We start from the raw sequence: 57671 nt of genomic DNA on the forward strand, positions 1-57671 counted from the left end.
CGCGGGGAACGCAGCCAAAGGTGACGGTGATCCATCAGGAAGTCTACCCCGTGCTCTTTGAGGGAGATTGGGTAGTCCTGTGCGATTTGAATGATCTCAACGCCAGTCACAGTCAGTTCATATCCGCTTGGTGCACGTTCTTCCGCACGAACGACACCGGTTATGTATAACGAGCTTTCTTGTGTTAACTGTTTTGCATTTTCCCAAGCTTCTTCATTTACTTCCGCTTTCACGACGACACCTTGAATGAACCCGGAACCGTCGCGCAGTTGGAGGAATTGGATCTTCCCACTACTGCGTTTGTTATAGAGCCAGCAGCCGATTTTGACTTCTTCGCCAACGTGCTGCCCGACTTGAGCTATAGTTGTTAACTTCACTTCATTTCCCTCCATTTGCCTGTGACAGATAGCCTAGATAATTATACTAAACGTGGGGTTACAATTCAATTGTGGGGTTTGGGGTGGTGGGTGGTTGGGAGGAGGCGGTGGCTTTCCGGTGCGCGCCTTGTTTGAACCACTTCTTGGGAGCGGGGAATGTCCGCTACAAAAAAAGTCAGGCCGTAAGACCGGGGCAAAATGTTTCGATCCCCCGCTGAGAGGGGACATCTGGGTATGTCAGGAAGTGAGACTGTTGCCCCTAGGAGATTCGAGGAAGCTGGTTACGTCCTGACTTTTTTCTCCGCTGGGCAGGTGGTTCAAAAGAGGCTTGCATCGGAACGCCACCGCCTCCTCCCATCCAGCTGTAGTGGGGATAGGGGTAAGAGGAAATAACTGTTGTAGATTTCTAGAGTAACTTTTTTATTCGACTGAGCTTGAGTTTTCCTTTGTCCATTGCTTCTGATTGCTTGTTGGTTATTTTTTAGTCTGATAGCAACGTGGTTTAGTTTCGTTAAAGCTTACTTTTCTGCACTGCACTATGCTTCTGTTCTCTTCTGTTCTGTTCTCTTCTGTTCTGTTCTCTTCTGTTCTCTTCTGTTCTGTTCTATTCTGTTCTATTCTGTTCTATTCTCCTTTCCTCCCCTTTCCTCCCCTCTCTTTTTCTCTCTTTTTCTCTCTTTTTCTCTCTTTTTCTCTCTTTTTCTCTCTTTTTCTCTCTTTTCCTATCCTTTTCTCTCTTTTCCACTCTTCTTTTCGCTACTCTTCTAATCGCGATACTCCTTGTTTTTACTCACGGCTCCCAGCCTCTAATCTCATTTCCAATTCCCTCGCTCTACTTCCCCTCTTCCGTCAGAACCGTAGCCCGATACCCCACTACATCGTGATTTTCAAACACACAAAAATGCTCATAACACCGCTCGTCAGTAAGCAATGTCGGCAGAATTTTTTGTGCGTTGGACGCAACGCCAAGATTTTCGGGATTCATAATCCAGCTGATTTCCTTCCAATCGAGGATGCCCTCTTCGAATGCTTTTGGAGTTTCATAGGAGAAACCGGGGGAAACATCTGCGATGTAGACATACAGTCCCTCTTTTTCTTGATCCTCATGGTCCTTATTTTTCGGCATCCCATTATGCTCGGTGGGCTCATCCCAGTGATGGGGCCAGGTGATAAGGCCGCGATATTGAGCGGTTTCGAGAGAGATCCCTGTTTCTTCATAGACTTCTCTTAAGACGCACGCAAGCGGGCTCTCATCGGGCTGAAGTTTGCCGCCGACGCCGTTCCAGCGGCCCATCCATGGTGAGCTTTGGCGGTTGAGGAGGAGAATTTGGTTGCCTCTGCGGATAAAACAGAGCGTGTATTTGAGTCGCATAGGTCGACTTCCTTTCCGAAAAAGCATGGCATTGGCACTAAAATTCCTTACGTGGCACTGTACGAACTGGATATTATTTTCATTGGGATCGTCTTTTGTTTAGATCGGATGCCCCACTTCCTATATAGGAAAAGCCTGCCGCGGGATCTGCGACAGGCTCTTTGGCTGTTCTCTTACTTGCCTTCGACGAACTTCTTGATGCGGGCAATCCCCTTTTCCAACTGCTCCATAGAAGCAGCATAAGAGATACGCATGTTGTTGGCTGCGCCAAAGCCACTTCCTGGGATGACCGCTACTTTTTCCTGTTCAAGCAGGTCTTCCGCCCATTTATCCACGGTGTCGTAGCCTTGTTTTTCCATGGCTTTGCTCACATTCGGGAATACGTAGAACGCGCCTTCTGGCTTGAGGCAGGAGATACCGTCAATTTCGTTGAGCAGCTCGACGACGCGGTCGCGACGCTTGACGAATTCGGTTTTCATCGCTTCGAGTGGCTCTTGTGGACCGGTCAGGGCTGCGAGAGCACCGTACTGAGAAAAAGAGGTCGGGTTGGACGTACTGTGGCTGGAGAGGTCAACCATCGCTTGGATCAGCTCTTGGTTACCGCATGCATAGCCCATACGCCAGCCGGTCATGGAGTATGGTTTGGACATACCGTTGATGATAACGGTATTCTCATAAGCTTCTTTGCTAAAAGTAGCAACAGAAACGTGCTCATGACCATCATAGATCAGTTTTTCATAAATTTCGTCGGAAACCATCAAGACATTATGGGAAAGGCAGACTTCCACGATCGCTTCCAGCTCTTGGCGGGAATAGATGCTGCCGGTTGGATTGCTCGGGGAGTTAATCACAAGCGCACGGGTACGCGGAGTGATCGCTGCTTTTACTTGCTCAGCGGTGATTTTGAACTTGTTGTCTTCTTTACCCTCGATGAAAACAGGCACACCTTCTGCCACCTTCACCATCTCTGGGTAGCTCACCCAATATGGAATTGGGACGATTACTTCATCTCCTGGGCTCAACAGGGCCATAAACAGGTTAAAGAGAGCGTGTTTACCGCCGTTGGTTACGATGATTTGCTTGTTGGTGTAGGTAAGGTTGTATTCGTTTTGGAATTTGTCGCTGATTGCTTTCAGCAATTCTGGAATCCCTGCTGTCGCAGTGTACTTGGTTTTGCCTTCACGCATCGCCTTTTCAGCAGCTTGAATAATGTGCTCCGGTGTGTTGAAATCAGGTTCCCCTGCACCGAGACCCACCACGTCAACACCTTGGCGTTTCAGTTCATTCGCCTTAGCCGTAATGACAAGGGTCGGAGATGGAGCAAGCACCGTGACTCGTTTGGCAAGATTCATAAAGCATGGACCTCCCTGACTGATAACATAGTCTTATATGTATGAATGATGTTGGAAAGTGTTTCTACCGTTTAGCCTAACATACCCGCCGATGATTGTATAGACAGGGTCAACTATTTTATGAATAACTATACAACGTCTTGTTTAAAAACTTCCTATCCATAAAAAAGTCTGGAACAATAAGCATTTGACGGCGGTAACCCCTCTTATTATAACCAAAGTAAGAGGGGCATCGTCGTTGTTTTGCAAAGTTACTTTGATCCCAAGCGGACCTTATTCAAAATGACTGGCTGGTTGCTCTTGATCCCCTACTGCAATCCATTGCAGGAACCCGTGGAACTCATCCCCTGCCTCCGGTCTGCTGACGGTGAGAATGGCAGTATCTTCTGTCTTGTCTTGAAGCGATACAGCGCAGTTGGGGTGGTTGCTCATGGCGACGATCACATACTGTCGGTTGGCAAAAAGCGTCTCCAATAGTACCGTAACCTCGATCTGCTTCTCATCTGGACCAAACTGAAACGCTGTGGAACCAATCTGCTGTATACGCGGGGCATCGCTTTGGGTGGATTGAATAGGTGAGAAAGCGAGTTTGTCAATCGTGATGGATTGGTCGGCGAGGTGCTCGGCCGTTACTGCCTTCGGAGCGATTTTATCCTTGGTGACCGCTTGGTTTTGTAGCTTTTCACTGCTGACCGCCTGATTTTGCAAATGCTGACGCTTGATGACCTCTGGAACCAGCTTTTGAGTGGTGACAGACATGTCGGCCAATTTATGTGAGGTAATGGAGAGATCGGCCAATTTGACAGTGGTTACGCTTTGATCGGTTAATTTGTCTGTCGTAACAGATTCATTAGCGAGCTTGGCGGAATTGATTGCATGGTCGGCGAGGTGCTGGCTGGTCACAAGGTATTCGTTGAGGTGCTGGGACTGGATGGCCCCCTCTTTGATATGCTGGGAGTTAACCGAGGATGTCGCCAGCTTTTCTGGAGTGATGGCGGAGTCTTCAATATGTTCGGTGTGGATTGATTCTGCAACGATATGATGACTGAAGATGCTGTTCTGGGAAAGTTTCTCCGATGTGATCGAATAATCAGCAAGCTTGGAAGTAGTCACCTGCTGGTCACCGATTTTTTTGGAGGTGATCAGATAATCGTGGAGGTGGCGGGTCTGAACGGAAAATGGCTGCAGGTGCAAATCCCCCACTGCATCCTTGGCCAGCTTAGAGGAGTGAACCGCTTGATCATGCAAATGCTCGCTGAGTACAGATCCCTTGCCTAGTTTTTCTTCTGTGATGGCACCATCCCGTAGGTGTTTGGTGTCTACAACGTCATCTGCAATATGTTCTCCCAAAACGCTTTTTGGGGCGATATTTTTACTAAGTACGGATTTTTCAGTCAGATGGCGGTTGTGAATCGCAGCCGGTTGGATATGATCGGCATGGATACTATCATTCGAAATTTTGCTGGCTGTTACTGAATCGTCTTGGATCTTCACGTTGGTGATTGCACCGTCGATGATTTTGGCCGTGTTGATCACATAGTTGGCCAGGTCTGCCGTCTGAATCGTACCGTTTTTGATTTTGTCAGACGTGATCGATTGATCCATCAAAAGCTCGGTTGTGATGGATTGATGGTGCAGGTGCTTGGTCTGGATAGAGCCTTCGGCGATCTTGATGGAATCGATTGTTTTATCCGCCAGCTTGTCGGAAGTGATACTGTTGTCCATCAGCTTGCGTCCGGAGATTGAGTAGTCTTGAATTTTATCACCGGCGACGGAGTTGTTGACGATGTGGTGATCGCGGACTTGAGCGGGTGCAATTTTACTTGCGGTGACACTGTTCTCAGCCAGCTTGCTGTTGTCGACGGCATAATCCTTGAGCAGCTCTGTCTCGATCGTTGCGGGCTTGATTTTGCTGGCGTCGATCGCGCGGTTGGCGATTTTTTCGTTCGTAACAGCTTGGTCGTTCAAGTCATCGGTATAGATGGATTGGTCAAGGTCACTGGAGCGAAGTTCCTTAAAGGTTTTGATAAAGCTTTTCTGGTTGGATGTGATACTTTCTTTGGGTACCGATTTAAGCGGTGGGAATTGGGCTACCTTTTTGGTCGTTGGTTTGCGTCGGGTGCGGGGAACGACTGCTTGTGGCTCTGCGTGGGACAGCTCCTCCATCCACTCGGGACTCAAGGTCTCATCAAGGAGGAAGAGTTCTTCAAACGAGCTGATGCTCTTTTTTGCTTTGGTCGTCCGCTTTCGGTTTTGTTTTGCCATTGCGAATCCTTCCTTCTGCATGATTTCCATTTGGTGTCAGTGGCAGGATATTCATCTATAGGCATCCGCGGCACTTGTCTGCCTGTAATTGGGCGCGACAAATCATACCACGCATGTCACACCCGTTTACAGCCAACAATGTAGGCATCAAGCCAAAACTTCTAATGGGTGATATGCATATGAGCACGAGTAAAACGTTCGGGCAGTTCTTATCCGACGTCCGCAAAAAAAGCGGCTACGCTTCACCTAAAGACCTCGCTGTCAAAGCCGGGATTTCCTTCACCGATTATACAAAGTATGAATTTGACGAAGAACGACCGCCTGTTGAGGCCTTGATGGCAATCTCTCCCCTGCTCTCTGGCACGTCACTTGCCGAGTTGAAGGAACGGGCTGGGTTTGTGGATCTGACACAGGAACAGGTACCGACACAGATTCCACGAAGCAAACGATTGCGTGATCTGGTGGCGCGGATTGAAGAGCTGTCTGATGATCAATTGGATGAGTTGCATCTCTATGTAGGATTTTTGGTGGTGCAGCAGGAGATTAGTCGGATTAAGATGATGTAGGCTGTGCTTGGGTGCGGAGAGGCAGCGGTTGGTCAGGGGAGTGCCTCTGGAACTTTCCTTCAAAGAAGAATGGGCTGGCCGCTGCGTAAGAAAAAAGAACGGGATCGGGGCAAAAAGTTTCGGGAAGTGGGTTCAAACGAAGGAGTTTGCCCCTGGGTGGATTCAGGGAAATTGGCCGTTCTTTTTTCTTACTTCGCTGGGTGGGAAGGTTCAAGGAGGCTCTCCCCTGACCAACCGCCACCTCTCGACCAAGTGTGGTGGATGGGATGGAAAAGAAAAAAACCAAGATGATGATTTGAGGTGCATCGGGGAGTTGACCGGTGCACCTTTTGGTTGTATGGCGATTTCACTATAGGGAAGCTTTTATGTGTACGCTATTAATGCTTTCTCAAAGCGCTAATGACAGAAACAGGAAGACCCGTTACTTCCGAGATAAATGGGTCATCCATTCCTTTCTGAATGAGGTTTTGGACAATCAACTGCTGATTTTCTTTCATCTCTTGTTCGATTGCCTTCATCTCTTGTTCAATTGCCCTCTTCTCTTGTTCGATTTCCCTCATCTCTTGTTCAATTGCCCTCCTCTCTTGTTCCTTTTCCTTTAACTCCCGCTCCGCCTCTTCCATCTGCCTGCTGGTCTCTGCCAGTTTCTTCTCCAGCTTGGCCTCTCGTGCTTTTCTCGCGCCTTCATCCATGCGGGCTTTTAATTCACTGAGATAGGCATAACGCAGATTGGGGTCACTGCTGATTTGATCCATGACCTCAAATGCTTGCTTTAGAATGGCATCTCGATCCACAGCGATCTCCTCCAGTACTTTCATAATGTGCTCATCTTCGGAAGCCTCCAGAAGCAACAGCCAACGAACCAATTGGTCTTCCCACGGGTTGACAAGACCTCGCTTCCATTGATCAAGCAGCTTGGGCAACTCTACGAGATGAATTTGCAAAAGGTCACTAAATTTTCGGTGATGCTGGATATCCCACAGTTCGATTTTGGTATGATACGGGATCGTGTCAGGGGTATAGCGAAAGTTCATGATGTTGATGGTAATGGTTTTTCTCAGTTCCGCGTAATCGTTGCCCTCCCGGATTCCGAGGGTAAAAAGCCTGGTCCAGTAGTATAAAAACCGCTCTGTCATCGCTCTTTCCCGGCTGAGCTGAATCTCGATGTTGATTTGGGTGCGGTCACGGGTCTGGACGTTGATGTCCAAAATGACCTTCTTATCGTGCGGATGCTCCTTTTGAATCTCGGGATTCACGTACAGAATCTCTTCGATTCGCTGATCCTCCGAAAGCTTCAGAATCGCATTGAGAAAAGCAATCAAAATCGGCTCGTGTCCCTCTCTCCCGAACAGCAGCTTGAACGCAAAATCAATCCGAAGATCAACCAGAGCAGGCATGTGTGATTCCTCCGTCTCCCTTTTCCTCTGTTATAGCATGAGGTCTTGGGACAAAAAAACTCACTACTTCCCCTCCCTCATCATACCCGCGCTTATGAAAAAACCCGTCTTTCTCAAACGCTTTAGAACACAAAAAAGGAGAGACCCGAAAGTCCCTCCTTAGCTGTTACCCATCATTTTCTTATGCCACAACCAGATTTACTTCATTCAACTTCTCACGGAACTCGTCCCCGCTCAGCACTTCACGGTCAAGCAATACCTGCAGGCAATGCTTGTACACGTCATCGTGCGCTTTGAGCATCTCACGGGTACGCTCCAGCATGTCATTTAGGATCTTGTTGGTCTCTTCATGCACCAACGTCTTATTAACGAACTGCATATTCACGATACCAAGGGAAGACATACCGCTCTGCACGATCTCCTGAGCCATACCGAGTGCCTGCTCGAAATCGTTTTTGGAACCGGTACTGCGGCCGCCATAATAGATTTCTTCCGTTACTGCACCGGCGAGGCAGACCATGATCTGACCTTCCATGTACTCTTTCGTGTAGAGATAATGGTCGTCCATCGGATTTTGGCGGACATAACCGAGTGCTTGACCACGTGGAGTCAGTGTTACCTGTGAGACAGAGCCTGGACGCACGCGTTCACTTGCGATCGCATGGCCCAGCTCGTGCAAGGCGATACGCTCTTTTTCCTCTTGTGGAGCTTCACGGTCGGTACGTTCCCCCATCATTACCTTGTCGATCGCGTAGGAGAAGTGGGATTGCGCGATTTTTTCTGCGTTTTCACGCATCGCATAGATCGCCGCCTCGTTGGCTACGCTCTCCAGCTGGGCACCGGAAAAACCGAATGTCTCCTGTGCCACCTTGTCCAAGCTCACATCGCTTGCAAGCGGCTTGTTGGCTGTATGGATGGTGAGGATTTGGGAGCGAGCTGCCTTATCCGGCAAGTCCACATTGATATGACGGTCAAAACGGCCCGGACGAAGCAACGCAGAATCCAGCATATCTTTACGGTTGGTCGCCGCAATCAAGAGGACACGCGGCTTGTCCGTAGTCGTCATCCCGTCCATCTCGGTCAACAGCTGGTTAAGCGTCTGGTCATACTCGCGCTGCTGCTGACCGTCACGCTTACCACCGATGACATCGATCTCGTCGATGAAGATGATCGCAGAGTCTTGGCCGTTCTTCTCTGCCAATTGTTTTGCTTCTTTGAAAAGGTCACGGACACGCTGCGCACCCACACCCACATACATCTCGACGAACTGCGCACCGGATGCTGCTACGAACGCGGAGTTGGTGTAGTTGGCTGCCGCTTTGGCCATCAGGGTTTTACCTGTACCCGGAGGCCCGGTGAGAAGCACACCTTTGAGCGGACGGATGCCGTATTGACCGATTTTATCTTTATGAATCAAGAAATCAAGAGCCTCTTTCAGTTCCTTCTTGGCACGCTCTTGACCACCGATATCTGCAAACTGAATTTTGCTTTTCGGAACGGCATGCTTGCCAGCCTTACTTTTACCCAGACTGCCTACGCCACCGCCGCCCTGTTGTCTTGCGACGATAAAATAGATACCGGCCAGAACTGCACCGAAGAGGAGGAACGGGCCAACATTAAAGCCTAAGAAGATCAAAAAGATAATCACAGCAGGAATCACGCCGTAAAAAATCTCTTTACCCATTCAAAATCACCTCACTGTCTACGGATTGTTGACGGGGAATCACGGTGTAGAATTGTTGATCACCGCGCTGTAAAAACACATAGATATTCTCATCATCCATATGAGAAGCCGCACGATCCAGCTTGTTCACCTGTTTCCACTCAGCCAGCATCGCTGGAATCTTGCTGTACTGATGCAGTTCTACCGCTTCGGTAAAAGCAAACAGACCATTGTTCCAGACATCCTTCAAATCACCATCTTGGTTGGTAACCGCGATGTCTACTTCTTTGTCAGGAACCATCTTGGCAATCTCTTGCTGCAATTCGTTGTATTCTTCCGGAAATTCATCCGGCTTGGTTACGGTCAGCTTCACATTGATGTGAGTTTTGTCTACTTTGATTTCATTCAGCTTGGCAGAGGTCATTTGACCAATCTTGGTTTCAATCGGATTTTCCACTTGAACCTTCTGATACAAGAACCATCCACCGAACAACAGACTCAATGTAACAACCATGGACAGAAGAATTGGTACTCGACGATTAGTCATAAACGAATACCCCCGTTTCTACTCTCTTATATTTTAGTAAACTTTTTTATATAAAAAATTGATTAATAACATATGCGAATGTGTGTATCAACTGGTGACGTAAATGAGTATAGCATATGAATATAGCAAATCTGTAATGTAAGTGTTGGCAACAAAGGAAAACGACCTTCTCCGCTTAGGAAAAGGCCGTTGATTAGGTTGCCGTCGGGTTGACGGAGTAGGATTTGAGTACTTTGCCTGTTTTGAAATCATAATAGACATAGTTATAGCGATTCTGTTTATCTACAAATAACGTCTCCCAAAAGCGCTGCTCTCCTTCCATACCAGGAACGATATGCATGATACGGGCTGTGGGATCGTTTTTTTGCAGGGTGGCGGTGATATCTTTTTCGGTAATGGCACCTTCGAGCGAGTCAAACTTGGCATGCTTTTCATTCAGCCAAGCGATGACAGGTGTACCGAATCGGTTTTTGCCGATCACGACCGCCCAAGTCTCTTTGCCACGGTATTCGCTGATCTCATCAATCTGCGTAATCGTGGTGCGCTTCGCTGTCCATTCACGGACCTTCTCCTCGAATGCAGAGCGGTCCCCCACGACACTCGAAGCAAGATGATAGGCAAACGAACCGGCCAGGGCGAGGATACAGATCAGACTGATGATGGTGATACGCAGATACACGGATAACATTCTCCTTACTTGTACAGACGGTTAGAACGTAAAAACAAGCTGGTCTTGGCGCTTGCCAATCGGTGTGTCTAGCTTGAGGTTGACCACCATTTGTTTCAGTTTGGCCGTCTGCGGCTCGTACCATAACTGGTAGATGATTTTGAACTGATGCAGTACTTGCTCCATCTGGGTGTCTGCCTTAAAATGCGGTCCCATCCATAAGGTGAGCAGGGCCCGTACCTCTGAGGGCGGCAAGGACACCTGATAGCCCAGCAAGCCTTGTTGATTAGCAGATGGAATCACCTGTGGCTCGATCGAGGTCAGCTGACCTTTGATCAGATTGGCGTGTTCATAGGGGGTGTAGAGGGCGTAGGGCAACAGATCGGGATTCTGTGCTTCTCCATCGATGAGGACAGCGATGCGCTCGCCTGTCCGTTTCATGTGGATATCATGACCGGAGACTTTCCCCTTCAGCTCAAAAAGCTCCCCGTGAAAGGTTCCTTCGTAGGTCTCATCCTTGACGCTGATCTGAAACGGTACTTCCCGTGTCGTATCCAATTGGCTGAGAAGTCCCTTGATGGTGTTGCGATCCTCCACCAGCTTTTGCTTCGCTTCCTCGGAAGCTGCCTGTTGGTCTGCGCTCACCGATGTCTCAGGCTTGTCTGTAAGAAACCCAATGCTCATACCCAATGCAAACAATCCGGCAAACAGCAGTGGAAACCACCACATTTGCCGTGGACGGATGTACATGAGACAACCTCCCTTTGTGTTTGCCACAAATATATGCTGTCTGGGAAGGTTTTAGAACACTGCCGAAATCTTACCGAACATAGTGTCAAGCATGAGGGTCATACTACAATTACACCCCAAGGAGGTGAGCGCGTGAAACTGCCTAACAGGACGAACGCCGCCCCGGAAGAGGTCAACCGGCTGCTTCGGGACTCCCGTGTATCCTGGGCGGGTCTGTCATCACCGCTTCGAACCTTGCCCTGCCAAACAACGCTGACCTTTCGACATACTCCGCTTGCGGATATGTGGAGAATGGATGATCGACATGACTGACGATGAATGCTTTACAAAATCTCCCCTACCTACACCTACGCTTACCCTACACTTCATGTTTACTCCTGCCCTGGATCGGCAGGAGTCTTTTTTTATCGGTTAAAAGGTCTTACGTCAGTTGACCGAACATGCGGTTTACTTCAAAGATCGCTTTCTCTTCATCCACGGTGAGCAGCTCGCCTTTACGCATGATGAATTTACCCGCTACGATGGAGTCTGACACATCACGGCCGTTGGCAGCATAGACGATGTGGGAGACTGGATCGTGTGCCGGGTGCAGGTGTGCCTGCATCGTATCCATCATGATGATGTCTGCTTGTTTGCCTACCTCAAGGGAACCGAACTTGTCCGCTTGGAACAGCGCGTCAGCACCATAACGGGTCGCCATACGGAGCGCTTCTGTCGCAGGTACCGCGAGCGGATCGAAGTTAACCCCTTTGTGCAGGATCGCAACCAGCTTCAGCTCTTCGAACAGGTTGAGGTTGTTGTTAGAAGCAGAGCTGTCGGTACCAAGAGAGACGGTTACACCTTTGGCAAGCATCTGTGGCACACGAGCTACACCGCTTGCCAGCTTGAGGTTGGAGACGATGTTGTGGGATACTTTCACATCATATTTTGCCAGAATATCGATCTCTTCATCCGTCAAATGTACGGCATGTGCGACAAGGGTTGGACGGTTGAAGACACCGAGATTTTCGAGGTGGGCTACCGGGCGTACGCCGTAGTCTTTTTCGTTTTGCGCTACTTCCCATGCGGTTTCGGACATGTGGATGTGCATGGGGAGATCGAGCTCGACTGCTTTTTCGAGGATTTGGGTGATGTAGTCAGGCGTGCAGGTGTATGGTGCGTGTGGAGACATCATCGTCGTGATGCGTCCGCCTGCTTCCCCATTCCATTCGCGGGCAAAACGGGTAGCCTCATCCAGCTTGGCTTTACGCTCTTCATCGGAGCAGAAGCCGATCACACCACGGCAGAGACGCGCACGCATACCTGCTTCGACAGTTGCTTTTGCCACTTCATCCATATGGTCATACATATCGACAAAGGTAGTGGTACCGGTGCGGATCATCTCGATCATGGAGATGTTTGTACCCCATTTCACATGCTCAGGGGTGAATTGAGCTTCTTTTGGCCACATATGGTTTTCGAGCCATTCTTGCAACGGCACATCATCTGCATAGCCGCGCAGAAGAGACATCGCCACGTGACCGTGTGTATTGACCAGACCCGGCAGAACATACTTGTTGCGGCCATCTACCACTTCATCGTAGCCGCTCAGATCTTCTGGTGTCGGGCCTACATAGGTGATCGTGTCCCCTTCAAAAGCGATGGCGGCGTTGGTCAGCACCTCGTCCTGATCATTTACTGTGATGATGGTTGCGTTCGTAATAATCGTTTTCATCTGATTAACTCCTTATGTATAAAATATCCAACACTACTATTAGTTTAAATAATACGCCAAGCTTTGCAAACTGGAAGTTACGTCTGCGTGGTCAATCTTGACATTTTTGCTTGTCTTGATGCTGACCGGAGCAAAATTAAGAATCGCCTCGATCCCCGCATCAATCAGCTGGTCAGCCACCAATTGGGCGGCACCGGCTGGTACGGTGATGATCGCGAGGCGGATTTGTCTGGTCTTAATCGTTTCTTCGATCTCATCAATCGGCTGGATCACCGTGCCTGCAATCTCGTTTCCATGCTTGGCAGGATCGGCGTCAAAAATGGCGACAATCCGCATGTTGTCCTTGAGATAGGCATTGTAGTTGCTGATCGCCTGTCCCAGATTGCCCGCCCCGACCAGCGCCACATTGATCTGCTGGTCGATTTTTAAGATATGGCGGATTTTATCGATGAGATAGTCCACATCGTAGCCAATGCCCTTTTTGCCAAAGTCTCCGAATGTGGACAGGTCTTTTCGGATCTGTGCCGGATTGATATCGAGTGTCTTGCCCATCTGCTGGGACGAGACAGTCCTCACCTGCATCTGCTGCAGGTTGCTCAGATATCGCAAATAAATCGGCAAGCGTCGTACGACAGCCTCTGATATTTTAGGGGCTTTCATGCTGTCTTAGCCCTCCATTTCCCTGCATCAAATTCATCTTTTTTTCAGTACACGGTATTGATTCCCGTTGGAAAGAATCGTGATCGTGCCGTCCTGTCCGGTGATATAGGTCTCTGCCCACGATTCACCCAGCCGCTCCAATACTTCAGCCTGTGTGGATTTCATCGATTCCCGGTTCTTCCCGGTCATGACGATCGCCACCTGGGCATCCACCTGGGTCAAAAATTGTTGGGAAGAGGCCTGGTTGCTGCCTTGATCAGGTACCTTGAGCACCTCGGAGGTAAGCAGCTCGGCATAACGGCCCAGAAGACGCTCCTCCACCTTGTCACTGATCGCACTGGTGAACAGGAAGCGTAGCTTGTCGTGCTTTAGCTGAAAGACCAGAGAATTATCCTGCGGGGACAAAAACAAATCCTCGCCCGGATGAAATACCGTCATCTGCACCTTATCATCCAAACGCACCTGATCTGATTCGGTCAGATACATCAGCTTCTGCCCCCGTGGAAACGGGATCACACGGCGGATCGCTGCCGAATAGGCCTTCGGGAGAATGACGGTATCAATCTGCATCTTTTCAGCCAAGGCCAAAAAGCCGCCAGTCTGTTCGGCCTGGTCATTGGTCAGGATCACAAAATCAATCTTGGTCACGCGCCGATCCTGCAATCTCTCCAGCAGCACCTCAGTGTCTTGTGCACTGCCGGTGTCAATCAACAGCTTTTTGCCGCCGGGCATACGGACAAGGGTACTCTCCCCGTGCGGCAGATCAAAATAAGTCGTAACCATTCCTAAAAATTCCCGCTCATCCTTGATCTGAAACGGGTCTTCCACCTTTACAGTACCAAGATCCGGCTCTTCTGCCAGATGATCATCAATCGACGAACAGCCCGCAAGAACCCAGATCAGGCTGATCACCAGTAAAAAAAGCGATAGGGTGCGTACTCGTATCCTCACTATTGTATCACCTAAATCCTCATGAGACTATTGCTTTCATTTTATGAGTCATCTTGAGGATGCATGCCACTGAGGAACGGACGAATTCTCTCGCGCAGATCAGGCCATGTCCCTTTTTCCACACGGTATGGGGGCAAGGACTGCAAAAACTGGCGGCCATAGCGGGAAGCTACGATGCGGGTGTCAAATACGATCACGACCCCTCGGTCATGCTGGTGACGGATCAGACGGCCCAAGCCCTGCTTGAAGCGGATGATCGCGTGTGGTAAGTGCAGGGACATGAATGCGTTCTTCTTCGCCTGCTTCATCGCCTCAGAGCGGCCTTCTAGCAACGGATGGTTAGGCGGTGAAAACGGCAGCCGGACGATGATCAGACAGCTCAGCGCCTCACCGGGAATATCGACGCCTTCCCAGAAGCTGGCGGCGCCTAGCAGGACGGATTTTTTCTCGCTCTGGAATTTGCGGACCAGCTTGCTGCGGTTGTTGGAATCGATGCCGTGCCCAAGCAGGGTGTAGCCTTCGCCGTCGAGCAGCGTATTCATTCCTTCATATACTTGTCGCAGCATCGAGTAGGAGGTGAACAGGATCATTGTCCGCCCTTCTGCTGCCCGTACGGTATCGATACAGCCTTGGATCACGGCATGGAGATAAGTTGGGTCGCTTTCTTTGGAGATCTCTGGGAAATCCTCAGGAATCAGGATCACGCCCTGCTCTTCATAATCAAACGGCGACGGCAGTGCCATCGTCCGCACCCGCTCCTCTGGCAGAGTGTTGAGTCCGTATCGGTCGAGGAAGTAGGAGAAGCTGTTTTTTACCGTCAAAGTGGCGGAGGTAAGGGTGACGCTTCGTTTTTTCTCAAATAATGTCTCCACTAAAGTCGGGGAGACCTCCAGTGGTGCCTTGTGAAAATACATCTGTTTGCGCGAGCCCTTAGTATCCAACTCCACCCATGTGACATGCCCCTCATCCTCTTGGAACAGGACAAAATGCATCCGCTCGATCAGCTTCGAAAAATCGTTCATCGCCCCACTCAGGTCAGTGGAGAGCTGGCTTAAGGAAAATGGCACTTGCTCGCTCTCTTTTTGATACATGCGGTAAAGAGTATCCAACAGCGAGGCGAAGGTGGTCAGCTGGTCCAGCAGCTTCTGGGCGGCACGCTGAATCCGTGACTGTTTTTCAGCAAACTCGCTTAGCTTGTAGCGAACCGAGCCTCGTCCGGTATCATTGCAGTCATCACAGCGGACACTGGCCCAACGGTAAAATTGGGTCGACCAGTTCTGCATTTCGTCACGGATGCGGCCATGCTGGCGGCTGAGCTCGCGAATTTTTTCTTTCAATTCCTGCTTGAGATCGGGGTGGATCACGGTCAGTTCATCAGCAAAGCTGCGAATCATGCTAGACTTATCCACAGACAGCCGGTCCAGCAGGTGATGCAAATCCATCGTCGCCAGCTGTGTACCAAAATGCTGGCTCGCCACCTCTTCCAGCTGATGGGCCTCGTCGATGATGACCACTTCATGGGGCGGCAGGATATTGCGATCCTCATCCAAGTCACTGACCAACAGAGCGTGATTGACGATCACGATGTCAGCATCCTTGGCTTGGTTTTTGGCGTTGAAATAATAGCAGCGGCTAAACCACGGGCATTTGCGGTGCAGACAGGAGTTGACATCGCTTTTGATATCCTGCCAGTACATCTGGGCAGACGGGGTGAAGCTCAATTCCTCCACATCCCCCCGCTCGGTCTGGGTCAGCCAGGTCAGGATCTGCGACTTCGCCATCTGGATCTCCTGTGTCCCGCCCTCTGCGTCCAGACTTTGCTCGAACTTGCGCATGCAGATATAATTGCCGCGACCCTTCAGCTGGGCAGCGGTAAAGGAAAACGGCAGGGAGCGCTCCAGAAGCGGGACGTCCTTGTTGGCAAGCTGGTCTTGGAGCTGAATCGTGTGTGTGCTGACCACGACCTGCTGACGGTGCAGCTTGGCCCACAAGACGCTTGGCAAAAGATAGCCCAGTGACTTACCCGTACCTGTCCCTGCTTCTACAAGCAGATGGGCCTCCTCCTGCATCGCGGAGTAGATCCCGCGCATCATCGCTTCCTGTGCTTCGCGGCGCTGGTAGCCGGAATAATGCGCGCTAAAGCCTTCTTCGCTCCCTAGCAGTCCCTCCAGCAACACATCCAGTTCGAATGTGCTTGGATCAGGACTGCGGTCTGTCGCATGTTCGGCTGCCTGCTTCTGCCGTTGACCGACCCGCTTGCGGCGCTTGAGGGCAATCTGACGGTAGATATCCAGACCGTCCTCTCCTGCATCGGCATCAGCAGGCTTAACCGCTTTGCCCGCTTTTTGATCCATGTCAAAATCAAACCCATCCCCGTCAAAGTCAAACGAGGTCATCATCTTCTCCATCTCGACATGGCGCAACAGCTTGGAAATATCGGAGCGAAACGAAGTCACCAGCATCTGCAGGCGCTGGATGGTGACCAGCGGCAGATCGGTCAGAATCCCGAGCAGCCGCAAAAGCAGATGGGCGGTCGCCATCGCGTCACTGTCAGCCTGATGCGGATTGTCGTGCTCTATGTCAAAATCGTTTGCCAGTTCAATAAGCCTGTAGCCGCCTTGCATCGGCAAAAGGAACCGTGCCAGCTCCACGGTATCCAGCACATCCCCGTCAAACGGATAATAGCCCTGGCTCACCAGGGCTTCCTGTAAGAAAGTCAGATCAAAGTTCGCATTATGGGCTACGAAGGTACGTCCGTCGAGGCGTCTGAGCATCTCCGGAAGCACTTCGTCGATCTTGGGAGCATCCGCCACCATCTCATCGTTGATCCCGGTCAATTGCGTGATGAACGGTGGGATGGGACGTTCTGGATTGACATAAGTGGAATAGGTGTCGACGATCTGCCCGTCGTCCACGATGACAGCTCCAATCTGAATGATGCTATCGCCTTGGCGTGGTTGGTTTCCAGTCGTTTCAAAATCAACGACAATGAATCGGTTCATACAATCGTCACCTCATTAGGGTAGAGCTGCTGTCGTGTTGAGATATCCTTTTATCATTCAACAACTCCAGACAAAAATCCTGCCTCCCCGATCATGTGCGTGCGTGCGGGTGTTCTGTGATTGTTTCTTTTGCACCCAGATGTGCCTCTTCCCGCAGCTTCTGACAGAGGCTCGCGTACTCTTGGGCCTCATGTGCCAGCCCGCTGTGTCCGTCCACCTTGGCAAAATACTGTTCGGCAATCCGCCAGTGGGTCTCCGCCATCGCGATCCGTCCAAGGGACAAATATCCGAGTGAGCGGGTATAGACGTCCTCCTGCGCCACCATCGATTGAGCCAGCCTCTTCGCCTCGGTGTGTGCGCCTTCATATTCATACAGCGTGATCAAGCCCGCCTGTGCCAGCAGATGATCACGGTCTTGGAAGAGAATCGCCTGCAAAATCCGCCGTGCTTCCTCCACCTGTCCATGATACAGCTCCATCCAGGCATAGCTGAACAGATAATCAGGGTGGTTCGGTTGAAGTGTCAATGCTTTGAGCAGGATCGGCATCGCTCGCTGATACCCAGCCGACAGCCAAGTTACCCATGCCAGACCATGCCACACGAAGCCTTCTGCAGGGTGACGCTCACAAAGCAGCTGGTAGCATTGCTTCGCCCGCTTGAAATTGCCCGCTTCGACGTACAGGGCTGCCATCTCCACCAAAACCGCTGTCTCATGCTTATCGCTTGGCTCCTTCAGACTGCTGGGCGGTGCGGGAACTTCACTCTGCGGGTAATGGGACAAGCATTGGAGTGCACGAATCCAGACAAGCTGTGCATCGCTGTCATCCGGCTCTTTTTTCAAATAGGCGGCGATATGCTCCAAGGCCTCCTGTGCCTCCCCCAGCTCGATGTAGCAGAGCGCCAGATTATACCGGGCTTCCTTGTACCCCGCAACCACCTCCAGCGCCGTCCCGAATGCCTGTGACGCCTCCAGCCAGTGCCCCTCTTCTGCTAAGATACAGCCGACCGCATTGAGACTAAGCGACGTGATCTTCGGCGAGCTTGCCGTGTGACTGAGCAGACGGAACTCACGCAGAGCAGCTTCTTTTTCCCCGCAGTGAAGCAGGCTGTAGGCATAGTACATCCGCCCGCTCTCCCAGTCAGGGGCTTGCTCCACCAGATCAGCCAGATGGGTCTTCGCCTCCTGGAACAGTCTGAGATGGTAAAAACCTTCCCCTTTACGGAACAGCGCGTGGTTGCGCTTAAGCTTATGCTCCTCTGTATTCCCGTCCGCGTCGGCAGACGAATCGGACACCCCTGCATGTATCTTCGCTCCTGATTCATCACCGTTGAAAAAGTTCGGCTTCCCTTTCAGCGGAACATCAAATGTCTCATAGTAGGTCTGCTTCTGCTTCGTACTGCTTTCGGACGTCGCTGCCTTTTGCTGTCCCCCCGTCTGCATATGCAGCACATCTTCCTCCACACCCACTTCATCTTCGTCCCAATCCTCATCATCATCCATCCCGGAAAAGGCATCCTCCCCGAGTGCCGACAGCCCTTGGAGCACCGTTTGCGCATTGGTCGGCAGCGTGGTTTGACCCGTGTGCTGGGCTTTTACATCTTTTATCACAGAGGACAGCTTTTCCTCATACTGCAGCCACAAATCAATCATCTGATCGCTCGTCTGTCGGAGCGCGAGCAGTTGGCGGGCCAGCTGCTCTTTTTCGTCCATTGTTGCCTTGGGCCAGGCCTGTTCTATGGTTTTCAGCTTTTCGTGCAAGGCCAGAAACCATTTGTCCATCAACATAAAAAGCCACCCCCCTCTTCGGCAGTGAGTACTTTCATTGTCTCACAAGGGGAGTGGCTCTATTCAGTACGTGAGGTCCGAAAAAGCTGATTAACGGACGGTCGCATGTACCTCTTCACCGAGGATTTCTTCGATCACATTGTTTTCACCCATGATCGCTACTTTTGGTACATGCTTGCGTGCTTCCTCATCAGACATCATCGCGTAGTTGATGATGATCACGACGTCACCAGGCTGTACGAGACGGGCTGCTGCACCATTGAGGCAGATGACACCGCTGCCTGGAGCACCTTCGATGATATAGGTCTCAAAACGGGCGCCGTTGTTGTTGTTGACGATCTGTACCTTTTCATTCGGCAGCAGGTCAAGGGCGTCCAAAATATTTTTATCAATGGTAATGCTTCCCACATAATTCAGGTTCGCTTCCGTGACGGTCGCGCGATGAATTTTGGCTTTCATCATAGTGCGGAACATTCCGATTCCTCCTGATCTCTATACGTTCATGATGATATTATCGATTAGTCTGGTTTTTCCAAATTTCACGGCAAGAGCAAGCAACACTCTATCGCCTTCCGCAAGACGGGCGGTATAGCCCAATCTAGGATACTGCAACAATTCGACATAGTCAATGACAGCTAATGGTTGCTGGCTGATCTCGCTTGCGACTGCATCACGGATCGTCGCTACATCGCGTTCCCCTGCCTCTACCATCGCCTGCGCCTGCCGGAGACTTCGGCTTAACGCCAATGCCTGCTCGCGCTCCTCCGCGCTCAGATAGACATTGCGCGAGCTTAGCGCCAAGCCGTCCGCTTCACGCAGGGTCGGACAAGGCACGATCGTGACTGGCATGGACAGATCGTATACCATCTGCTCAATCACCGCGAGCTGCTGTGCATCCTTTTGCCCGAAAAAGGCGTAGTGAGGCTGCACGATATTGAAGAGCTTGGTGACCACTGTCGCCACCCCGTCAAAATGCCCCGGTCGGGACGCACCGCAGAGCGGCTCTGTCACTTCGGCCACAGAGACATTGGTCAGCATCTTGCTTGGGTACATCTCTTCTACGCCAGGTGTGAACAGATAGCTTACCCCCGCCTCTTCGGCCAGCTTGCTGTCACGCGGGATATCGCGCGGATAGCGGTCAAAATCCTCATTGGGCCCAAACTGCAGCGGGTTGACGAAGATGCTCATCACGACCACATCACAGATTTCTTTTGCCCGGTTCACCAGACTGATATGACCCTCATGCAAAAAGCCCATCGTCGGCACAAAGCCGACCGTCCGGCCCTCTCTGCGCTCCGCACGCAGTACGTCACGCAGTTCGTTGATCGTCGTAATCGTTCTCATCGTTATCGTGTGACCCCTTCACCATAGAGCTGTTGAATCGTTTCTTCCGATGCGGCAAATGTATGCTCACTCGCCGGGAAGCGTCTGGTCTTGACCTCCATCACATAGGAGCTGACCGCTTCGGTGATCATCGCACCGATATTGCCGTAGGTCTTGACGAACTTCGGACGGATGCTCGACGCATAGGAGAGCACATCATGAAACACCAGTACTTGTCCATCACAGCCCACGCCTGCCCCGATTCCGATCGTCGGGATATTGATGCTGTCTGTTACCTTTTGCGCCACTTCCGCCGGTACGCACTCAAGCACGACGGCACATGCGCCTGCTGCTTCGAGCGCCTTGGCGTCTTCGATCAGCTGAAGTGCTGCTTCGATATCCTTGCCTTGCACCTTGTAGCCGCCCATCTGGTGTACAGACTGCGGAGTAAGACCCAGATGCCCCATCACCGGGATGCCCGCTTGTGTACAGCGTTTGACCACCGGGATGATTTCTTGCCCGCCTTCTATTTTGACAGCCTTGGCGAGACCTTCCTGCATCAGCCGTCCTGCGTTTTTCACAGCTTCCTCCACTGTGCCGTGATAGCTGAGGAATGGCATGTCTGCGACGACAAAGGCTGTTTTCGTTCCTCTTGTAACCGCTTTCGTATGGTGAATCATATCTTCCATCGTGACTGGGATTGTTGAATCATAACCTAACACAACCATCCCGAGAGAGTCACCGACGAGAATACAATCCACACCTGCTTCGTCCACCAGCTTGGCCGATGGATAGTCGTACGCCGTGATCATGGCGATCGGACGCTTTTCCGCCTTCGCTTTTTTCAGGTCAGATGTTGTCACAGGGTTTCTTTTTTGCATGATTTCGCACCTCGTTGGAGCTTCCTCACCCGTTCCTGACTCGAAAATCCATTCATCCCCCTGCTTTTGCCAATCAAAAAACCCTTCCCGCAAAAAACGGCAGAAGGGTGTCATAGGCGTCCACAAACGGCGTGCACAGATTTTCCTTCTGTCTCGGTCCACACAGGCTCAGAGCAGATTTTTTTTGGTTTTTTCCAGTGGTACAGGGTAAAAAATGGGGTAATACAGAAGTCGTGGAGTGCTATTCCATGATGGATACAGCCTCCACGACAAAGTATAACAAAAGATTCCTTAATTTGCACGATAATCTATATCGGCGGAATACACTTTATGAAGTTGCCCGGCCATGTCCTCGACCAACAGCACGCCGTCATCGTCTAGGCCGATCGCTTGTCCCTCTACGGTAGACTGTACCGTCCGCACGGTGACCATGCGGCCTAGTGACATGGAGTAGGATTCCCATTCGCTCTTGACTGATGCAAACCCGTCGCGCAGATAGGTCTCGTACAGCTCCTCAAACGTCCGGCAGAACGCTTGGATGAACGGAGCGCGGCGGATCGGATTGCCGTACGCGATCCGCAGCGACGTCGCAATCTCGCCCAGATCTTCCGGAAAATCTGACTCTACCGTATTCACATTAATCCCGATTCCGATGACAAGATAGTTGACCCGGTCGGATTCGGCATTGAGCTCGGTGAGGATTCCGCATACCTTTTTTCCATTGACAAAAATATCGTTGGGCCACTTGATCTTCACGTCGACGTCCAGCTGTTCACGGATCGTACGTGCCATGGCGACTGCGGTGAGCAGGGTCATCTGTGGTGCTTTGGCGAGTGGAATCACCGGTCGGATGATCAGGCTCATCCAGATGCCTGTCCCTTTCGGTGAGTGCCAGACGCGCCCCAAGCGTCCTTTGCCCCCTGTCTGCATCTCCGCGATCACGATGGTTCCTTCTGGAGCACCATTGCCTGCTTCCTGGTGGGCCAGGATTTGCGTCGATTGGACAGTGTCGTGGGCGATAATATGCTGCCCCATATACTTCGCTTGATTTCCGGTGATGATCTGCTCGACCGAGATCGTGTCCGGCACGGTGACGAGGCGATACCCAGATTTGCGTACCGCCTCGAATTCATAGCCTTCCTCGCGCAGCTCTTCGATATGTTTCCACACCGCAGTGCGGGACACATTGCAGAGCTGGCTCAGATATTCACCAGAAATGAAGTCGTTTGGCTTTTGCTGAAATGCTTTAAGAATCTCCTGCTTGATATTCATGTGCTTCTACCTCTTTCTTCGCTGCCGCGAGCAGGTCTTCCCGCGTATTCGGCAGCCCATGCAATGCTGCTTGCTCCAACAGGGCAAGCAGCGTCAGGCGAATCCAATCGCCTGCCCTACGTTGGAACGCTTGCTGAAGATCATGTCCGGTCAATGCAAGCTCTTTCAAGGTTTTGACAGGCATCTGTTCATAGGTGCTGATCAGCCGCTGGGAAAAACGGTAGTCCCGCTCTCTCCACCAGAACGCTTGGAGCAGCATATCGACAGCCAGACAGACGTCCCAGCCAAAATCGAGCAGCAGTTTGCCCCATTCTACCTCATAGGGCTGATCCCATTTGGGTGAGAGATGGGTCAGGATATCGACATAGCGGACGATCAGCTCTGTCTCGCGTTTGGACATCTTCAAGAGCGCGGTCACAGCCTGTGCCTGTTCCGGGTGAAAGCCTGCTGTATAGAGCAGAAACGCCCACTTTTGCAGCGCCGATCCCAGGTGGAGCATCCGCCATGCTTCGGATTCGGCCCGCTCCTCTGCAAATACTCTGGACAACAGCGGAATCGCGGACAACAGCTGTGTCGCCCGCAGATAGCCGATACCCACCTGTGGATGCTCACTGTCGATTAGCTTGATCAACTCTTCCCGAATCCGCTCCACCGCGATATGCTGCAAAAGCGGTGCGGTCGTCCCCATCGCCTCCACAGTCTGCGGCTCGATTTCAAACCCCAGACGTGCCGCGAACCGGGCTGCCCTAAGCAGTCTCAGTGCATCCTCACGAAAACGCGTCCCCGGATCACCGACCGCGCGGATCAGGCCTGCCTGCAGATCCTCCTGTCCGTGAAACGGGTCGATCAGACGGTCATGCTGATCCATCGCCATCGCATTGATCGTAAAATCGCGACGCGCCAAGTCCTCGCGAATATCGGTAACGAACTGCACCTCGCTTGGACGGCGATGATCCTCATATTCCCCTTCGACACGGAAGGTGGTCACCTCAAACAGCAAACCACCCTGCTTGACGGTGACCGTTCCATGCTTCAATCCAGTCGGTATATGCCCAGGAAAAATATTCATAATGTCGCCAGGAAGCGCGTTCGTACATATATCAATATCATGAACCTCATGTGACAGCAGCCAATCGCGGACGCATCCGCCGACAAAATACGCTTCATAGCCATGCTGTTCGAGCGTTTGCAACACCGCCAAGGCTTGCTCTTTTGGCATTGCGTCATCCCCCCTTTTTTCATCGCACGATCCCAACGAGATTGATTCTTGAAGGAGGTTGGCAAAAAGGATGAAAGCATTATATGGTTGCGTCATCTTTATTGCAAAGCTTTTTCAAGCGTTTTCCAAATCGAAGCGTTGATGATGGTGTACCCAGATCAGATCGCCTGCGGCTCAGGGGAAGGGTCCTTCGGGCAGCCAAGCAGCTGATGATACAAGGCTTCATATTGGGACGTGATCTGCTCGTGGCAGAACGTGCTGTTGGAGCGCTCCACCCCCACTTGGGAAAAACGGCGGTATAATTCCTCATCCTGCAAAAGCTGAATCGTCTTGCTTGCCAAGGCGTCTACATCCCCGATCTCACAGAGGAAGCCACTCTCCCCGTCAAGCACCACTTCTGGAAGCCCGCCCGCATTGGAGGCCACGACAGGCACCCCACAGGCCATCGCTTCGAGAGCAACCAGCCCGAAGCTTTCTTTTTCTGACGGGAGAATCATCACGTCAGCCAGTGACAGAACCTCTGCCACGTCCTCCTGCTTGCCGAGGAAAAAGACATCATCGGCCACACCCAGCTCCGCCGCCATTTTCCGAATCGTGCACTGTTCAGGTCCTTCACCGATCAAGAGCAGGCGGGATGGTACTCGGTCATGGATTTTTTTGAAGGCTTGGATGACGTCCGGGACGCGCTTGACCGGGCGGAAGTTGGAGACGTGCATGACGATCTTTTCCCCGTTTGGTGCAAATTTTTTCTTCAATTCAGTTACATCCCGGCGGAAATAGCGGCGCTTGTCGACGAAGTTGTAGACGCGCTCGATTTTTTTCTCCACTTGCAGCAGTCGCTCGGTCTCACGGATCAAATCACCCGACACGGCTGTGACCATATCGCTCTGCTCGATGCCGAAGCGGATCATTTCGCTCAGACTCGGGTCATAGCCAAGCACCGTGATATCGGTTCCGTGCAGGGTGGTGACGATCTTGAGTGAGTCGCCCACCATCTGCTTCGCCAGATAGGCACACAGCGCATGCGGTACGGCATAGTGTACATGCAGGATATCCAATCCTTCTGTTTTTGCCACCTGGGCCATACGGTTCGCCAGTGTCAGGTCATACGGCGGATATTTAAACACATCATAATGATTCACTTCTACTTCATGATAGAAAATATTAGGATGATACCGCCCCAAGCGAAATGGCATGCTGGAAGTGATAAAATGTACATTATGTCCGCGTTCAGCAAGAAGCTTCCCCAGCTCCGTAGCCACAACACCAGACCCGCCTAACGATGGGTAACAGGTGATTCCGATATTCATCTGTCGTCTCTCCTTTTTTCTTGGTCGACACGGTTGATCTGACAGGAATCTGATCTATAATCCGTTGGCGACAAATAAAGCGGCACTCACATAACCTTCGCCATACATAATCCCTGCCTGTTGCCCAAAAAGCCGTTCGCGGTATTCCACCATCTCCAGGTATCCATTGTTAAGCGGTGTGACGACGCTTCCTTGTTCACGTTCAAACTGGCTTCTGTAACAGCGAAGAACGTCCATTTTTTCTAGGTATATGTCTGAGATGTCTATGACAAAACTCGGAGTTACAGTCGAATTAATAAAATAATAATAAAAACGGCTTGGGCGATGAGCAGCAAGCTCTTCGTATCCCTGATATTTATGAATGCCTGCATTAAAAATCGCTTCTTTGACAATCCGGCTGACACTTTCATGGTCTGGATGACGGTCTTGCCAATACGGAGCCAGAACCACATCCGGCCGGGTCTGGCGGATCAGATCGACCACGCGTCGAATCGCTTCGTCGCGGACATTTTCCAAGCCGCGGTCTGGCAGGCCAAAGTTATAACGCTTGGTCAAGCCCAGCAGCTCGTCAGCCGCCCGTGCCTCTCCCTGTCTGCGCTCTACCGTTCCATTGGAGGAAAGCTCGGCATAGGTCAAATCCAGGATACCGGTGCGTTTGCCTTCTTTGGCGGCACGAAGCAATGCCCCTGCCGCCCCGATCTCTACATCGTCTGGATGTGCACCGATTGCGAGAATATCTAGTTTCTCCATCGTGATTTACTCCTCATTAACCACAGTACGCCACGCAATCTCACCGCGTTCCAAGGCTTTGAGCAGCACCTCGGCCGTGCCCATATTGGTGGCAAACGGGATTTTATGTACATCACACAAGCGCAACAGCGCAATAATATCGGGTTCATGTGCCTGCGCCGTCAGCGGGTCACGCAAAAAGATAATCAAATCCATCTCATTGCGTGCGATCATCGCCCCGATCTGCTGATCACCACCGAGCGGGCCGGAGAGAAAACGCGTCACGGTCAGCTTCGTATTTTCCATGATGCGCGTCCCAGTCGTCCCCGTCGCATACAGCTCGTGCGGCGCGAGGATGCTTTCGTAGGCCATCGCAAGCTGGATCATCTCTTCTTTTTTGCGGTCGTGGGCAATTAATGCAACCTTCATCTCGGGTTCCCCTCCCTTTTCTGCTTCTGTCTCCTAGGGCGATTTCTTAAATACTGTCCCTGTTCTACTTTCCTAGTCGATGATATTCTCCAGACCATACACCAGATGATCCAGATTCATCACGGCTTTAATCGCCATGTTCACTCCAGGCATAAAGGATTCACGGCTGATCGAGTCATGACGGATGGACAAGGTCTGGCCCACTGCACCAAAAAGCACTTCCTGATGCGCCACCAAGCCAGGCAGACGGACACTATGGATGCGGAAGCCATCGTACTCAGCGCCTCTTGCACCTGCATGGGTTTCTTTTTCATCCGGATGCCCCTGCTGTACCTGCTCACGCGCCTGGGTGATCAGCTCCGCTGTCTTGATCGCTGTACCGCTTGGTGCGTCCAGCTTTTTGTCATGGTGCAGCTCGATGATCTCCACATGTGGCATGTATTTCGCCGCCATAGCAGAGAATTTCATCAACAGAATCGCACCAATCGCAAAGTTAGGCGCAATGATTGCCCCAAGCTCTGCTTCCTTGTAGCGACGGGACAAATCGGCAAGCTGCTCTGGGCTTAAGCCGGTTGTGCCTACCACCGGGCGTACACCGTGTGCCAGCGCGATATCCATATGCTTGTACACCGTATGTGGGGTGGTCAGGTCAACCAATACATCTGGTTTGTAGATGGACAGTGCCTTTTCCATATCATTGACAAAAGTTACTCCGATTGGCTTGCCGCCGATTGCTTCTCCCACGTCTACTCCGTCCAGCTTGGAGTCAATCCCCACGACGAATTTGAATTTGTCATCATGCTCCAGCAGCATTTTCACTGCTTCTTGTCCCATACGACCTTTTGCACCGGCGATTGCTACTTTGATTTTTTGTGTCATCTCCAACCACTACTCCTCTGTGTTGTTGTTTTCTATTCTTGTCCAGCGGTCTTTATCGCGTGTGTTGAACTTGTGCATAATCCGGTCAAACGCTTCCTGCAGATCAATCCCAAGCGAATTGGCAAAGCACAGCACGATAAAAAATACATCGCCCAGCTCATCATCGATCGTCTTTTCTGCCTCGTCCGCTTTTTTCTGCTTCGGACCATAATGATGGTTGATCTCGCGGGCCAATTCTCCCACTTCTTCTGTCATGCGGGCCATCATCGCCAAAGGAGAAAAATAGCCTTCTTTGAATTGAGATATGTATTGATCCACTTCCTGCTGGATCTCTTGCAATGATTTTCGCTGTTGTTCCATGGTGACCTCCATCCTGAGACCAGATTCCTAATCACTTTTCTTTGCCCTAAAATTGTAACATAAATTGGACAAGGCGAAAAACCTCAATGTATAATGACTACGTCAGTCGTATGTAAGGGAGAATGGTAGGTTATGAATCTTCGTCTTAAAAGCATCTTAGCCATTATCGTTGGAACCGCTATCATGGGCTTTGGTATCAACCAGTTTAACATTGCCAATCACTTGGCAGAAGGCGGTATCACCGGGATCAGTATCATTATCAAAATTTTATTGCCGCAGTTTGACCAAGGGATCGTTTATTTCGCTCTCAACGTGCCGCTCTTTTTCATCGGCTACAAGGTTCTGGGGAGAACCGCCTTTATCTATACGATCATCGGCACGGTTTCCTTATCGGTCTTTCTTTCCATGTTTGACCAAATGCTCGACCCCCAACCGCTCAGTGACACCCTGCTTGCCGCGCTGTACGCCGGTGTAACCGTAGGCGCTGGTCTTGGGATTATCTTCCGCTATGGTGGAACCACAGGCGGTGTCGATATTATCGCCCGCATGCTGCAAAAATACATGGGTATCAGCATGGGCAGCACCTTGTTTTTCGGTGATATCCTCGTTATTGGTGCATCTCTCCTCTATCTGAGCGTAGAAAGTGCGATGTATACCCTTGTAGCCGTCTATATCGCGGCACGGGTGATTGACTTTTTCCAAGATGGTGTCGCTTCTGGTAAAGCGCTTACCATCATCTCGAATGATGCCCAAGAGATTGCCAAAAAGATTCTCGATGTCGGCCGGGGTGTGACGATCATGAATGGCCGCGGCGCATTTTCCGGTGAGGAGAAAGAGATTATTTATGTCGTCGTCAGCCGAAATGAGGTTGTGCGGTTCAAAGGACTTGTTCAGGAAGTAGACCCTCATGCGTTTGTCATTGTGAATGATGTGCACGAGGTGTTGGGTGAAGGATTTACGTTTGATGAAAATAAACAGCCTTTGCGGGAAGCGTAGGCTGGTGGTTTGCAAAAGAGAACCGGGGCGATTTGTCCCGGTTTTTTATTTTGGTATTTTTCTGGGGTGTGTGGGAGAGAGGGAGAGACTGGCACGTTGGTCGCCCCCTCTCTTCGCAGTTTCAGTGAAAATGCCAGGAAATAAAAAAAGCGGGTTAATTGCCCCACTTCTGTGTTGGTATGAAACACCTGATTCGTTATTCCCTCAAGGATATAAAAACTTATTAACTCGTAACTCTATTTTTTTCATCACTTTATCACTTCATTAATAGGATGCTTTATCACTGCGTTACTTCATTAAATACATTCACAATTGCCTAAGCAACCATTTCAATTCAAGCAACCCAAAACGTTACCAAATCCTGTCCATAAACCTAAATCTGCAATCTACACTTCCATTCACTCTGCCCTTTTCCCCAACTCAACCTATCTGTAACATCCCCTATTCCCTCTCAAGCCACCTTGTATTCCCTACAATCACTTGTCTGTTTTCCCTCATTTATTCATCCTAATCCTTAATCTTTTCTCATTTATCTTTATTTTTCATATTTATTTCTCATTCTTTATCCTTATTTCTTATCTTTTATCGTTTTTCTTTTCTCCTTCTCTTTTCCTTTTCCCCCTTCTTTTTCTCCTCTCAATGTAGACCGCGACAGTCTGCGGACACTAGGACTCTCTGGGGGACCTCCTTGACAATCCCCTACCCAGCGAAGAAAAGACCAATGAGAGGGCGCTTTTCGGGGCAATAGTCTCATTTTATTGAGACCCAGATGTCCCCTCTCAAACGGGGGATTGAAACATTTTGCCCCGCCCTCTCATTGGTCTTTTCGCAGCGGATTTTCAATTTTTACTTGCAGGGATGGTCACAGAGGTCTACTAGAGAGCCCTAGGTCACACACCGAGCACGTCGACTCAATGCCCCATCTGCGCCGTATACTTCACCCACGCCACATACGCCAGCGTCACACTTACCACCATACCGATCGTAGCCATCAACATATAAGGCGACTCGCTGCCCATCAGCATCCCAAGCGCACTCTTATCTTCACCGACGAAGGCCTCCTGCATCACACCATTGAGGTCACGGAGCGAATCGCGGATCTCCTGCCATTCCACATCACCAGTGCGCAGCTGCTGCATCATGCGGGCATAAGAAGAAGAGACAACCTCCATATCGCTCTCTTTCATTTGCACGCTCATCGCCGGGCGAATGGCCAGATACAGCTGATAGTTCTGTTCAAACTGGTCCTTGAACTCGCTCAAGTCCCGCTCGACAGAAGCTTTCATCAAGTTCTGCATCTGTTTGGCGTATGGGTTGTAGTATTCGCGCCACATCGGTTGATGAGCGTGACTGAGTGCATCGATCGCGACACGGACCTGGGTAGCGTGCCAGAGCAGCTTTTCCTCGCTTACCTTGCTCGCGGAAAAACTCTTTTTCGCAGCCAAAATAGACTGTGTCACCGCGTTGAGACTTTCAATCCGAATCGTTACGGGGAGGATTTGGTTGGGGAAGATTTCCGCCAGCTTATCGATATTTGCACGCGCTCCGTCCAAATCTCCTTTGACGGTATCATTGAGCATTTCGCTTGCGATCTTATCTAATTCCGCCAACTGTTGATTCCCCGGCGGTTTTTCCATGGTTGTAAAAAAGTAACTAATAGGCCAAGCCAAAAGTAATCCCGTAACGACTAAAACCAGTAACAATTTCATGTTTTTTTGCAAAAGAAAAACCTCCTTTCCCCATAGTACAGCCTATGGAGCGGAGGACAAGATTAGACCTTGTTTCTGGTAAGAATCGTATTCAGGTACCAGATTAATGAAATGGAAACCAAGCTTAGCAAGACGGTACACAATCCCACAACACCTGTATAAGGCACAAGCTCAGCTGGAAGCCATGGATGAATATACATGACATAGTCTAGAAAATCATTATTCAGAGTCCACAAGGCTGCAATCCCAACCGGCACCCAGCTCAACTTGTAATAGCGGGCGTATAACGCTGATTCGACGGCCATTCCGGTGTGCGATACCATCAGCATGATATCTTGCCAATGAATCTCATTTCCGAGTGACCAGCCGGCAATGATGACCGCTACAGCCCATACCCCGTATTTAAAGTTTGTGATACTTGCCAAGGCTTCCAAAACAGGAACACTGCGGCCAATAATATATGTAAATAAGACCAACGTAAATAAGCCACTCCCTGTCGGACTATCCGGCACAAACACCCGTAAAAAAGCAGGCTCGGTACTGGCTAATTGCTCTTTATACCAATAGAAGCCATAGATGGTTCCCAGTAAGTTGATCACGAACAGAATCCAGAGAAACCAGGATTTCCCTAATGACTCCCAAAACCATACCCACATCCACTTCATTCTATCGTCTCCCATTTTAGCCTTGACACCTTCTGTCGTGTAAGTGAAACCGTCCGCTTGAAAGGAAGAAGCTGACCGAATAAGTCAGCCAGCTTCTGCTTGTTTCTTATTTCAAGCTTGCAAGATATTCAACGAGTTTGTTGAGATCCTCGTCGCTACCTTTGAACATACCAGGAGGCATAGAGCCTTTACCCTTGGTGATGATCTCTTTGATCTCTTCAGGTTTGTACTTTTCGCCAACCTTTTGGAGGTTAGGACCAGCAGTACCTTCGAGGTTTTTACCGTGACAGCCTTGGCAGCTTGCTTGAGCTGTCCAGATGTCGCCAGCTTTGAAGTTCGGATCAGCCGCTGCTGCCGGAGCATTTGCACCAGCGCCGCCGTGGCTTGCACCGTGTTTCTTCACGTGCTCATCGTGAGCAGCCCACGTGAGGAAGAAGATAGAGAACAGAGAAAGCATCATAAGACCAGTCGTAACTGGACGTTTCAACGGACGACGCTCTTTACCTGCATCGAGCCATGGTACGAGTACCATCGCACCGAACGCTACGCCTGGGATACCGAGAATCCCCAAGATAACGTAGTCACCTGCTGCCCAAGGATACTTGAGCAACTGATAGAGGAACAGGAAGTACCAGTCAGGCAGTGGAACGAAGGAAGTATCGTTCGGGTTCGCCTTCGCGGTCAGCGGAGATTCATGGGAAACAGTAAGAACGAGAAAAGCTATCAAGCCGACTGCCGCTACCATCCACTCTTTTAAGAGGAAGTTAGGCCAGAAAGCTTCAGACTTACCCGGAAAATCGGAGTAAGACGGTGAAATATTAGGGATGCGCTTCGCAGAAACCCGAGAATCTCCGACGAAGGTAGCATCTTTATCGTGTTTTGCCATGCTAATGCCTCCAGTTCGAAGATTTTATTATAGTGGACCTGAGATACCTTGTGCACGGATCATAACGAAGTGAGCACCCAGAAGACCGAGAAGTGCACCTGGGAGGAAGAATACGTGGATCGCAAAGAAGCGAGTCAGCGTTTGCGCACCTACGATTTCGCCACCGGTCAGAAGCGTTTTCAGGTATGGACCAACCCATGGTACAGTGTCAGCGATTTGCAGACCTACTTTAGTCGCAAAGTACGCAGTGTTATCCCATGGAAGCAGGTAGCCTGTAAAACCAAGACCGAGCATTACGAAGAAGATGAGCATACCAACAACCCAGTTCAGCTCGCGAGGTTTTTTGTAAGCACCTGTGAAGAATACGCGCAGAGTATGAAGGAACATCATAACGATTACGAGAGAAGCTCCCCAGTGGTGCATACCGCGAACGATTACCCCGAAGGCAACTTCTGTTTGCAGGTATTTTACCGATTCATACGCGTTGATGATGTCTGGTACATAGTACATGCTCAAGAACATACCAGACAGGATTTGGATTACAGTGATGAAGAACGTCAGACCGCCGAAGCAGTATACGAACGCGGAGAAATGGTGCGCCGGGTTAACGTGCTCTGGTACCTCATGGTCAGCGAGGTCACGCCACATTGGGGTGATATTCAGTCGCTCGTCCACCCAGTCATACATTTTTTGCATCATCTAGCCTGCCACCCCCTGGCGAGGATTTGGAATGACTTTACCCAGATATACCTTGCCTTCTTTCACTTCAACCTCATACTCATCGAGTGGTTTCAGTGGCGGTGTGCCAAGGATGTTTTCGCCATTGATCGCATAGCGGCCCAAGTGGCATGGGCAGAAGTATTGATCTTTTGTTCCATCTGGGTTCGTGTTCCAGTCAACTGTACACCCCAAGTGTTTACAGACCGGTGAAAGCGCGAGAATCTCGCCTTCCTCTGTCTTTCTTACCCAAGCTGCCATTGTAGTTTCAGACTCATACCAACCATCTTTGGTATGTACCTTGAAGTCAATGCGCTTCGGTTCAGGACCGAATTCATCTGCGTTTCCAACTGCTACTTTATCTCCACCAGCCGAGTGTTTCAGCAATGGATCGATTGCAAAACGAATCATTGGTGTGATCATACCTGCAGCTAGGAAACCACCAGTCCCCATGAGTGCATAGTTTAAGAACGTCCGTCTGGAAATTTCCTTTTTACCACTCACCCATTTTCCCTCCTATTCCTGATAAATTACGTACGATTGCAACTGCATACAAATAAAACTTACACTAGGTCAAACCAATAATAGCTAAACCGCTTAGCAGATGTCAAGAATGTGACCTGCAAACACAAGCGAATGTTAGGAGATTCGCACGATATTGTTGAGATTTTGTCAAAAATAGATCACCTTCCTGAAAAAAAGAGCTTTAATCGCTTCTACGCGACCAAGCTCAGGTTCGCTTACTCTATTTTGCCACTTTTGGTTGCCAAATATGTAAGATTTCTTTAAACAGGACATCAACGGTAATATCAAACCGAATCTGCGAATCTAAATCCTGGTCTCCGACCGTCAAAAATTGGACCTGTCCCTGCACCGTCTCTGCAGATAATGTAAAATCGTGCCCGGAAAAACGCAGGATCAGCTTATACGCAAAGTCTTGCGGCAGGTGCAGAGCCACCTTGCCCGCTTCGTCTGCCACGTGGTACGCTGCCGGAAACATCATGATCCGTCCTGTCAGACGCTGCTCAATCGCCCCTGCCAGGCTCATCAGATAGGTTAAGCGCAGGGCATGCTCGGGCAAAGGCCGGTCTTCTTCATAAATGTAATGCACCAGCAGCGCGGTATCCACGTATTCCTTGACTTCATCCCAATTCTGCAGAGCTTCTATATTCCATTGCATGACAACTCGCCTCTCTCGTTGAATCTGTGAACTAGATTACCACGAATCAAAGCAAGCCTGCAACGAATCTGTACACACGTTCTGCCTTACTTGGCTTCAAAGGCAAGAATCTGGCGCAGCTCGCTGGTAAGTGTCATGAACCGGTCTTTGTTTTTCACCGCCAATGCCTCGTCGATTTCACGATATAATGTTTTTTTACGGAACAGACGCACCTGTTGATCGATCATGATCTCCGACAACAGACCGGACATCATATTTTGCTGATTGTTAAAGAGAAAATTAGGCTTTTCCATTCCAGATCCCTCACTTCATTGTAATCGTGGTATCAACAAATCCATTGTACTGCTTCATCCAAGACTGGCTGGCATAGGTGCCAGTGTAGAGCCAATCCCCGTCTTCTGCCTGCCCCGCTTTGAGCAGCCCGAGATGCACCATCATTTTTAAAATCCGGGTGACTAAAATATCCTCTGGCTTGTCATAATAAAAAGGCTTGATCCATGGCAACAGTGTCTGGGACAGTCTCTCTTGGCTGATCCAGCGGCTCGTGGCCATCCGTGGGATCAACTGGGTGAGCAGCGGCAGATTGGGTATCGCCCGCTTGTACAGACGCATCCAGAAACGCACCAGATCATGGTAAGTCTGATCCGTATAGGTCTCTGCAAAACGCTCCGCCCCTGACTCTGTGATCTCCAGCCGGCCTGAGATTTCCTCAATCCAGCGGTGATAGTAACAGAAGTCGTACAAGAGAGAAAAACGGTCAGGATACAAATCAAAATGCAACCCGTAGCCAAAGCGCCATTTTTGCGGCGGCAGTGGTTCTTCCTTGACGCTTAAAAACTCCAGCAGCTGTACCTGATACCGCTTGTACATCCCCCCATCCGCAGTGAGCGGGACCGGCTCTTTTGCTAAAAATTGTAGGAAGAGCATGATGTCATCGCACATAGCCGTGCCTTCATCGCGGTATGCCAAGGGTTCGTACGGGATCGGTTCCTGCTGCCCGCGCCACAGAGTAAGCCAGGCTTGGATATATGGCTCGCGCAGATCGGCCGGAATCTGATACTGGCCGATGAGGTTGCCCTTGGCCGGAAATAACCAGCCTCGCTTGATGGCGATTGCAACCTGTTTCCGCGCTGCCTCTTTCTTCTGCTCCTCACCGTCTGGAAGGGCCATGCTAGCCTTCGCCAGCAGATCCTCCAAGGTAAGACGGTCGCGTTTATCGAGGAACAAAAGCAAGAGGAAGTGCGTATCCACCGATGACAGCTGCTCCACTTCATGCGTAATCGTCTGCGAGTGACGGAGTCGCGTCATCAGCGTGGTAATCAACTCATTTTTGGAGTGAAGGTTACCTTCGTACCCGTAGTGACTGGCAATTTGGTGAAGCTGCCCGATATCGGCATAGACCAGTACCTCAGCTAAGTTCATTTGCGAATCCCTTCTATCCTGGTTACTTTAGCTACCATTCTTGCCAAAGTCACAGGATTTAAACAAAGAAAAAGCAGGTTCCGCTAAGGGAAACCTGCTTTTTAATTTTAATTTCCTATTTTATTTTAGGCCAATTCTTTCAAAGTATACCCGTCGTGCAATTATACTCTCACTAATAAAAGAAATATATTCTACAAATAATTGTTCCAAATCATTAATAACAATTTCATTGGGTTTTTTATCGATTGATAAGTGATAGTACCTTTTCGGCGAAAATGTAGCAGGTTCCCAAATCTCAGTCATTGCATACCCTGGTTTTGTAGAACCAAAATAAATTAATAAATACACCCCAGTGGTAGAAGGAATCGGACTTATTACCATATAGCTATTGGGAATTAGCAATGTTCCATTCCCAAAAGTTAATATTACTGTATTATTAGTATTTCTTTCTTTAAGATTTAAAGCATAAATATCGTGATACCTACCACTTTCATCTATTTTCCTACAATAATATTCAACTTCTAAGGCATCTTCCGTTTTATTATATAAAAATTCAGCAACTTGAGCCGCATTCGGAACATTACCAATATTAACTACTTTCACGCCAGAATCTGCTCTTTTTATAAGTTCACCAGTTTTCCCCTCTGCCCATTTTAGTATATCTGTTATTAGTTCTTTTATGATATTGAGCTTGTCGGTTTGTGATTTTGCTATATATTTAACTGAACCATGTTCAACATTTAAAACTTTATCCAACTCGCCTAAAAAGTCCTGTATTTTTTCAGTTTGGGGTTCAAGTTTCTCTTCTTTAATTTGCTCAATATTAGTTAAAGATTCAGGTAAAGCTTCAGATACATCCTTTCCCTTTACCCTACTAATAGCAAGGCTACCGGCCTGCTCTCCGGTAAATACAGGTGTTTGAACATAACCATACCTTTTAGATAGTTCTATAGTTTTATCCATTACATAATTCTTTAGATTATCTAATGTAACAAACTCTCCATCAATAGTAGCAGAACCTGAGAGTCCTTTTACCAAAAAATACGAGAATATTCCATGTCCAAGCTCTCCAAATTCATGTGCAAACTGGTCTTCTTTACATGCCGCTAATGTGGCCCAACCTTCAGCCCCTACGATTAAGTGTTTTTCTAATACAGGCTTAATAAGATTTCCAGTTCTTCTCATCATTCTTCCAGAGTGGCAAGCATCAAAGAATCTTAATTTAAACTTCGCCACAGAAGCACTAAAGTACTCGTTTACCTTATTCATCGGAATTGAAGAGTCTTTTAAAATATTTTCTCTATATTCTTTCGTTATAAGAAAGCTATCATTTTCATCACTTGTACCATGTCCTGCAAAATAGAATAGTATTGAATCTTCTTCAGTTGCTTTATCACACATAAGTTGTATCTTGGAGAGTATATCACTGTTGGTTGGTCGTTCGGCTTTATTATGTTGAACATCCGAAAATAACCATACATCATCCTCGCTATAATCAGAATAATGAATAAGTGCCTCGTAAAATGCTACAGCATCAGCACCACAAAAGTTCAAATTGTTTATGTCAGTGCCGCTGTAGTCATTAATACCGACAATAACCGCATATCTTTTAGCCGTGAGTTGCAAACTCATAATTAGTCCTCCTGACTCTACAACCATTGCATTTTTTAGCTTTTCAAAATTATACCATATACCTATTTAATAATCCCAAGATCTTCAAAAGTGAAAACAAAACCCCTCAATAGGAATTAACCTAAATGAGGGGTTAACAAAATTACACGGAATCCTCTTCCTGCTCATCCCACTGCTTGAGCAGCTGCTGGTACTGTCTCGCTTCCTCATATCGTCCCGCTTGAGTCAACAGCGCAGTCAGACGGCGGATCTGGTCAAGCTCAAAGCCGGACAGATCTACATATGTGGTCAACGATTCAATCGCCTTATCCGTCTTGCCCATGGACAGGTAGATGTCAGCCAAGATCGGATAGGCTGTCACATACTCCTCATCCATCGCGATTACGCCCTCCATATAAGGAAGCGCCTCATCCAGACGGCCCAGATAGAAGGCCATCAAGCCGCAGCCGTAAAGAATCTCCGGAGCCTGATCCACTTTGGCAGCCTGCATGTAATACTTGTAAGATTCCTCAAAATCACCGTGCTGGGCATAGGTACGCGCTTTTAACAACATCGTAGAGACCGCCTCTTCAGACACCCCGCCCAAAAGGTCCAATGCTTTGGAGACATCGCCGCTCTTCGCGTACATATCGCCGAGCGCTGTCTTGATATCCTCGTTGTCTGGCTCTTTTTGGCTGGCCATCTCCAAATACTTGATCGCCACCTCATCAAGATCCTGCAGGGAGTTCAGATCAGCGAGCAGCAGATAGAGCTGCACATGGTCGACACCCTCATCCTTGAGCTTATACAGATAATGCTGTGCTTTATCATAATCAGCTTCGTCCAACGCAATCTCCGCAAGCAGCAGCTCACATTCCTGACGCAGCTCGTCGCTTACCTCATCCCCTTTTCCGAGGATTTCGTCCAGGATATCGGCCGCTTCCTGTATATGGCCCAGCTGGTACCACACGTCTGCTAGATAGAGCATGACTTCTGGAAGGTCCTTTCCGTGCTCTTCGACCTTTTGCAAGACTTGAATCCCGAGCTCAAACTCATCGTTCTCAATCTTCTTCACTGCTTCGTCTATCACGCGAATCCATTTTTTCGGCATTGGTCATCACCTCGTGTATGTAGAAAAAATAAGTCACAAAAGACCGTCACAACAGGACGGTCTTTCCATTTACCTAGCATTATATACGATTTTTATGCTCTTGTAATCCAGCTCATCGTCAAAACTGTAATCAGGATCCCAAAAAAGCTGAGAACCAGTGGAAAATTAGGCTTGGTATGATCCACTTGGTTGTCTGAGGTAATCTCTGCGAGCATACTTGCTGAACTGTCAGCCTGGGCCAGCAACGACATGTTGGAGGCATCTGTCACCTCTGTCTGCTGATCCGAGCCAACCACCGCAACGGTAGAATCGATCGCTTCCGGCTCTTGGACAGCCTCTTCTGCGACGCCTACATTGGCTTTTAAGTTATCGGAGATAATTGATTCTGCCTTGGCACTGTACGGCATAAATCCATCCTGCTGCTGATCGGTGTTAGAATACAACGTAAAAGAACAAATCATTAATAGAATCATGGCAGCACTCAAACCGATCCGGCGCATTTTGGCCGTAAGTGTAAAGACTTTTCTTCCGATTGGAATTGCCCACTTCTCCTCCGAGAGAATCCGGGCCATGACTGCATCCACAATCGAAGTGGAGGCAGCAACTGCACTGTACTGCTGTTTGTCCGATTCAATCCAGTCACTGCTGTCTACGATAAAATCGTACTCCGAACGGCAAGCCGCGCATCCGGTCAGATGATTGTCCATCCTGCGGCGGGTCAGTTCGGGTAAGCAATTGTCCGCATAATCGGGCAATAGTTCTTGAGCTTCTTCGCACCTCATCGCTTACTCATCCCTTCGGCTTCCTCCAAATGTGGTTCTACAAAATAGGCTTCTAACTGATTTTTGATGCTCTGACGCGCACGGAATAGAAGCGATTTGACCGAACTGACAGTCAAGTCGAGAATGGAGGCAATCTCACCGTAATCCATTTGCTCATATTCACGTAATATTAAGGCTGATCGCTGTTTTTCGGGGAGGTTATTAATCGCTTGACGCACTAAATCTTCTCGTTCGGTCTGTAACAGCTGTTGTTCGGGCAGGCGTTCAAACGACACGGATGGCACAGTCAGCGTATCTTCCAGATAAATATCGGCATTGCGGCTCTTACGCAACTCACTGAGCACCGTATTGCGCGCAATCGTATACAACCATGTGGAAAAGGTAGCCTCCACATCGCGGAAAGAATGCAGACTCTTGTACGCCTTATAAAATGTCTCCTGACTCAGATCTTCCGCCATATGCTCCAGATGGGCCTGGCGCAGCATGTGACTGACGAAGGACAGGATTTTCTTTTCATAGCGGCGGATCAACTCGGCGTAGCACTCCACATTGCCTTCTTTTATTTCTCGGATTAACTGGGAATCGGTCATAACTATTGGTTTACCTCCTCAGCGATTCCGAACCCCCCAGCGATCTTTGTATACCATTAGACCACTGAGATTGCCAAAAGTTGCGGTACACTCAAAACTTTTATGCTAATTTTGTTAGGAATCCCTTTTATGAAAAAACCCCCAATAAATGGGGTCAGATCGCGTAGTTATAAGGTTGTAAATTTTTCAATATATTACCAGTTCCAATGACGGGTATGTGTTCTCCTTCATGGAAAACCCATTTACCTTTCGACATGACGTGAGCTATCTTACATATTTCGCTAAAATTGAGAATAGAGGAAAGTTCATAATTTGTCAACCAGTTTTGCTTCGAAATGAACAAAATGTCTGCATCGGCGCCAGGCAAGAGGCTCCCCTTCTGCGGATAACAGCCGATTGCTTTGGCCATGTTTGTGGATGCGACACGGACAAGAAGCGACAAGAGTTTGTCCGGTCTGTACGCTTTTTTACGGAGCCGCTCGGCAAACCGGTCGATGGGACAGATGACGGGCAGATACCCAAACCAGTTTTGTTGAATCGTATGCAGCACCCGCTCGATCTGTTCTCCCCCGATCATCGCAATTCGGTAAAAATCATCCTTATCCGTATGAGCGGGCTCGATCTCTTCCATACACGTACGGATTTTACCAAAGAAACAGTGCTGGAGCCACCATTCATTGATCAGTCGGCGCTGCTCACGGGTGACCGATTCTTTGGGTGTATGCAGATGGACAGCTAGCCGGGCATCGTGAAACAGGGGATAGAGGTTGTCCCAGTCGATTTTTTTCACTTCATCTAGCGATTGTACCGTCAGCTCCAGTAAGCGGAAGCCTTGGTCACGCAGCTTGCGGATTCGCTTGGGGGTAAAGGTATGCACCTCCAGATTCACCCGGACCGCATAATCGATCGGACTGTTGTAGTGCGGGGTCAACTGATAATGCAGCTGAAGCTCGTCCATCCAGCTCTCCAGACGGATCGAGTCTACCACTGTCGTCACTCCCTGGGCAATCTGCCTGCGGATCTCTTCTACGTAGGCTGCTTTTGGCTGGTGGTGCTTGGTCTGCCGCGAGAGGAACTGAATGAAGCCGGGCAACAGGTAATATTCAGCGGCATCGATGACGAGGGGCGCCTCTCCTTCCACCCTGACAGAAAACGTGTCTTTGGCTACACGCTTGATTTTGCCGTGTTCTATCCAGATATCTGCTTCTTTGAGACCATACGCCGTGACAATCGTGGCATTGCGGATCAGAAGTGACGGTTCGCTCAAAGGCTCGTACCCCCTTGTCGGCACAGACTTGTCCGTTTGGATTTGTACGAGCATATGCGCCTTGGACAAAAAAAAGAACCGCCGTGTTATGTAAGCGCATTCTGTAAGCGCATTCAAACGGCGGTAGCACAATCGTGCTTTTATATTTTGGATAGGAGTGGAGAGAAACCATACTGTACTTTTTATTATACCCAGCTTTTAATAATTGTCAAATTATTTTTTAAAAATAAAAGAGAGTTTTCTCACTTGATGCTGGAAAACTCTCCCTTTATCCATTTTTTATTTGCTTTTGGTTCCGGTCTGCTTCAGTTCGATACTGCCCGCCTTTGTCTCAAGGGTGATCTCCTTGCCCCCGCTGCCGAAGGTCTGGCTGACGGTGGAGCCTGTGCCGACCTCTGTAACCATCAGATTTTTGCCTTCGACCTCACCCATCTCTGCGGTGGCTGTGAGCTCGAACGAAGCGTCTGTGGGATGCATCACTTCGATCGACCCCATTTCATTGCGTACATCCCAGTCGCCTGCAATCTGATAGAAGGTTGAGATTTTGATCTCGCCCATCTCGTTCTCGGCGTCTAACTTGCCTGCGGGGTTCTTGATGGTGATGCTGCCAAGCTCTGATTTGACTGTCGTCTCTCCGATATCGGTCAAGCTGATCGCACCCGCTCTGGAGGTTGCTTTTACAGCTGTCGGGATATCGGTGGCCTGAATCGATCCCAGATCTGTATTGAGCACAGCCTCTGTGACCTTGGATACCTCAATGGCGCCTGTCTGCTGGTCGGCATAGACTTGGACGGTTCTTGGCACACGGACAGTGATGTAGACTTCTTTTAGCTTCTTGTGCTCCTCTACTTCGATTTGTAATTCGGAGCCGTTTTGCTCGACAGAGACTTCCAGTTGAGAGCTTATGCTTTTGGCCTCTTCTTGGGTCTGGGCTTTGATGTTGGCGTCGATCTTGACCGTTGCGACGGGATCGTCTGTGCCGATGACCTTGACCTCGCCGAGCGAATTGTTGATGTGGACGGATTCAATATCGGACGCTGACAATTCTGCATCGTGGAGCGTGACCCGGCTGCTCGGTCCGCTGATGATCGGCAAATTCTTCTCCAGGCCGTTCTGAACCGCCTCCAGGCTGCCCCAATCACCGTCTGACGTTTTGAAGCCTGGGATAAAGCTGGCGATCAGGATGATGACACCGGTCAGGACGATGCTTTTGCGGTCCAACTGCCATCTCGTCCCGCTGTCACCCGGTCTGATCTGTCTGTAGACCAGTTCACCGCCAACTGCGATCAGGATCAGAGGCCAAAATGGGAGGATACGGGGAAGCCACTGAGAGCCGGTCAACTTGTCTACGAGGATCGCTGTGCCTAGTGCAACCAAGGTCAGCGCTAATTGGTATCTTCCGATCTTTTTGTTCAAATGAAATCTCTCCTTACGAATTCAGATTACGAAACAGGCTCTGGTCCATCGAGGAGACTTCGCCGCGTTCCAGCTGTTCTCTTTTCTGAAAAACATGAAATACCGAGAAGAAAAACGTGATCGGAATCAAAAAAGCAAATGGCATGCCATCAAAGCGAGCTGTCAGCCAGATCGTCATGAAAAAGAGCGCCATCATCTCAAGGCCCTGCCGGATGAACCCGAGATACATATGCGCGAGTCCTGGTACGAAGCAAAACAGGAACGTAATGAATTTACTTTTGCGCTTGGGCTGCAGGGCTGGCTGGGTGGTGGCATGATTGGCTTGCTGATGCTTAGATGGACGAGTTGTTGTATCTGCAAACGGATTGCCAGCAAATGATGCAGAACCAACCGTTGCAGTGCCTTCTCCGGTATGTAGACCTGTCCCGTATCTCTTTTCAGCATGTTCCCCGATCAGACGGATACATTTTTCACATAATACGTTGTTATTGATAATATTCATGCACTCTTCGCAAAGGTCGGTAGCGCACAGACGACAGACACCCATCGCATTGCGGGTGGAATGGTAATGACAGCTCACAGCATGTTACCTCCTACCAAATATTCACAAGTACAGCCTATTCCCTACTCTACAGAAAAAGTTGCGAAAATGAAACATTTTTTGGTGATATGTCGCAAATCTATCACGATATTACGATGTAACGCATATAAGGTATGTTTTAGGCCATTTTGCATCACGCTACAAATGATATGGATATATGGGAGTGAATAACAAGTGGCCGAACACTTTGAATTATTTATCTTACTGCTTGGGGTAGCCGCCGCTGTGACAGCAATAGCCAACAAGCTGGGGCAGCCGTATCCGATTGCCCTCGTCATCGTCGGTACACTGATTGGTATCGTACCAGCTGAGGGCTTGGAAACAATCAAAGATGTCGTGGTGGCAGATGAATTGTTTCATTTTATCATCGTCATGCTGTTTCTGCCGACGCTACTGGGGGAAGCGACCCTCAAAATGCCTTTCTCACACATCAAACAAAGCATGAAGCCAATCGTATTGTTGGCGATTCTCGGGACTCTTCTTTCCTTTGTACTGACAGGATTTATGAGCATGTACATCCTTGGGTTGCCGCTTGCGATTGCGTTTGTCTTTGCAGCGCTGATGTCTGCAACCGATCCAATCAGCGTGATCTCGATTTTTAAAAGCATGGGTGTACCGCACCGTCTGGCGACGATCATGGAAGGCGAAAGCCTGGCAAATGACGGGGTTGCGGTTGTGTTTTTCAAGATTTCGGCCTTCTCTCTGCTGGTCTATGTGGAAGCTGGTGCCTTTGGATTGGTAAAAGGCTTGGGAGATTTCTTCCTGGTGGCGATGGGGGGCGCGGCGATCGGGTTTGTGCTGTCGTTCCTGTTTTCGCAGATCACAAAGTTCTATGATGATTATCCACTGGAGATTCTGTTCTCGATGCTGTTGTTCTACGGTTCTTTTTTTATTGCGGAGCATTATCATGTGTCAGGTGTGATAGCTGTGGTGGTCGCCGGGCTGGTCTATGGAAACTATGGCGCGAGGATTGGCATGACACCGACGACCCGTCTCAATATCCGTTCGTTCTGGGATGTGACGGCACTGGTGGCGAATTCGCTGATCTTCTTGCTTGTCGGGCTGGAGATTGACCGGATTCACTTGGCTGATAAATGGCAGATGGTGCTGTTGGCCATCGTGATCGTACTGGTTTCCCGCAGTCTGGCGGTGTATGGCAGTCTGCTGTTTGACAAGACGACTCCGTGGGCGTGGCGCCATGTGTTCAACTGGGGTGGACTGAAAGGCTCTCTGTCCATCGCGCTGGCCTTTAGTCTGCCGAGGGATTTTCCGGGTCGCGAGGATATCTTGGTGCTGGCATTCGGTGTGGTGCTGTTCTCGTTGATTATTCAGGCGCTGACGATCAAGCCGTTGATCCAAAAGCTTGGTCTGGTCTCCTCCACACATGAAGGAAGCGAATACGAGAACCTGTTGACCCGCTTCCACCGTTCCATCGCGGCCCGTGAAGAACTGGCCCGTATGGAAAAAATGGCGCTGATCTCCCCTACTGTCTACCAGACGCTGGATCAAGAATATGAGCAGCAGATTAATGTGTGCCGCCGGGAGATGGATACGTTGTTCTGCCGTTATCCACAGATTCAAGAGCAGCAGATCGAAGCTGCCCGCCGTCAGACACTGTATGCGGAGCAAGAAGCGATTGCCCGTCTCGAGCATAAGGAGATCGTATCACCTGATACTGCTGAGCAGGCGCGTCGGGAAGTGATCGGAAAGCTGGTAACGTTGTTGGAAAAAGAGAATCATTAACCAATTGGAAGGCAGCATAAAAAGAGGATTGTCTATGCAAAAAGCACCGTTTCCTACTGAATGAAGAGGTAGGGACGGTGCTTTTGTTTGCAGACAGAAGGGACAATAAGTAACTGAATGTGACTGGCTAGGTATGATTGACAGACTGCTTATCGGCTGATCTGTTCAGCAAGTAGGTAGAGGCTAGTTACTGACTGATCTCTCCAGTAATTGGCTGAGTTCAGTTTACTGACTGATCTGCTCCAGCAATTGGGCAAAGCCTGGGAATGAGACGTTGATCGCCTCAGAATTGTGGATTACCGTCTCTCCTGGGGCAGCCAAGCCTGCAATTGCCATCGCCATGCCGATGCGGTGGTCACCCATGCTGTCGATCTCTGCGGCGGTGAGTTGGGCAGAGCCTTCGATGATCATACCGTCATCGGTTGGCGTGACAGTAGCACCGAATTTGCTCAGTTGGGAGACGACAGTAGCGATGCGGTCGGTTTCTTTTACCTTCAGCTCTTCGGCGTCACGGATGATGGTTTGGCCTTTTGCCTGGGTAGCGAGAACCGCGATGACTGGAATCTCGTCGATCAGACGTGGAATCAGGTCGCCTTCGATCACTGTTCCAGTCAGTTCACTGTGTGTCACGACGATGTCAGCTATCGGCTCCTCGTTGACGATGCGTTGGTTGGTCAGCTCAATCTGTCCGCCCATCGCTTTCACCACGTCGATGATACCGGTACGGGTTGGATTGATGCCGACATTTTCAATGGTCAGCTTGCTGTTTGGCACCATCATGACCGCGACGATCAGGAAAGCTGCCGAAGAGATGTCGCCCGGTACGACGATCGAGCGTCCTTTGAGTGACTGTCCACCTTGGACGGACACGCTGTTGCCTTCTTGTACGATCTCAATGCCGAATGCACGGAGCATCCGCTCTGTGTGGTCACGGGAGACGGTCGGCTCCACCACGGTGGTTGTACCTTTTGCCTGCAGACCTGCGAGCAGGATCGCTGATTTGATCTGAGCGCTTGCTACAGGGGATTGGTAAGTGATCCCAGTCAGTTCGCCGCCACGGATGGCAAGCGGTGTGAACTCACCGTTTCTGCGGCCATCGATCTTGGCACCCATCTCGCGGAGCGGGCCGACGACACGGCGCATCGGACGCTTGGCAATCGACTCATCCCCTTCCAGTACGGTATGGAAAGGCTGGGTGGAAAGAATCCCTGAGATGAGGCGAATCGTGGTACCGGAGTTGCCGACATCCAGCTTTTCCGTCGGTTCTTGCAGACCAAACCATCCGTTGCCTTTGACGGTTACACGGTCGCCGTCTTGCTGGATCTCTACGCCCATGCGCTGAAAGCAGCTAATCGTGCTGAGACAGTCAGCTCCTGGCAAGAATCCGCTGATCTCTGTCGTACCTTCCGCCAGCGCGCCAAACATGACAGCACGGTGTGAAATAGATTTATCACCCGGTACACGGACCGTTCCTTGAATCTGTTTGGCTTGTTTTACTTGAAGCATATGGTTCCTCTCCTTTTGCGTCTCTGGTTTGTTTGTGTGTTCAATTACTCCCTCGGGTACACATGGTAGTCAAAATAACGCAGAATCTCCGCACCTTTTTCCAGTTCCCGTTCATTGCGGAAGGTGATACGCAATACGCCCAATTGATCCTCACGCGTCTCACGGATTTGAATATTGGTGATGCTGATCTGTTTGCTGCCGAGCAGGGTCGTGATTCGGCCAATCTCACCCGGATGGTCGGGGATATCTATGTACAGATCAAGCAAGGGCTCGATGGCACCGCGTTTGCGCTCTGGCAGGTTATCGCGAGCGTCTCTGGCATCACGGAAAAATTCCTCGATGCCGTCTCCATCACCCGAAGCAACCAACGCCATAATATTCTCGAAGCCCTGCCGCCAGTCGGTTGCGATCTTGATCAGGTAATCGCGGTTGTTGAGCAGGATATCGCGCCACATGCGCGGATTGCTCGAAGCGATCCGAGTGATGTCACGAAATCCCCCTGCCGCCAGACGGTGGTGCCATTCCTTCTCCTCATTGTAAGCGGACACTTGGTTCACGAGCAAGGCAGCGATCAGGTGCGGAAAATGGCTGACCGCTCCAACCACTTCATCATGCTCGTCCGGCTGCATCACCACCACATGGGCACGGGTGAGCGACAGCATCTGCTGAAGTCTCTCTACCTGCCCGGTCGGCACATCGGGGGTGGGGGTGAGTACGTAGTAGGCATTCTCAAACAGTAGCTCGTTAGCTGCTTCGACACCAGATTTGTGTGAGCCTGCCATCGGGTGCCCGCCGATGAACGTCACATTCTTTTGCGAAAGGATACCCGCATAGTCAACGATTCCCGTCTTGGTACTGCCTACATCAGTGATAATCGCCCCTTCTTTGAGGGTCAGGTCTGAGAGTTGACGCAGTAAAATTCGGATTTGTTCAACGGGCGGTGCCATGATAATCACATCTGCATCCAGAACAGCTGTCTGCAGGTCAACCGTCCCCTCGTCGATGATTCCGTTTACCAGTGCTTTGTTAATATTGGCTTCGTGTACATCAAAGCCGATGATATGATGGCTCGAATCTCGTCTGAGGGACAATGCAATCGAGCCGCCTATCAGCCCAATCCCCAGTATGGCTATCGTGGTTTTCATCTCCAGTATCCCCTATCTTGTCTCTGATCGGTCTCTCGTCTATATCTATCAAGAAAATCTATCGCGCATAAAAGCGTTAAAGTGTGTTGGTGAAACGAATGCCGGTGGAAAAACCGGCATCTGTTGTGTATGGCTGGGTTGATAGAACCATGCCTGTCATGTTACGAAAAGCTGCTTGCAGAATAGACGCAGGGCTTACTTGTTGGAAGCTACGCCTACCGTGTTGGCAAGAGCTTGGAGCATCTGGTCGTTCTGCGCTTCGTTACCAATGGTGATCCGCAGATAACCTGGGAAGCCAAGTGCGTTACCGGAACGGGTGATGATACCTTGCTTCAGCATTTTACTGAATGCTTCATCGGAATCAATGCCTACGTTCACAAGCACAAAGTTCGCTTGGGATGGGTAGTAGCTAAGACCCCACTCGTCGAATTTGTCGGTTACTTGTTTGAGGCCTTGACGGTTGAGATCGCGGCATCTCACGACGAACTCTTGATCAGCGAGGGATGCGCGGGCAGCAGCCTGTGCCAATGTGCTGGTGTTGAATGGTTCACGCACACGGTTGAGCGTGCTGATCATATCTTCAGATGCGACACCGTAACCTACGCGCAGTGCTGCAAGACCGTAGATTTTGGAGAAGGTGCGCAGGATGATCAGGTTTGGATATTGCGCGAGCATAGGAACGGTCTGTGGATATGCTGCATCCACTACGTATTCGTAGTATGCTTCGTCGAGCACGACCATCACGTCTTTGCTTACTTTACCCAAGAAAGCAACCAGCTCTGCTTCGGTATTGATTGTACCGGATGGGTTGTTCGGGTTGCAGACCCATACGACGCGGGTGTCGGCTTTGATCGCCGCTGCCATCGCATCGAGATCGTGAACGCCGTCTTTGAGCGGCACTTCAATCACTTCTGCACCGTCGATGGTAGCGTTGGATTTGTATTGTGGGAAGGTCGGAGTGGCCATCACAGTGCTTGTACCTTCACCGAGGTAGGCACGGGTGATCATCTGAACCACTTCGTCAGAACCATTACCAAAAATCAGCTGATCGGCTTTGACGCCCAGGAAATCAGCCAGTTCCCAGCGAAGCTGCATGGAGCCGCCATCTGGATAGATCGCAAGCGTGTCGAGCTGTGCACGGATCGCTTCTTTTGCTTGTTCAGAGCAGCCAAACGGGTTTTCGTTGGATGCCAGCTTGATTACTTCGGTGAGACCTAATTCACGTTTTACCTCATCAATCGGTTTACCTGGTTTATAAGGGGGTACATTCAGAATACGCTGTTTAGGTTGCATCAGGTTCACTCCAGACAGGTTATGTTTACCTGTTATTGTACACAAGGACAGAGCCTTTTTCAAAAAAATTTTTCATTTGTTTTCAGCTACTGCGTATCAAAGACCCGAACCCGCTCGACAAAATGCTTGATTTTAGCGTGATCCTTGACGCCGTCGGTCTCTACACCACTGGAGATATCTACAGCATACGGCTGATAGTTCGTAAGCAGTTCCGATATATTCTCTTCATTCACCCCGCCTGCCACGAAAAACGGGACATCCCCCGTGTATTCGCGCAGTTTGGGGATTTCCGACCAGGCAAACCGTTTGCCGGTGCCGCCCGCCTGCTTCGGATCGTGGGTATCGAACAGGAATGCAGAGACATGAGGAAAATAGTCTGCGATGTTGGTCAGCTGAGCAAAATCGCCCCCCACTGTCAACGCTTTCCATACCTCTACACCGTAACGTTCACGGACCAGTGCACAGATACCCGGTGTCTCCTGCCCGTGAAGCTGGATGACATCAAGCGGCGCATGGGCCATCACCTCGTCGAGCTCCTCCAGTGACGGATTAACGAAGACCCCTACCGCTCGCGGACGCTCAGGTACAGCGCGAAGCATCGCCCCTGCTTCGGTACCGCTCACCTGACGTTTGCTTGGGGCAAACACAAAGCCGACGTAGTCCACCCCACATCGCTTTAGCAGTTGCAGGGTAGCCACGTCTTTGATTCCGCATATTTTGACCGTGGTCATGCTTAGCGTACCTCTTGTGTCTGGTTCGCTGCTGGCTTTTCTCCGACCAGATCAATGACGGCTTGGGCGATGTCATCTTGGCGCATGAAGTGTTCGCCGACCAGCACGGAGCGTGCCCCGATGCTGTGCAGATACGTGATATCAGAAGCGGAGGAAATGCCGCTTTCGCTGACCAACGGGATATCTGCAGGCACTTGGGTGATCAACTGCTGAGTCGTTGCGATGTCGGTCTGAAACGTTTTGAGGTTGCGGTTGTTGACACCGAGCAGCTTTGGTGTGGTGCTGTTCAGCACGGTTTCGAGTTCCTCTGTATCATGAACCTCGATCAGCACATCAAGACCCACACTCTCGGCCACTTGGTTCAGGTGATGAAGCTCATTGCCGTCGAGAATGGCCGCGATCAACAAAATGCAGTCCGCACCTGCTGCACGGGCTTCCAGCACTTGAAGCTCGTCGATGAGAAAATCTTTGCGGATCAGCGGGATCTGGACAGCTTGGCGGATTTGGCGCAAGTACTCCAGATTGCCTTGAAAATACTGTTGATCGGTCAAAACGGACATGGCATCCGCTTGCGCTGCCGCATATGCTTTGGCAATCTCCACTGGGTCGAACTGTTCACGGATGATGCCTTTGGATGGCGAAGCCTTTTTCACCTCGGCGATCACACTGACCGGACGGGCGCTGTTGATAAGTGCGTTGCGAAAGCCGAGTGTATCGGGCATCGTTTTGATCTGATTGAGAAAATCTTCGGCGCGGGTGGCAGCCTTCAGTTGGGCCACCTCTTGCTTTTTGGTTTCGACGATCTTATGAAGCATGGGTCATCCCTCCTGCCACATCACGGAATTGTTCGAGCTTGCGGTTGACATCACCGCGTTCAATTGCTTCTGCCGCTTTGATCACGCCGTCTTGGATCGAGATCGCACGGCCGGACAGATAGAGAATCGCGCCCGCATTGAGCAGGACGATGTCGCGGGCCGCACCGCGTTTGCCTGAGAAAACTTCACGGATGATCGTCGCATTCAGGTTCGGATCTCCGCCTTTGATCGCTTCGGCTTCATGGCGCTCTAAGCCAAATTGTTCCGGGGTGATTTCGTACGTGGTGATCACGCCGTCACGCAGCTCAGCGACGCGGCTTGGGCCGGTGACAGTCAGTTCATCAAGGCCATCCTCGCCTGCGACGACGAGGGCGCGTTCTACACCGAGTTCACGCAGGACTTCGGCGACTGTCTCGATCAGGGAAGCATCATAGACGCCGAGCAGTTGTGCTTTTGCTCCGGCTGGGTTGGTCAAGGGCCCGAGCAGATTGAACACCGTGCGCATTTTCAGCTCTTTGCGCGGACCTGCCGCATGTTTCATCGCTTGGTGGTACAGCGGGGCGAACAGGAAGCAGAGATTGGTCAGTGTCAGGCAGTCAGCTGCACCTTCCGGGGACAGCGTAATCGGCACTCCCAATGCTTCGAGCACGTCGGCACTGCCGCTTTTGCTCGACACGGCGCGGTTGCCGTGTTTGGCTACCTGCACACCTGCACTGGCTGCGACGATCGCTGCAGCGGTGGAGATGTTGAAGGTATCCGCTCCATCCCCGCCTGTTCCGCATGTATCAACCAATCCATCACGCTCGAGTGGAAAACGAACCGCGCGCTCACGCATCGCCTGCGCAAACCCGATGATCTCCTCCACCTGTTCCCCTTTGAGGCGAAGACCGGCGAGAAACGCGCCGATCTGTGCTGGTGTGGCGTTGCCGTCCATAATCTCGCCCATGGCCCCCCGTGCGGTTTCACGGTCGAGATGTTTTCCCCGGATGATCAAATCCAGTGCTTGCGTAATCATACTCTCGCCCCCTCTAGAAATAACTGCTCTGCCTTTTCCAATGCGCGGATCATCCCCGCTGCTTTATTCACCGTCTCCTGATACTCGCTCTCTGGTACGGAATCTGCAACGATCCCTGCCCCTGCCTGCATATGGGCTACGCCGTCTTTGAACAGCAGTGTACGGATCGTGATACACATATCGAGATTGCCCGTAAAGCTGATGTAGCCAATCGCCCCTGAGTAGGTGTGACGCGCATCCGGCTCCAGCTCGGCGATGATCTCCATGGCCCTAATCTTCGGCGCTCCAGACACCGTACCCGCAGGAAATGCGGCCAGCAACGCATCGAATGCATCCAGATCCTTGCGCAATTTGCCCGTTACGTGGGAAACAATGTGCATGACATGGGAGTAGTTTTCAATTACCATCTGCTCTTCTACCTGTACGCTTCCGTATTCAGCGACACGGCCTACATCGTTGCGTCCAAGGTCTAAGAGCATATAGTGCTCGGCGCGCTCTTTCGGGTCTTGCAACAAATCCTCAGCAAGTGCTGCATCCTCCTCGGGTGTCGCTCCACGCTTGCGGGTGCCTGCGATCGGACGCACCTCTACCTTTTGATCCTCGACGCGTACAAGAAGCTCTGGGGAGGTCCCGACGATCGTCTCTCCCTCGTATTGCAGGATGTACATGTATGGGGACGGATTCAGCGTACGCAGCACACGATAGACGGAGAATGGGTCTACCTGGGTCTCGATGGAGAAGCGCTGTGACAGTACCACTTGGAAAATATCACCGGCAGCAATATACTCCTTGGCTTCGCGTACAATCCGTTCAAATTCCTCTTGCTCCATATTCGGTTTCACCGGCAGCTTCGGTGCGCTTTCGTTGGACACGGTGATCGGACGCAGCTGAAGCGAGCTGTGGAGTGGTGCGGATGCCTTTTCAGACAGGTCGAGCAGACGGCTGCACACCTCTGCATACTTCTGTTCGAGCACTTCCGGGGTATCGCCCGCTTCCACTTGCAGGTTGACGATTAATTGGATCTCTTGCTTGAGATGGTCGAATGCGATCAGTTCATCGATAAACAGGAAACGCATGTCAGCCACATTCACCGACTCTTTTTTATGCGGCGGCAGTTTTGGCTCAAAATAATGCAAGGTATTGTAGCCAAAGAATCCAACCGCACCGCCAGTCAGACGAGGGAAGCCGGCCAATTGCGGACTTGTGAACGGTTTAGTCAGCTCTCGCAGGGTATTGACCGGGTTGCCATGGAGCGTCTCTGTCTCTTCCACACCGCGGCGGCCGATGGTGATGTCATGGCCTTTTGCCTCGATGGTCATAAACGGACGCAATCCAATAAACGAATAACGGGCCCAACGCGCACCGCCTTCGACACTCTCAAGCAAGAAGGAATTATCTTGACGGAATTTGTGATAGAGGCGGATCGGGGTTTCTTGATCAGCCAGGAGGGTAAGCTTCACAGGGATAAAGGAATACTGCTCGGAAAGGGAAAGTACTTCAGGGAATGTTGGGGTAAACACGGATATTTTTCACCTCTTCTGTGGATGGCGAAGGGGTGATTGGGGGGAGAAAGTATGCAAAAGAATCCAAGGACAAAAGCATCCTTGGATTCATAGTAGGTTCCTATAAATCTCGGCTCCGCTCTTCTCTCCTCAACCAAGCTCTTCTCATCTCAACTAGTCTCAACTAAATCAAATACGTTCTAACTGTCATACCTGTTCTGAACTACGCTGTCTACTCTCTGTACTACCTATACTAAAAACGCTCACTTACTCTCAACTGTCTCTCACTTTAATAAAATCTGATTGTTTTGTCAACCTACTTATTCGCCAAATCTGGTCGAAGTTTGACAGCATCGCGTAAAAACACGTGTTCGATTTCTTTTTGCGACTTGTCGGTGTTGACATGCAGCAGAAGACGGATGCACATCGGAAGGCTGCCCTCTACCGGGATTTCCTGTGCGCACATGAGCGGCACATACGCCCATTCCGGCCATTCACGTGCCGCTTTCGGTGGAAAAACGGCGTTCAGGTCTTGTGTGGTGGTAAACAGGACGCTCACGATATCCTCCGGCACAAGGTCATTGCGGCTGACGATCTCTTGAATCAGTTCTTTGGTTGCTGTCACAATCTCTTGTTCCGTGTTGGCCGTCACCGTGACAGCTCCCCGGATTCCTCTTACGCCCATCAGGAATTCACCTCCGCTGCTTCTTTCATCACTTGATGTATGATGGACTCATCTATTTCTTTTACGATTTGGGCTTGCCCGATCCGGCTCGGCAGTACGAGTACAAGCTTGCCGCCTACACCTTTTTTGTCGCGCCGCATCACTTCCAGCACCTCATGCGGGTCACAGTGTGCAGGCCAGGCAGTCGGCAGACGGAAGGCTTGGAGCAGCTCTTCCGTGCGGGTCCGCGTACCTTGTGGGGCAAGCTCAATCCGCTCTGAGAGCTCTGCTGCCAGCACCATACCGATCGAGATGGCTTCCCCGTGGTTCAACCGGCTGTAATCACTCAAAGCTTCGAATGCGTGACCAAAGGTGTGTCCGAGATTAAGCAAGGCACGTACGCCCTGCTCTGTCTCATCCTGTGATACGATGTCTGCTTTGACTGCACATCCTCTATGTATCGCTTCGGCTGTCAAAGCAGAATCTAACTGATTGAGCGCCTCGCTGTGCTGCATCAGCCAGTCTACGAAGCCTTCGTCGGAGATCAGACCGTGCTTCGCCACTTCGGCAAAGCCTGCGGCAATCTCACGTGGAGGCAGCGTGCGCAGTGTCGCTGTATCGTAAATCACCATCAGCGGCTGGTGGAAGGCACCGATCAGGTTTTTGCCCAACTCGTGATTGATCGCCACTTTGCCGCCGACCGAGCTGTCATGGGCCAAAAGTGTCGTAGGCAGCTGGACAAACGGAATCCCGCGCATATACGTAGCCGCGACAAAGCCTGCCAAGTCGCCTACCACACCGCCACCCAGCGCCAGAACGACTGACTTGCGGTCGAGTCCGGCGCGAATCGCGGCCCCCATCACTTTTTCATAGACAGCGAACGATTTGGCCTTTTCGCCGGAGACGACGGTCTCAGATGCCGTCTGATACCCTGCCGCCTCTAAGCTGTCGGTCAGCTGTTGCAGATAGAGCGGGCCTACCTTATCATCTGTGATGATAAACAGTCTGCTCGTTGTACGTACGCCTTTTTCCTGTAAAAAGGACGGTACCTGTGCCAACAGTCCCTCTCCGATGTGGATCGGGTACGTTCTCTCTTCCAGATCAACAACAAGGGTGCGGGTCGTTGTGCTCATTAGAATTTCTCCGTGTATTCGCGGTGTTTGTTGACGTTCTCGATCATCTGCTCGAGGTGGTTGGATTGGAACTCCTCGCACATCACACGTGCAATCTCCCAAGCTACGACCGCTTCTGCTACCACGCTTGCTGCTGGTACTGCGCAGCTGTCAGAACGTTCAATCGTTGCCGCAAAGGCTTCCTTACTGTCGATATCAACACTCTGCAACGGTTTGTACAGGGTTGGAATCGGCTTCATCACGCCGCGTACGACGATTGGCATGCCAGTGGTCATCCCGCCCTCAAGTCCGCCTGCGCGGTTGGTGCTGCGGGAGAAGCCTTTGCCGTCTTCCCAGATGATCTCGTCATGTACCTGTGAGCCTGGACGACCTGCCGCTTCAAAACCGATCCCGATCTCGACGCCTTTGAACGCTTGGATGCTCATGATCGCCTGAGCGAGACGACCATCCAACTTGCGGTCCCATTGTACATGGCTACCAAGTCCGACCGGCACACCTTCGACGATGACTTCGACCGTACCGCCGAGGGAATCGCCGTCTTCTTTGGCCTTGTCGATCAGAGCCATCATCTCTGCTTCTGCCTCTTTGTCCAACACGCGGACAGGGGACTCTTCGGTTTTTGCAATGATTTCATCAATCGGCAGATCTACTTCCTTGGCGATGACATGTCCAATCTGTCTGACTTGTCCTGCCACTTTAATCCCGAATTGCTCCAACAGCTGCTTCGCCAATGCACCGACAGCTACGCGAACCGCTGTCTCGCGGGCACTGGAACGCTCCAGGATATTACGCATGTCGCGCTGGTTGTATTTGATCGCACCATTGAGGTCAGCATGGCCTGGACGCGGACGGGAAACGCGGCGGCGGTCTTCGCCCTCTTCAACCGGCTCGATGCTCATGATGTTGCGCCAGTGCGTCCAGTCTTTATTCTCGACGACCATCGTGATCGGCGCACCTGTGGTAAACCCGTGGCGGACACCAGAAAGGATTTGCGCTTGGTCTTTCTCAATCTGCATGCGTCGGCCACGACCATGACCTTTTTGGCGGCGATGCAGCTCCTCATTGATTTTCTCAAATGAAATTGGGAGATTACTCGGTACCCCTTCAATAATTGCTGTTAACTGTGGACCGTGTGATTCTCCTGCTGTCAAATATCTCATCTCTTCTCTCCTCCTGATAATCCTTTAGCGCTTTTATGTGCAATAGTAACACACTTTTCTGGTGATGAAAACCATAAACAAAAACAAAATGCTTCTCCAGCGAAAGAGAAGCACCCGATTCGAGCTACTTGGTTTATGCGTTGTCCGCGACAGCGAACGGATTTGGGTGCAGTGGACGGCTTCGAACATCCACTGATACGAGGTCATCCATCTGACTTTTTTCTGCGCCCAGAATCTGCCCGCACTCTTGCAAGGTGATAAGTCCACGGCGGTATGCTTCAATCACTTTTGCTTTGTCCATGTATTTATGCCTCCTTAAGCATTCTCTTATATGCTTATTTTTGGAAAATTCTCAGGAGGATATACATGGGCACTCACCAAATTACCCCATTTTTTTATAAAAGAAGGTATCTTCTGCTTCGAAATTATACTGTTGCGGTTGAAAAATCTGTTCAGTGCTGCCGACGAACAAGACACCACCCGGGCGAAGTGCACGGCTGAACTTCTGGTACAGCTCATGCTTGGCTTCCTCGGTGAAATAGATCATGACGTTGCGGCAGACGATGAGATCGAAGCCACTCTCGAACGGATCAGCCAGCAGATTCTGCTTTTTGAACGTGACGGCGTTCTTCACGTCTTGTGAGATCCGGTAGGTGATCCCGTCTTTGGCAAAATATTTGGTCAGGAGGTCTTTCGGACAATCCTGCAGGGAACGGTCCGTATAGACGCCCTGCTTGGCCTTGGCGATGGCCCCTTCGTCGATGTCGGTCGCCATAATGCTCGCGTCGCGCAAAAGCCCCATTTTGAGCAGAAGCAATGTCAGTGTATAAGGCTCCTCCCCTGTTGAGCAGGCCGCACTCCAGATTTTTAGGCGGCGCGATTCGCGGTGCAGGCGAGGCATGATTTTTTTCTCCAGAACATCCCATCGGCTTGGATTGCGGAAAAATTCAGAGACGTTGATCGTCATGCGGTCCAGGAATTCATAAAAGAGCTCCTGATCTTTGCTCAACGCCTCAAAATAGGCGGCAAAGGTGTTGTACCCGCGTTTCAGGCGAAGCGAGGTGAGACGGCGCTTCATCTGTGCTTCTTTGTAAAGGGCGAGGTCAATGCCCGTCTTTTTCTTGATGCTTGCTATAAATTGGAGAAAGTCTTTATCTTCCATCGGTACACAAAGCCTCCTTCGTTGACTGAATTTCCATTCGCTATCGGGGCTTTCGATTCCTGCCAGGAAAGATCAAAAACAAAAAGAAAAAGACCCCACTACGAGGTCTTTTCCCTTTTTCGTCAAAATTAAATCCAGCGTTGGATTGTTTTATCGAAAGAAAGCACTTCGGACTCGTTGAACCAGAGACCGATTTCACGAGCTGCAGACTCAGGGGAGTCAGAACCGTGGATGATGTTCATGCCAACGGATACTGCGAAGTCGCCACGGATGGTGCCAGGTGCAGCGTCAGCTGGGTTGGTTTTACCCATCATGTTACGAGCAGTTGCGATTACGTTCGCACCTTCCCATACCATTGCAAAAACTGGGCCGGAAGTGATGAAGTCAACGAGTTCGCCGAAGAAAGGACGCTCTTTGTGCTCACCGTAGTGCTCTTCTGCGAGTTCACGGGATACGTTCATGAGTTTCGCACCTGCAAGTTTGAAACCTTTTTTCTCGAAACGAGCAACGATTTCACCGGTCAGGTTACGTTGTACGCCGTCTGGCTTAACCATGATAAATGTTCTTTCCATGAGTGATGCCTCCAATTAGCTCTTATGTATTAGGCTTTCTGTGATGAAAACCTTTTGGACAACCAACGAAAATTTTATCAAAGATAGGACAAGCAAGCAACTCTAAACACGTAAAAATTCAATTAAAAATTGCGTGCACCGATAAAATTGGCGATTTCTAAGAGAGATCGCTTGGTTGTGGTCTCCGGCAGATCGGCCAGAGCATCCTTAGCCAGGTTGATATAACGGTCAGCCACCTGACGGGCGAACTCGATCCCCTCACCTGCGCGGATCAGTGCAATCGCCTCGTCGATATGATCATCGACCGTTCCTTCTTTAATCCACTTCTGAAAACGTTCACGGTCCGCTCCTACAAATGCGCTGTAGAGGGCAGGCAGTGTGATGTTACCTTGGCGCAGGTCGCTTCCCGCCGGCTTGCCGAGCTGCTGCTCTGTACCGGTGAAGTCTAAAATATCATCCCGCACCTGAAACGCCATCCCGGCATTGTAGCCAAAACGGTACATGCGTCTCACAATCTCAGGCTCAGCGTCGGCCGCAATCGCTCCAAGCTGGCAGCTGATCGCGATGAGAAGGGCTGTCTTGCGCTTGATACGGCGCAGGTACGTACGCAGACCCTGATCCCAATTGTTCAGGTCGCGTACCTGCTCGATCTCCCCTTTGCACATCTCCACGATGGCTTTGGAGAGAATCCGGTGAATCTCCGGATTTTTCAATTCGGTAGCGACCATCAGCGCTTTACCCAAAATATAATCGCCCGTATACATCGCCACACGGTTGTCCCATTTGGCCCGGACGGTATCTTTGCC

The 57671-nt window shown here is 50.4% G+C and carries 58 protein-coding genes (2 of these 58 cut by a window edge); 4 read left to right on the top strand and 54 right to left on the bottom strand.

All coding sequences use genetic code 11. The features are described from left to right. The 5 genes from asnS to FGI41_RS06295 all read right to left on the bottom strand — a co-directional run. A protein-coding gene (asnS, locus tag FGI41_RS06280) for an asparagine--tRNA ligase (RefSeq protein WP_255298353.1) crosses the window boundary here: on the bottom strand, positions 1-377 show its beginning. It extends 916 nt beyond the left edge of the window; 377 of the gene's 1293 nt are visible here — the first part of the coding sequence; it begins with the start codon at positions 375-377; its stop codon lies off the left edge, out of view. 604 nt (positions 378-981) lie between these two features. Further along, positions 982-1122 (bottom strand): hypothetical protein, encoded by a 141-nt coding sequence (locus tag FGI41_RS24790; RefSeq protein WP_176560155.1) that lies wholly within the window; start codon positions 1120-1122, stop codon positions 982-984. Between the two features lie 87 nt (positions 1123-1209). After that, complete coding sequence (locus FGI41_RS06285) at positions 1210-1749, bottom strand: NUDIX hydrolase (RefSeq protein WP_139489117.1); 540 nt, start codon at positions 1747-1749, stop codon at positions 1210-1212. 173 nt (positions 1750-1922) lie between these two features. Beyond that, the gene (locus FGI41_RS06290; protein WP_139489118.1) at positions 1923-3101 is read right to left on the bottom strand and encodes a pyridoxal phosphate-dependent aminotransferase; all 1179 of its coding nucleotides are present in this window, start codon (positions 3099-3101) and stop codon (positions 1923-1925) included. A 273-nt stretch (positions 3102-3374) separates the two neighbouring features. Further along, positions 3375-5366, bottom strand: coding sequence for a WIAG-tail domain (locus FGI41_RS06295; protein WP_176560156.1), 1992 nt, complete (start codon positions 5364-5366; stop codon positions 3375-3377). Positions 5367-5545: 179 nt separating this feature from the next. Between FGI41_RS06295 and FGI41_RS06300 the strand changes: the two genes are divergently transcribed. Next, a complete protein-coding gene (locus FGI41_RS06300; RefSeq protein WP_139489120.1) occupies positions 5546-5932 on the top strand; it encodes a helix-turn-helix domain-containing protein in 387 nt (128 codons plus the stop codon). Positions 5933-6309: 377 nt separating this feature from the next. Here FGI41_RS06300 and FGI41_RS06305 read toward each other — a convergent pair whose 3' ends face one another. The 5 genes from FGI41_RS06305 to FGI41_RS06325 form a co-directional block, all read right to left on the bottom strand. Next, positions 6310-7329 carry an Rpn family recombination-promoting nuclease/putative transposase gene (locus tag FGI41_RS06305; RefSeq protein WP_139489121.1) on the bottom strand — a complete coding sequence of 340 codons (1020 nt, stop codon included), beginning with the start codon at positions 7327-7329 and terminating at the stop codon, positions 6310-6312. A 181-nt stretch (positions 7330-7510) separates the two neighbouring features. After that, the gene (locus FGI41_RS06310) at positions 7511-9013 is read right to left on the bottom strand and encodes an AAA family ATPase (protein WP_139489122.1); all 1503 of its coding nucleotides are present in this window, start codon (positions 9011-9013) and stop codon (positions 7511-7513) included. Further along, on the bottom strand, positions 9006-9539 hold the full coding sequence (locus FGI41_RS06315) for a hypothetical protein (RefSeq protein ID WP_139489123.1): 534 nt from the start codon (positions 9537-9539) through the stop codon (positions 9006-9008). Before FGI41_RS06315 ends, FGI41_RS06310 begins: the two co-directional genes overlap by 8 nt. 193 nt (positions 9540-9732) lie before the next feature. Then, on the bottom strand, positions 9733-10218 hold the full coding sequence (locus FGI41_RS06320; protein ID WP_139489124.1) for a cell wall elongation regulator TseB-like domain-containing protein: 486 nt from the start codon (positions 10216-10218) through the stop codon (positions 9733-9735). Positions 10219-10248: 30 nt separating this feature from the next. Further along, positions 10249-10956, bottom strand: coding sequence for a hypothetical protein (locus FGI41_RS06325; protein WP_139489125.1), 708 nt, complete (start codon positions 10954-10956; stop codon positions 10249-10251). A 132-nt stretch (positions 10957-11088) separates the two neighbouring features. On the opposite strand from FGI41_RS06325, the gene FGI41_RS06330 reads away from it, so the two are divergent. Further along, the gene (locus FGI41_RS06330; protein WP_139489126.1) at positions 11089-11268 is read left to right on the top strand and encodes a hypothetical protein; all 180 of its coding nucleotides are present in this window, start codon (positions 11089-11091) and stop codon (positions 11266-11268) included. Positions 11269-11377: 109 nt separating this feature from the next. Here FGI41_RS06330 and FGI41_RS06335 read toward each other — a convergent pair whose 3' ends face one another. The 15 genes from FGI41_RS06335 to FGI41_RS06405 form a co-directional block, all read right to left on the bottom strand. Then, complete coding sequence (locus tag FGI41_RS06335) at positions 11378-12670, bottom strand: amidohydrolase (protein WP_139489127.1); 1293 nt, start codon at positions 12668-12670, stop codon at positions 11378-11380. Positions 12671-12709: 39 nt separating this feature from the next. Next, positions 12710-13330, bottom strand: coding sequence for a redox-sensing transcriptional repressor Rex (locus FGI41_RS06340; RefSeq protein WP_139489128.1), 621 nt, complete (start codon positions 13328-13330; stop codon positions 12710-12712). 33 nt (positions 13331-13363) lie between these two features. Next, on the bottom strand, positions 13364-14281 hold the full coding sequence (locus FGI41_RS06345; protein WP_255298354.1) for a ComEC/Rec2 family competence protein: 918 nt from the start codon (positions 14279-14281) through the stop codon (positions 13364-13366). A gap of 41 nt (positions 14282-14322) precedes the next feature. Next, complete coding sequence (gene dinG / locus FGI41_RS06350) at positions 14323-17283, bottom strand: ATP-dependent DNA helicase DinG (protein ID WP_139489129.1); 2961 nt, start codon at positions 17281-17283, stop codon at positions 14323-14325. A 91-nt stretch (positions 17284-17374) separates the two neighbouring features. After that, the gene (locus tag FGI41_RS06355) at positions 17375-19069 is read right to left on the bottom strand and encodes a tetratricopeptide repeat protein (RefSeq protein ID WP_139489130.1); all 1695 of its coding nucleotides are present in this window, start codon (positions 19067-19069) and stop codon (positions 17375-17377) included. Positions 19070-19159: 90 nt separating this feature from the next. Continuing rightward, on the bottom strand, positions 19160-19543 hold the full coding sequence (panD, locus tag FGI41_RS06360) for an aspartate 1-decarboxylase (protein ID WP_139489131.1): 384 nt from the start codon (positions 19541-19543) through the stop codon (positions 19160-19162). Between the two features lie 18 nt (positions 19544-19561). Beyond that, complete coding sequence (panC, locus tag FGI41_RS06365; protein ID WP_139489132.1) at positions 19562-20413, bottom strand: pantoate--beta-alanine ligase; 852 nt, start codon at positions 20411-20413, stop codon at positions 19562-19564. 2 nt (positions 20414-20415) lie between these two features. Further along, positions 20416-21273 carry a 3-methyl-2-oxobutanoate hydroxymethyltransferase gene (gene panB / locus FGI41_RS06370; protein ID WP_139489133.1) on the bottom strand — a complete coding sequence of 286 codons (858 nt, stop codon included), beginning with the start codon at positions 21271-21273 and terminating at the stop codon, positions 20416-20418. A gap of 291 nt (positions 21274-21564) precedes the next feature. Beyond that, positions 21565-22545: a biotin--[acetyl-CoA-carboxylase] ligase gene (locus tag FGI41_RS06375; protein ID WP_139489134.1), complete on the bottom strand. Its 981-nt coding sequence runs from the start codon at positions 22543-22545 to the stop codon at positions 21565-21567. Continuing rightward, the gene (locus FGI41_RS06380; protein ID WP_139489135.1) at positions 22520-23764 is read right to left on the bottom strand and encodes a CCA tRNA nucleotidyltransferase; all 1245 of its coding nucleotides are present in this window, start codon (positions 23762-23764) and stop codon (positions 22520-22522) included. Before FGI41_RS06380 ends, FGI41_RS06375 begins: the two co-directional genes overlap by 26 nt. Positions 23765-23922: 158 nt before the next feature. Continuing rightward, positions 23923-25074 carry an N-acetyl-alpha-D-glucosaminyl L-malate synthase BshA gene (gene bshA, locus FGI41_RS06385; RefSeq protein ID WP_139489136.1) on the bottom strand — a complete coding sequence of 384 codons (1152 nt, stop codon included), beginning with the start codon at positions 25072-25074 and terminating at the stop codon, positions 23923-23925. A 54-nt stretch (positions 25075-25128) separates the two neighbouring features. Beyond that, complete coding sequence (bshB1, locus tag FGI41_RS06390; protein WP_139489137.1) at positions 25129-25824, bottom strand: bacillithiol biosynthesis deacetylase BshB1; 696 nt, start codon at positions 25822-25824, stop codon at positions 25129-25131. 6 nt (positions 25825-25830) lie between these two features. Next, positions 25831-26232, bottom strand: a complete 402-nt coding sequence (locus FGI41_RS06395) for a methylglyoxal synthase (protein WP_139489138.1) — start codon at positions 26230-26232, stop codon at positions 25831-25833. Positions 26233-26304: 72 nt separating this feature from the next. Next, positions 26305-27111: a 4-hydroxy-tetrahydrodipicolinate reductase gene (dapB, locus tag FGI41_RS06400; protein ID WP_139489139.1), complete on the bottom strand. Its 807-nt coding sequence runs from the start codon at positions 27109-27111 to the stop codon at positions 26305-26307. 9 nt (positions 27112-27120) lie between these two features. Then, positions 27121-27471 carry a nucleotide pyrophosphohydrolase gene (locus FGI41_RS06405; protein ID WP_139489140.1) on the bottom strand — a complete coding sequence of 117 codons (351 nt, stop codon included), beginning with the start codon at positions 27469-27471 and terminating at the stop codon, positions 27121-27123. A 132-nt stretch (positions 27472-27603) separates the two neighbouring features. Here FGI41_RS06405 and FGI41_RS06410 point away from each other — a divergent pair, with 132 nt between their 5' ends. After that, the gene (locus FGI41_RS06410) at positions 27604-28467 is read left to right on the top strand and encodes a YitT family protein (protein WP_139489141.1); all 864 of its coding nucleotides are present in this window, start codon (positions 27604-27606) and stop codon (positions 28465-28467) included. Positions 28468-29378: 911 nt separating this feature from the next. Here FGI41_RS06410 and FGI41_RS06415 read toward each other — a convergent pair. The 15 genes from FGI41_RS06415 to FGI41_RS06485 all read right to left on the bottom strand — a co-directional run bounded on the left by FGI41_RS06415 (position 29379) and on the right by FGI41_RS06485 (position 42403). Then, entirely contained in the window at positions 29379-30188 is an 810-nt protein-coding gene (locus tag FGI41_RS06415) for a sporulation protein YpjB (protein WP_139489142.1), read from the bottom strand. A gap of 50 nt (positions 30189-30238) precedes the next feature. Beyond that, positions 30239-30841, bottom strand: a complete 603-nt coding sequence (locus FGI41_RS06420) for a DUF1405 domain-containing protein (protein ID WP_139489143.1) — start codon at positions 30839-30841, stop codon at positions 30239-30241. A gap of 106 nt (positions 30842-30947) precedes the next feature. Next, positions 30948-31727: a menaquinol-cytochrome c reductase cytochrome b/c subunit gene (locus FGI41_RS06425; protein ID WP_139489144.1), complete on the bottom strand. Its 780-nt coding sequence runs from the start codon at positions 31725-31727 to the stop codon at positions 30948-30950. Positions 31728-31754: 27 nt separating this feature from the next. After that, a complete protein-coding gene (gene qcrB / locus FGI41_RS06430; RefSeq protein ID WP_139489145.1) occupies positions 31755-32426 on the bottom strand; it encodes a menaquinol-cytochrome c reductase cytochrome b subunit in 672 nt (223 codons plus the stop codon). Further along, complete coding sequence (locus tag FGI41_RS06435; RefSeq protein WP_139489146.1) at positions 32427-32948, bottom strand: Rieske (2Fe-2S) protein; 522 nt, start codon at positions 32946-32948, stop codon at positions 32427-32429. It lies immediately after the preceding gene. Positions 32949-33189: 241 nt separating this feature from the next. Further along, the gene (locus FGI41_RS06440) at positions 33190-33624 is read right to left on the bottom strand and encodes a DUF2487 family protein (protein ID WP_139489147.1); all 435 of its coding nucleotides are present in this window, start codon (positions 33622-33624) and stop codon (positions 33190-33192) included. Between the two features lie 86 nt (positions 33625-33710). Then, entirely contained in the window at positions 33711-33917 is a 207-nt protein-coding gene (locus tag FGI41_RS06445; RefSeq protein WP_139489148.1) for an IDEAL domain-containing protein, read from the bottom strand. A 10-nt stretch (positions 33918-33927) separates the two neighbouring features. Then, positions 33928-35046 (bottom strand): hypothetical protein, encoded by a 1119-nt coding sequence (locus FGI41_RS06450; protein ID WP_139489149.1) that lies wholly within the window; start codon positions 35044-35046, stop codon positions 33928-33930. 120 nt (positions 35047-35166) lie between these two features. Next, on the bottom strand, positions 35167-36678 hold the full coding sequence (locus tag FGI41_RS06455; RefSeq protein WP_176560157.1) for a caspase family protein: 1512 nt from the start codon (positions 36676-36678) through the stop codon (positions 35167-35169). A gap of 142 nt (positions 36679-36820) precedes the next feature. Further along, the gene (locus FGI41_RS06460; RefSeq protein ID WP_139489151.1) at positions 36821-37768 is read right to left on the bottom strand and encodes a tetratricopeptide repeat protein; all 948 of its coding nucleotides are present in this window, start codon (positions 37766-37768) and stop codon (positions 36821-36823) included. 92 nt (positions 37769-37860) lie between these two features. After that, positions 37861-38550: a zf-HC2 domain-containing protein gene (locus FGI41_RS06465; protein WP_139489152.1), complete on the bottom strand. Its 690-nt coding sequence runs from the start codon at positions 38548-38550 to the stop codon at positions 37861-37863. Further along, positions 38547-39140: an RNA polymerase sigma factor gene (locus FGI41_RS06470; RefSeq protein WP_139489153.1), complete on the bottom strand. Its 594-nt coding sequence runs from the start codon at positions 39138-39140 to the stop codon at positions 38547-38549. The genes FGI41_RS06465 and FGI41_RS06470 overlap by 4 nt, the downstream gene beginning before the upstream one ends. 154 nt (positions 39141-39294) lie before the next feature. Beyond that, positions 39295-40407: an amidohydrolase family protein gene (locus tag FGI41_RS06475; protein WP_176560158.1), complete on the bottom strand. Its 1113-nt coding sequence runs from the start codon at positions 40405-40407 to the stop codon at positions 39295-39297. A gap of 279 nt (positions 40408-40686) precedes the next feature. After that, positions 40687-41823, bottom strand: coding sequence for a DUF4097 family beta strand repeat-containing protein (locus tag FGI41_RS06480; RefSeq protein WP_176560159.1), 1137 nt, complete (start codon positions 41821-41823; stop codon positions 40687-40689). A gap of 13 nt (positions 41824-41836) precedes the next feature. Continuing rightward, positions 41837-42403, bottom strand: a complete 567-nt coding sequence (locus FGI41_RS06485) for a hypothetical protein (protein ID WP_139489156.1) — start codon at positions 42401-42403, stop codon at positions 41837-41839. Positions 42404-42598: 195 nt separating this feature from the next. On the opposite strand from FGI41_RS06485, the gene FGI41_RS06490 reads away from it, so the two are divergent. Then, complete coding sequence (locus FGI41_RS06490; RefSeq protein WP_139489157.1) at positions 42599-44167, top strand: Na+/H+ antiporter; 1569 nt, start codon at positions 42599-42601, stop codon at positions 44165-44167. A 225-nt stretch (positions 44168-44392) separates the two neighbouring features. Here the strand turns inward: FGI41_RS06490 and aroA are convergent, their stop codons facing one another. The 14 genes from aroA to FGI41_RS06555 all read right to left on the bottom strand — a co-directional run. Continuing rightward, positions 44393-45673: a 3-phosphoshikimate 1-carboxyvinyltransferase gene (gene aroA, locus FGI41_RS06495; RefSeq protein WP_139489158.1), complete on the bottom strand. Its 1281-nt coding sequence runs from the start codon at positions 45671-45673 to the stop codon at positions 44393-44395. Between the two features lie 44 nt (positions 45674-45717). Continuing rightward, positions 45718-46818 carry a prephenate dehydrogenase gene (locus FGI41_RS06500; protein WP_139489159.1) on the bottom strand — a complete coding sequence of 367 codons (1101 nt, stop codon included), beginning with the start codon at positions 46816-46818 and terminating at the stop codon, positions 45718-45720. Positions 46819-47013: 195 nt separating this feature from the next. Further along, positions 47014-48111 carry a histidinol-phosphate transaminase gene (gene hisC / locus FGI41_RS06505; RefSeq protein ID WP_139489160.1) on the bottom strand — a complete coding sequence of 366 codons (1098 nt, stop codon included), beginning with the start codon at positions 48109-48111 and terminating at the stop codon, positions 47014-47016. An 86-nt stretch (positions 48112-48197) separates the two neighbouring features. Continuing rightward, on the bottom strand, positions 48198-48842 hold the full coding sequence (locus FGI41_RS06510; RefSeq protein ID WP_139489161.1) for a phosphoribosylanthranilate isomerase: 645 nt from the start codon (positions 48840-48842) through the stop codon (positions 48198-48200). Positions 48843-48844: 2 nt separating this feature from the next. After that, complete coding sequence (gene trpC, locus FGI41_RS06515) at positions 48845-49657, bottom strand: indole-3-glycerol phosphate synthase TrpC (RefSeq protein WP_139489162.1); 813 nt, start codon at positions 49655-49657, stop codon at positions 48845-48847. Beyond that, positions 49647-50672, bottom strand: coding sequence for an anthranilate phosphoribosyltransferase (trpD, locus tag FGI41_RS06520; protein WP_139489163.1), 1026 nt, complete (start codon positions 50670-50672; stop codon positions 49647-49649). Before trpD ends, trpC begins: the two co-directional genes overlap by 11 nt. Further along, positions 50669-52192, bottom strand: coding sequence for an anthranilate synthase component I (gene trpE, locus FGI41_RS06525; protein WP_139489164.1), 1524 nt, complete (start codon positions 52190-52192; stop codon positions 50669-50671). Before trpE ends, trpD begins: the two co-directional genes overlap by 4 nt. A 298-nt stretch (positions 52193-52490) precedes the next feature. Next, entirely contained in the window at positions 52491-52859 is a 369-nt protein-coding gene (gene aroH, locus FGI41_RS06530; RefSeq protein ID WP_139489165.1) for a chorismate mutase, read from the bottom strand. Continuing rightward, positions 52859-53971 (bottom strand): 3-dehydroquinate synthase, encoded by a 1113-nt coding sequence (gene aroB, locus FGI41_RS06535; RefSeq protein ID WP_139489166.1) that lies wholly within the window; start codon positions 53969-53971, stop codon positions 52859-52861. The genes aroH and aroB overlap by 1 nt, the downstream gene beginning before the upstream one ends. After that, entirely contained in the window at positions 53971-55131 is a 1161-nt protein-coding gene (aroC, locus tag FGI41_RS06540; RefSeq protein WP_139489167.1) for a chorismate synthase, read from the bottom strand. The genes aroB and aroC overlap by 1 nt, the downstream gene beginning before the upstream one ends. A 133-nt stretch (positions 55132-55264) precedes the next feature. Then, complete coding sequence (locus FGI41_RS24795; RefSeq protein ID WP_176560160.1) at positions 55265-55432, bottom strand: hypothetical protein; 168 nt, start codon at positions 55430-55432, stop codon at positions 55265-55267. Between the two features lie 81 nt (positions 55433-55513). Next, positions 55514-56293, bottom strand: a complete 780-nt coding sequence (locus FGI41_RS06545) for a CheR family methyltransferase (protein ID WP_139489168.1) — start codon at positions 56291-56293, stop codon at positions 55514-55516. Positions 56294-56421: 128 nt separating this feature from the next. Further along, positions 56422-56865: a nucleoside-diphosphate kinase gene (gene ndk, locus FGI41_RS06550; RefSeq protein ID WP_139489169.1), complete on the bottom strand. Its 444-nt coding sequence runs from the start codon at positions 56863-56865 to the stop codon at positions 56422-56424. A 122-nt stretch (positions 56866-56987) separates the two neighbouring features. Beyond that, positions 56988-57671: the 3' portion of a polyprenyl synthetase family protein gene (locus FGI41_RS06555; RefSeq protein ID WP_139489170.1), read on the bottom strand. It continues 282 nt past the right edge of the window; the window shows 684 of its 966 coding nt (coding positions 283-966); the start codon falls outside the window, past its right edge — the gene reads right to left on this strand; the stop codon is at positions 56988-56990.

The organism is Brevibacillus dissolubilis (assembly GCF_006170445.1).
GTDB lineage: Bacteria > Bacillota > Bacilli > Brevibacillales > Brevibacillaceae > Brevibacillus_B > Brevibacillus_B dissolubilis.

Excerpts from the sequence above, each read along its gene's own strand:
- FGI41_RS06295 (WP_176560156.1), bottom strand. The coding sequence starts at position 5,366 with ATGGCAAAACAAAACCGAAAGCGGACGACCAAAGCAAAAAAGAGCATC.
- FGI41_RS06450 (WP_139489149.1), bottom strand. The coding sequence starts at position 35,046 with ATGAACTTAGCTGAGGTACTGGTCTATGCCGATATCGGGCAGCTTCAC.
- FGI41_RS06285 (WP_139489117.1), bottom strand. The coding sequence starts at position 1,749 with ATGCGACTCAAATACACGCTCTGTTTTATCCGCAGAGGCAACCAAATT.
- FGI41_RS06420 (WP_139489143.1), bottom strand. The coding sequence starts at position 30,841 with ATGAAGTGGATGTGGGTATGGTTTTGGGAGTCATTAGGGAAATCCTGG.
- trpC (WP_139489162.1), bottom strand. The coding sequence starts at position 49,657 with ATGCTTCATAAGATCGTCGAAACCAAAAAGCAAGAGGTGGCCCAACTG.
- aroH (WP_139489165.1), bottom strand. The coding sequence starts at position 52,859 with ATGGGCGTAAGAGGAATCCGGGGAGCTGTCACGGTGACGGCCAACACG.
- FGI41_RS06470 (WP_139489153.1), bottom strand. The coding sequence starts at position 39,140 with ATGACCGATTCCCAGTTAATCCGAGAAATAAAAGAAGGCAATGTGGAG.
- FGI41_RS06300 (WP_139489120.1), top strand. The coding sequence starts at position 5,546 with ATGAGCACGAGTAAAACGTTCGGGCAGTTCTTATCCGACGTCCGCAAA.
- FGI41_RS06395 (WP_139489138.1), bottom strand. The coding sequence starts at position 26,232 with ATGAAGGTTGCATTAATTGCCCACGACCGCAAAAAAGAAGAGATGATC.
- FGI41_RS06305 (WP_139489121.1), bottom strand. The coding sequence starts at position 7,329 with ATGCCTGCTCTGGTTGATCTTCGGATTGATTTTGCGTTCAAGCTGCTG.
- aroB (WP_139489166.1), bottom strand. The coding sequence starts at position 53,971 with ATGAGCACAACGACCCGCACCCTTGTTGTTGATCTGGAAGAGAGAACG.
- FGI41_RS06405 (WP_139489140.1), bottom strand. The coding sequence starts at position 27,471 with ATGGAACAACAGCGAAAATCATTGCAAGAGATCCAGCAGGAAGTGGAT.
- bshB1 (WP_139489137.1), bottom strand. The coding sequence starts at position 25,824 with ATGGAGAAACTAGATATTCTCGCAATCGGTGCACATCCAGACGATGTA.
- FGI41_RS06325 (WP_139489125.1), bottom strand. The coding sequence starts at position 10,956 with ATGTACATCCGTCCACGGCAAATGTGGTGGTTTCCACTGCTGTTTGCC.
- FGI41_RS24795 (WP_176560160.1), bottom strand. The coding sequence starts at position 55,432 with ATGGACAAAGCAAAAGTGATTGAAGCATACCGCCGTGGACTTATCACC.
- aroC (WP_139489167.1), bottom strand. The coding sequence starts at position 55,131 with ATGAGATATTTGACAGCAGGAGAATCACACGGTCCACAGTTAACAGCA.
- FGI41_RS06510 (WP_139489161.1), bottom strand. The coding sequence starts at position 48,842 with ATGACCACGGTCAAAATATGCGGAATCAAAGACGTGGCTACCCTGCAA.
- FGI41_RS06315 (WP_139489123.1), bottom strand. The coding sequence starts at position 9,539 with ATGACTAATCGTCGAGTACCAATTCTTCTGTCCATGGTTGTTACATTG.
- FGI41_RS06425 (WP_139489144.1), bottom strand. The coding sequence starts at position 31,727 with ATGGCAAAACACGATAAAGATGCTACCTTCGTCGGAGATTCTCGGGTT.
- FGI41_RS06335 (WP_139489127.1), bottom strand. The coding sequence starts at position 12,670 with ATGAAAACGATTATTACGAACGCAACCATCATCACAGTAAATGATCAG.
- FGI41_RS06460 (WP_139489151.1), bottom strand. The coding sequence starts at position 37,768 with ATGCCGAAAAAATGGATTCGCGTGATAGACGAAGCAGTGAAGAAGATT.
- bshA (WP_139489136.1), bottom strand. The coding sequence starts at position 25,074 with ATGAATATCGGAATCACCTGTTACCCATCGTTAGGCGGGTCTGGTGTT.
- FGI41_RS06410 (WP_139489141.1), top strand. The coding sequence starts at position 27,604 with ATGAATCTTCGTCTTAAAAGCATCTTAGCCATTATCGTTGGAACCGCT.
- hisC (WP_139489160.1), bottom strand. The coding sequence starts at position 48,111 with ATGCAACCTAAACAGCGTATTCTGAATGTACCCCCTTATAAACCAGGT.
- dinG (WP_139489129.1), bottom strand. The coding sequence starts at position 17,283 with ATGAACCGATTCATTGTCGTTGATTTTGAAACGACTGGAAACCAACCA.
- aroA (WP_139489158.1), bottom strand. The coding sequence starts at position 45,673 with ATGCTTCAAGTAAAACAAGCCAAACAGATTCAAGGAACGGTCCGTGTA.
- panB (WP_139489133.1), bottom strand. The coding sequence starts at position 21,273 with ATGCAAAAAAGAAACCCTGTGACAACATCTGACCTGAAAAAAGCGAAG.
- panD (WP_139489131.1), bottom strand. The coding sequence starts at position 19,543 with ATGTTCCGCACTATGATGAAAGCCAAAATTCATCGCGCGACCGTCACG.
- dapB (WP_139489139.1), bottom strand. The coding sequence starts at position 27,111 with ATGACACAAAAAATCAAAGTAGCAATCGCCGGTGCAAAAGGTCGTATG.
- FGI41_RS06465 (WP_139489152.1), bottom strand. The coding sequence starts at position 38,550 with ATGAGGTGCGAAGAAGCTCAAGAACTATTGCCCGATTATGCGGACAAT.
- FGI41_RS06375 (WP_139489134.1), bottom strand. The coding sequence starts at position 22,545 with ATGAATATCAAGCAGGAGATTCTTAAAGCATTTCAGCAAAAGCCAAAC.
- ndk (WP_139489169.1), bottom strand. The coding sequence starts at position 56,865 with ATGGAAAGAACATTTATCATGGTTAAGCCAGACGGCGTACAACGTAAC.
- FGI41_RS06455 (WP_176560157.1), bottom strand. The coding sequence starts at position 36,678 with ATGAGTTTGCAACTCACGGCTAAAAGATATGCGGTTATTGTCGGTATT.
- trpD (WP_139489163.1), bottom strand. The coding sequence starts at position 50,672 with ATGATTACGCAAGCACTGGATTTGATCATCCGGGGAAAACATCTCGAC.
- FGI41_RS06500 (WP_139489159.1), bottom strand. The coding sequence starts at position 46,818 with ATGAAAACCACGATAGCCATACTGGGGATTGGGCTGATAGGCGGCTCG.
- FGI41_RS06310 (WP_139489122.1), bottom strand. The coding sequence starts at position 9,013 with ATGGGTAAAGAGATTTTTTACGGCGTGATTCCTGCTGTGATTATCTTT.
- FGI41_RS06545 (WP_139489168.1), bottom strand. The coding sequence starts at position 56,293 with ATGGAAGATAAAGACTTTCTCCAATTTATAGCAAGCATCAAGAAAAAG.
- FGI41_RS06355 (WP_139489130.1), bottom strand. The coding sequence starts at position 19,069 with ATGTTGATGGACAAATGGTTTCTGGCCTTGCACGAAAAGCTGAAAACC.
- FGI41_RS06290 (WP_139489118.1), bottom strand. The coding sequence starts at position 3,101 with ATGAATCTTGCCAAACGAGTCACGGTGCTTGCTCCATCTCCGACCCTT.
- FGI41_RS06440 (WP_139489147.1), bottom strand. The coding sequence starts at position 33,624 with ATGCAATGGAATATAGAAGCTCTGCAGAATTGGGATGAAGTCAAGGAA.
- FGI41_RS06340 (WP_139489128.1), bottom strand. The coding sequence starts at position 13,330 with ATGAAAGCCCCTAAAATATCAGAGGCTGTCGTACGACGCTTGCCGATT.
- FGI41_RS06445 (WP_139489148.1), bottom strand. The coding sequence starts at position 33,917 with ATGGAAAAGCCTAATTTTCTCTTTAACAATCAGCAAAATATGATGTCC.
- FGI41_RS06380 (WP_139489135.1), bottom strand. The coding sequence starts at position 23,764 with ATGCCAAAAGAGCAAGCCTTGGCGGTGTTGCAAACGCTCGAACAGCAT.
- qcrB (WP_139489145.1), bottom strand. The coding sequence starts at position 32,426 with ATGATGCAAAAAATGTATGACTGGGTGGACGAGCGACTGAATATCACC.
- panC (WP_139489132.1), bottom strand. The coding sequence starts at position 20,413 with ATGAGAACGATTACGACGATCAACGAACTGCGTGACGTACTGCGTGCG.